Here is a 57,671-nt window from a genome sequence, read left to right on the forward strand (position 1 = left end):
GCCACTAAGCCATGTACTTAATGCCCAACATTATCAACCACTAGATTTTCATCGTGCTGGTGAAAATCATCGTATCTACTTTTATCCCTATAATGGACATCTCGTCTGGGGATTAACCGCCGCTATTTTACATAGACTCGCTTTACATATTACTTAACACGCTATTTTATATCCAGCTTGTGCTTTTTATCATCGCCTCCACAACTCTACTTAGCTATTTTAAAAAAATGTTGTAAACTACATTATTAACGGGACGATATAATCGTAAAAACGATCCCTTTACTATAAATAACTATATTTCATTCTTTTTAACCCTCTCTCTTATTATTAAGGAGTCTGACGTGATTAGCGTTTTCGACATGTTTAAAGTGGGCATCGGACCATCTAGCTCTCACACCGTAGGGCCAATGAAAGCGGGTAAAGAATTTGTCGATGATTTAGTCAGCCAGGAATTGATTGCGTCTGTCACTCGCGTAGCTGTTGATGTTTACGGCTCCTTGTCTTTGACAGGCAAAGGTCACCATACTGATATCGCAATTATTATGGGGTTAGCAGGTAATGCACCAGCTACTGTCGATATTGACAGCATTCCCGGTTTTATTCGTGAAGTTGAAGAAACTGGCAAGCTATCATTAGCAAACGGCTTAAAAGTGGTCGATTTCCCAGCAGAAAGTATGCATTTTAGCAATGACAACCTGTCATTACATGAAAATGGTATGACAATCCATGCTTTTGCTGGCGACAAAGAAGTCTATAGAAAAACGTACTACTCTATTGGTGGTGGTTTTATCGTTGATGAAGAAAACTTCGGTAAATCAACATTAAACAGCAAGCCTGTTTCATACCCTTATGCTAGCGCAGAAGAGCTATTAAAACACTGTAAAGAAACGGGTTTATCCATTTCCAGCTTAATGATGAAAAATGAGCTGGATCTGCATACTCAAGCAGAAATTAATGCTTATTTCGCTGATGTTTATAAAACAATGCAAGAGTGTATTGAACACGGTTTAAATACAGAAGGCGTATTACCAGGGCCATTACGTGTACCTCGTCGTGCTGCTGCATTAAATCGCTTATTGACATCAAGCAACAGCCTGTCAAACGATCCAATGAAAGTCGTTGATCTGATCAATATGTTTGCACTAGCGGTTAATGAAGAAAACGCAGCAGGTGGACGCGTTGTAACAGCACCAACAAATGGCGCATGTGGTATCGTTCCTGCTGTATTGGCTTACTACGATCGTTGCATCGAACCTGTTACACAAGAAATCTACTTACGCTATTTCTTAGCATCTGGCGCAATTGGTATTCTTTACAAAATGAATGCTTCTATTTCTGGTGCAGAAGTAGGTTGCCAAGGCGAAGTTGGCGTAGCTTGTTCAATGGCAGCTGCGGGTCTTGCTGAATTATTAGGCGGAAGTCCAGAACAAGTCTGTATCGCTGCTGAAATCGGTATGGAACACAACCTTGGTTTAACTTGTGACCCAGTTGCAGGCCAAGTCCAAGTTCCTTGTATTGAACGTAATGCCATTGCTTCTGTTAAAGCAGTCAATGCCGCGCGTATGGCAATTCGTCGTACCAGTGAACCTCGTGTTTCTCTCGATAAAGTCATTGAAACCATGTATGAAACGGGTAAAGACATGAATGCTAAATACCGCGAAACATCACGCGGTGGTCTTGCAATCAAAGTACAGTGTGACTAATTAACACTATGACTAGTCCTGATATAGGTTGACAACTTTTCAGGCATAAAACGCTCGATGTACTTCATCGGGCGTTTTATAGTTTAACGATAAGTGTGGCCGTTTTTCATTATAGAGTTGGATTGATTCTTCTACTAATTTTCTTGCTTGTTCCAGATTACTCGGTTTTATCAGTAGATACTCCATTTTTAATATTCCATTAATTCGTTCTGCTAAGGCATTTTGATAACAATCATACCCATCAGTCATAGAACATTGAATATTATGCTCTTTATGTATCTCCTGATATTCCGAAGAACAATACTGTATCCCTCGATCTGAATGATGGATTAACGAAGTTGTCGAAGTCCGTTTTTTTAACGCCTGAACCAACGATTTCTTCACTGAACTTGTTTTCATATTGTTATCTAAATGATATCCCACGATTTTTCGTGAATACGCATCCGTAATTAAACTTAAATAAGTATCACCTTCATGCGTCGATAAATAGGTAATATCTGCTACCCAAAGCTGTTCTGGTTGTGTGGGGATAAACCCTGACTTAATTAAATTTGGATGCCGATAAAAACGATGATGGCTTAAGGTTGTTCGATGATAAGCCCGTTTATTAGGCACCAGTAACTGATGTTCCTTCAATAAAGAAAATAGCCGATCACGACCAATAACCATCTGTTTTTGCTTTAAAATAAAATGTAATTTACGCCCACCCAGTCGAGGTTGTAAGACTCGTTCAGATTTAACAGCATCAATGATGGCCGAATCGGCTTTCTTTCGTTCCTCAGTTCTATCCAGTCTCTTGTAATAAGCCTGTCGGCTGATCTGCATAAAACGGCAAGCAATTGTTACGGTGAGGTTTTTAACCGTTTTTTCTTTAATAACTCGGCTTTGCGCTTTTTTGACAAACGAACTCCAAAGTCTCTATCCATGACTTTAACCACTGCTTCGAAGAAATCGGATTTAAGCCGAGCCTCTTCAAGTTCCTTTTCAAGGATCTTAATGCGTTGTTCCGGCGTTTGTTGTTCAGAAGATTGGGTCATAGCTGAACCTCTATAAAAAGTATCAGGGGTACCGTTTGACCAATCTAACCTACCATGCTTACGAAGCCAAACTAAAACAGTAGAGCATCCTTGTATACCATAGCGATCTTGGGCTTGTTTATAGGTTATTTCGCCTTTTTCAACTTGGTCAACAAGCTGTAATTTAAAAGCGAGAGAATAATCGCGTTGAGTTCGTTTAGTGATTGGTTTCATTACACTCTCCAATTTCAGATTGGAAAAGTGTCAACCTTATTCAGGACGGGTCACTATTTAGACGAAAAGCCATTCATTTTGAATGGCTTTTTTATTTCAGCTACTTTATTTTTAATCATCGCTTAACCCTTAGATAACTAAAGAAAATAATTATTAAATATACATTTGAAATTAAGCAATCTATCTTTTTATAATTTAAAACTTTTTATTTTTATATATTAAATTCCAGCACTAAATATACTTATTAAATATAGGCTCATTTAATATTTATTTAATTTTGTAGGAAATAGAGCTTATAATTTTTAGGTGTACTCATTTCTATAAAATATTAATTTCTTATTATAAAAATAATTAAAACCCATCATTTATTATATGGTTAATAATTCATCATATTGAATTTTATCATTTTTTTAACATTTGAAGATCGTTTAAAATATATTTAAAACAACCTGATTTAATAATGATAATTATTATCAATATCATCTTTGAAATATAATAAATAATATGTTGCCTTTCGAAAATAATATGTTATCTTCTGCACCAAGTCATTGGGGAGTAGCCTGTCTTAAAATAAGAATAATTATTTTAAGAAATCTGTATCAACATACTCGCTTATTTTCATCTAGCGTGGTGCAGATGCCGTAATACGGTTGGCAAGACCATAGACACATAATTGTACTTCTTTGGTTGGGGGTCAATTGTGTGTATATGGAAATACCCCAACCGAGGCTTTATTATGAGTTTCTACGCTACTATCATTCTCGCCCTTGCCCTTTCTATGGACGCATTTGCTGTTGCTGTCTGTAAAGGAGCCACATTACACAAACCTCGTTTTCGCGAAGCACTCCGCACTGGATTTATATTCGGTATTATTGAAGCCAGCACACCCGTTATTGGTTGGGCGATAGGCTTATATACTAGCCAATATATTATTCAATGGGATCACTGGGTTGCCTTTGGATTACTGTTTGTTCTTGGTAGCCGGATGATTTACCAAAGCTTAAAACGTGGCGATGATTGTCCTTGTGAAGAAGAAGCCCCACAACGCCACGGCTCACTATCTTTAATCGCCACAGGTATTGCTACAAGCCTTGATGCAATGGCAATTGGTGTCGGTTTAGCGTTTCTTCAAGTCAATATTGTTCATACCGCAATGACGATTGGTATGATGACCATGATCATGGCTACGCTGGGTATGCTAATTGGGCGCTACATTGGCCCAGTACTTGGAAAAAAAGCAGAAATTATTGGCGGGATCGTATTAATTGCTATCGGCTTTAATATTGTATTCGAACACTTAGAATTATTTATGTACGCCAAATAATCACTAATAAAGCATATTAAAAAGCTTAGGTTTGAAATATCACGACCTAAGCTTTTTTATTAACTTAATAAAATATTATTATTTCACATTATTAAGCATGACGTTGATAGACTCGAATTAAAAAGTCTGTTTCACATTCAAAGTTTTTACTTTCCGCTAATGTTTGTTTTACTTCTTCGCTTGCACGCCATGCAAACGGCGTCATTTGTAATAAATCAAAAGCCTGCTTACCGTTTAAATTCATCATATAAGCAACTTGATGTTCAGACACTTTATTAAACCCATCAAAATGTTCTTCTTTTAATGGGTGAAGATGTACTTCTGAATAAATCAGTGCTTTTAACTGATAAAGGTGACGAGGAGCTGGTGTAACAGTAATAATATAACCATTGTGCACAATGACTCTTGCTAATTCATCACTGTTACAAGGGGCGTAAATACGCACAACCGCATTTAAAGAAGCATCACAAAAAGGTAAACGTTGACTTGAAGCTACACAAAAATGAATGGATGAATAGCGTTTAGCTGCATATTTAATTGCAACCTTAGAAACATCTAAGCCATAAACTTGTGGATTATGTAATTTTAGATTTTGATAAAATTGATTGGTGTAATAACCTTCACCACAACCAATATCCAATACAACACTGTTATCTTCAGGCAATAATGTTTGTATTAACTCAGCCACTTTATCTCGCATTGGCTGGTAAAAACCTGCATCTAAAAACTCACGGCGTGCATTAATCATTTCAGCACTATCACCAGGCTCTTTTGAGCGTTTAAATTGCACTGGCAACAAATTGACATACCCTTCTTTAGCACAATCAAATTGATGATTATTTTCACAGACCCAACTGTGAGCTTGAAGAGAAAGCGCCTGATAACATAATGGACATTGATAAGACATAGTAATATTTTTGTATAACCCAGAATAGAATTGGGAGAGATAATAACATACCTCTCCCAATCTTGCGGAAAACCTTACTCTTTATTTTTAATCTTAAGTCATGCTTTCTATGCTAAGTAGCTTACTAAGCACAACTTATAGGCGAATTAAGTTCGTTTTAGTTTTTCAGTGTTAGCGATAAATAACGCAATAACTAACAACAATATTGCACCTGATTGAATTAGCGTATCAACGGAGTCTTTATGCTCAACAATAATTAAACGCACTATTGCTGTTATTCCAATATAAATAAAATATCTCAGAGGGAAATGCCCACCAGATAAAAAATACTTAACAATAAGTGCAATAAACTCAAAATAAAGAAAGTAGATCAAAATGCCTTCTAATAATTGATAAGACGACTCTTCTGCACCTAAATTAAATAATAATGAAGCAATTACATATGTTTCTTTGATAAGAAAACTGACCAATACAATCGCTAAAATAAGTAACCCAATATTAAGCACCCACTGTAATATAGTGGCAATACATTTCAGTAAGTCTTCGCTTGATTTTCTCATATAAACTATAACCTAGTGGGATCATTCCGTGATGTGTAAAAATAATAAAAGATCTATTAGACAATTTTACTAAATTTTAATGGATTTACGCATTCACCACACCATTTTTTTATCTTTTAGAGCCAAAAAACCAAGAATAATGATGCAATAATCGCAATATTTACTTTTAAATTTCAACTTGTAAGCCGATTTACTTATACTTAATTTAAGGGCTAATTTATTGAAAAGGCACACTATGGCTAACAAATACCTCGTTGCAATTGATTTATTAGAAGATAGCAGAATTCAGCGCATGATCGAAGATATTCACTTCCTAGCTAGGAAACCAGAAAATTATTTCCATTTCATTACAGTTATGCCTAATTTGCGCTCTTTAGAAGCTTATGGGCTTAATTGTGACAGCTCGTCGGTCATTGAGAAAAAGCAACAAGCTTTAGTTTTATTGACTGAAAAATTAGAGCAATGCGTAAAACAACAATTTAACTTACCCAAAGAGCAATACCAATGCCATGCCGTTATTGGTACGCCTAATTATAATATTCTAGAGTTAACAGATGAAATTGATGCAGATACCATTATTATTGGTTCAAGTTCACGCAATAAACGTAATATTTTACTGGGTTCGACAGCGGATTATATTGTAAACAATACGTCGCGTTCAGTAATGGTTATTCGCAAGTAAAATCACCAATACACTTTTCTTTTGGCAATAAAGTTAGATCATTTATTGCCAATAACTATTCTACTATTCTCTTCATTATAAATAGCACTAAATGCACTTTAATTTTTTTGTTTCAATAGCTTATTTTGTTAGAATGCAGACCAAAAAAACAAAAAATTCGCCTCTTTTAAGAGACTTCGTTCCATTAAATACTACTCAAAAGATAAAGATTGTCCTGCATTGAAATCTTTTGCATTAAGATATTTTCGCCCTAATCCCCCTGTGCAATGGCATCCATACACATCAATATTTTCATCTATGGCTTTTTTAGCACGCTGTAAAGCAAATGGTGTTGCACAACGTAAATGCAATCCCCCGACAATCGCTTGAATTTGGTTATTTCCAGTTATTTTTTTCGCGTGCCCAATGATGGATTCAATACCAGAATGACTACAACCAGTGATAATCACTAGGCCTTTTTTTCCTTGCCAAACAAGAAAACTATCATCAAGAACATAATCATCTTCTTCACCTGATTCATGAATAATAACACCATAGCGTTTATTCACTTGACGTTGAGTCACTTGTCCCGAATAGATAAAACTTTTTTCGATTACTAACGGTGCTTGTGTTAATTCAAAAGAAAACTGCGCTTCGAGTTTTGCTCGATCAAATAAAGGTGCTAAACGTTTAAATTTAATATTTTTATTACCTAAAAAAAGGGCTGAATAACGAACAGAAAATAAATGAGGATGGGCGATAATTCGTGGTTTATGGGTGAAAAAATCTACTGGCAAATGTGTAAGTCCACCAAAATGATCATAATGCCCATGAGACACAACAATCGTTTTCAATGTGGTTAAATCAATACCCATTTTTTTTGCATTTGAAATAAAGGTAAGGTCTTTTCCAGTATCAAAGAGAATTTTAGCTTGGCACTCATCATCTTCTAACAACAATGATAAACCAGGATAATGGTTAAGTTCAGGATTAATCGATTTGTTTTCTAGTAATGCGGTGATCGTTAACATAGGGATTTTTTAATTATTATCAGAAGATAACGTAATAGTAATTAAAAAAAGAATTTGTTCCAAATATAAAAGCTGCTGATTTGTGCGATTGCTTTACCTTTTTAATCGCATAATCGCTGTTACGTGCGAACAAAACATAACAGCGATATCACTAAACTCTGCAAATATTCTTATTTTTCACTTATAAACACATTAGAGTTATCTTACGGCTCTATTATCTTACTACCATAACAGAACGTTTTGCATAACGTGTAATATCTGCGGCGGTTGAACCGATATGATAAGAGTCATCTTCAGGATTATGCGAACCAATCACAATTAAATCCGCATTCACCTCATCAGCAATCTGCAATATTGCATCTCGTGGTGTACCAATACAAATGTGAGTTTGCATTCTGTCATCAGGTAAATCAAAACGTTCGATTATTTTTTTAAGCTCTTTTTCCGCTGACGTTTTTAAGCATCCTTGATCTAATTGATCGCCATTCATAACAAGTCGATAATAAGAAGATTGTGGAAGTTTAGGTAACACATACAAAAAGTGAACATAAGGATCTTCATTTTTTGCAATATTTTCCACTAACGGAATTGCTTTGTTCATCAGGTTATCTTCATCAATATCAATGGGAACCAAAATATTCTTATACATACCGTCTCCTTTTATTTTAATTGTAGGATAGTGTATTTTAAAAAAATTGCTGGATATAGTTAACATATTCTAAAAATATATTAACTCACTTGAATAACACCTAATTTTTAATCAAAAAAATAGCCCTATCATCGATTGATAAGGCTATACATTTAATAAAAAAAGAATGCGTAATTTATTTTTCTATTGCCATTTTTGTTTACGTTTTTTAACGTACTGATAGCCAATTGCTAATGCAATAAACCATAATGGAGTCACACTTAATGCTTGGCGGGTATCATGTTCAAAAGCGAGTAGCAACGTCATAAATGCAAAAAATGCAAGACACAGCCACGACATAATAATTCCCAAAGGCATTTTATAGATAGACTTTTCATGCAATTGTGGGCGTTTTTTACGATATGCCAAATAAGAGCATAAAATCATACTCCAAATAAACATAAATAATAACGCAGAGACTGTTGTTACCAAGGTAAATACGTGCATAACATCAGGAATAAAGTAGATTAATATAATTCCACATGACAAACATAAGCTAGTAAATAACAGTCCATTGGCAGGTACTGCACGTTTAGATAATTGGCTAAACTGTTTTGGTGCTTCGCCTTCTTTAGATAAACCGAATAACATTCGGCTTGTGGAAAATATCCCACTATTTGCAGAAGAGGCTGCTGCCGTTAATACCACGAAGTTTACTAAACTTGCAGCTGCAGGTATTCCTATCATAACGAATAACTCAACAAATGGGCTTTTATCCGCCAAAATAGAACGCCATGGAGTTACCGACATGATAATTGCTAATGCTAGTACGTAAAAAGTAATAATACGGATAGGAATAGCATTGATAGCTTTCGGCAAGGATTTTTCTGGATCACGAGTTTCTGCAGCCGCAGTCCCGACTAATTCAATCCCAACAAACGCAAAAATAGCAATTTGGAATCCAGCAAAAAATCCACTTAACCCCTTAGGGAACATTCCCCCATCATTCCAAATATTCTCTAGTGCTGCTGTGTGTCCTGCTGGCGATTCAAACCCAATACTGATAAGAACAATACCAACAATAATTAAAGAGACAATTGCGGTTATTTTTATCATGGAGAACCAAAATTCCATTTCTCCGAAGAGTTTGACTGTTGCTAAATTTAAAATAAGCAATGTCAGCACACAAATAAAGGATGTTCCCCATTCAGGAAAATTAGGAGCCCAATAACTAATATAGGACGTTATAGCGACGATATCGGCAATACCCGTAATGACCCAGCAAAACCAATATGTCCAGCCAACAAAAAAGCCAGCCCACGGCCCTAATAAATCACCAGCAAAATCACTAAATGACTTATATTCTAAATTTGATAACAACAGCTCGCCCATCGCTCTCATCACAAAGAACAAGACAAAACCAATTATCATATAAACAAAAATAATTGATGGTCCAGCTAACGAAATGGTTTTCCCTGATCCCATAAATAGACCAGTACCGATAGCACCACCAATAGCAATTAATTGAATATGACGATTTGTTAGCCCGCGCTGTAGAGTAGCATTTTTCACTCTAACGGGAGGAGAAATTTCTGTTTGATCTTCCATACAATACCTGAAGTGTTTTCATATTTTCGATGTTGTTTTTACCGCTATTTTATTTTTTAACGCGGTAATATGTTTGCGAAATTATTGTGACACAAATCTCAGTATAAGTAATGAAAAGATCACTTTTAGTAAAATGAATGATGCTTTGATAACCAGATAAGATCCTTTCTTTAATTTAATCGGCGATATTTTATCCATTTGAAAAAAAAATCAAAATAAGCACTTGACCATCGCATTTGAGAGGAGAATAATCAGTGCATCGGGTTGTTAGCTCAGTCGGTAGAGCAGTTGACTCTTAATCAATTGGTCGGGAGTTCGAGCCTCCCACGACCCACCAAATTTAAGCTGATAAATCAGACATTTATGCCACTTAGCAATAAGTGGCTTTTTTGTATCTGGAAGAAAGTGGCGACAAAATGGCGCATTTATCTTAATCTAGAAACTCAAAATAATACGGTAATTAAAAAAATAACATTGGCTTATATTTCATTCAATTTTTATAATTAATGAGACTAATTAAAACAAACAATTAGTCTAATTTAATTACATAATCCAATACAAACCACCAGCAAATCTACTTTATCTCTTTTTTATCTTTAAATTCGCCACCAAAATCATCAATCAGAATATAGCTAATTTGGTTTATTTGACTGTTTTCTAATGTAACTTGTTGTTTTGAAAATGGCGCTATCATAGGAATGAGAATATTAGGATTATTTTCGCCAGATGCTGATTTAATAGTGACATAAAAAGGTGTCGGATTTTCAATTGTTAACTGTTTATCTGATCTCGTAAAAATAAGAGCGCTACTGACATCGGAAATCACCATAATTAAATCATCAGGGCGATAGAATACTTTTACTTGTAATCTGACAACGACATTAATTAAACCTTCATCATATTTTTTGTTCGCAGGCTTAGGCATGATTTCATATAAATTAAGCCAGTAAAGTGTCTCTTTCTCTTTATCTGTATTGGTAAATTTATTAATTACTCGTACTCGTTGTGATTCACTCGGTTTTAATTGTAATACTGGCGGTAATGATAAAGCGGAAACATCAGTTATGGTTTCTGGAGTATTTTCTGGATTGCCATCATCCACCCATGTTTGAACCACCACAGGAAACTCACCATCATTCTTTATATTTAAGGATGTTTCTTTGTCTGAGTGATAAAGGATCACTCTTGACCCCTCTAATGCTAAATTCGCTTTGGCGATAAACGAAAAACACAGTAACAGAATAAAAATACTGATCCTTTTCATATTTATTGCACCTGTATAATTACTTGTAATGTCGCATTAAATTTACCAGCAGTTATTTTCTCTCTCGGTAACGCTTCTAATGAGGCATATAATGTTTTAGTTAAATCGGCAATACCATTATTATATGAGACTGAACTAGCATCATCATAAATAGGATACCAACCATAACCTTCACCTTGCCCTTCATTAGCTAATGTTGATAACAAGTTTAATGGCATACCTGATGGGCGATATATTCTTACACCAACCCCTTTTGCCATATTTGAGTCAGTACCATAACCGTCTGTCACTAAATGGGTAATTGCGGCACCATTAGGTACTGTTAATCCTAATTCAATTGCCTTGTTAACATTTGTAGGTCTAGGTAAAAATCCCATTGCGGTTTGCCCTGCTCCCGTTCCGCTGGAAATATTACTCATGCCATCGTTCGCAGGTGGTGCTAATTGACAATAAAAATCAATAGTAATAGGTAAAGTCACTTTTTTGCCACTTGCTAACTCATTAATAGTGACCAATGGGAATGAAACATAAGGCGTAACATTTCGCACAAAACAAGTGGACACATTACGAATATAAATACGACGAGACATATTTACAGCAGCAGGCCAATAAGCATAAAAGCCATGATAATTTGTAGCGTGATCTGTACCATCTTTTAATAAATAAGAGAAGTTAGAGCTTTGAAAAGCGATATAACCTGCTGGTTGGTTAATAAATGTAATTAGCCCGCTACTTGATTGTGCGGGTGGCATATCACTTGTTCTTTCATAGTTAATCTTAAATAACTCCACTTCCATATTAGAGAAGTCTTTTGCTTTTACTAAGATCCACCCTTGGCTATCTCTTTCTAAATTTGTTAATGGTCGCGATTTCCAATAGCGGCTATAATATTCACCCGTAATAGTATTTTTAATACGGATACCTAATCCTCTTGCGAGACTAATATATGTTTCTTGTAATCCTAAAGCTGGATTAACTAAATTTTTGCCACCATAGTTATAGTCACCATTCGTTGAATAGAACTCTCTTAATTTACCCTCTTCATCAGCTGTGCAACGAAATAATATTTGTTCAGGATCATAAACTTCATAACCCGCCTCAAAAAAAGAGACAAAGCCACTCGCCACTAATGTACCTGGAATTTGAAACTGATCGTTATTAACATTAATTACTTTAGGGGTACTTCCCATTGATCCTGAATCATCCCGTGCACCTTGCCAATTTTTCGCTGAACCTTTACCAGGCTCGGTATAAAGTACACTATTGGGATTCGTCGTGGTGATTGTTATTTTATAACATATTGCCGAAGCTAAAGAAGAAAATAGCATCAACGCCAATAAAATAGAGAACTGACAAGAAAGTAAACAGCGATTTAATTTCATAAGCATTGACCTGATAATAAAATGAGTTTATCGGCTTCTTTTTCTTCTGGTATTGAGTAATCGATTTGGCAGCTATCTTCATCTTTACCGACGGTCAGTGTCCCTTTTCTATTTTCAACCCTGACATAAATCTGGTTACTTTGTCCCACCATGCCAACAATATGCCTATCTTTATCATAAACATTTTCACCTAATACCAATGGACTTTCAGGCTTAACCGAAATCAATACAGGATATCCGACTTGGGTTTTAAAAACGATTTTGGTACTTGAACCTGAATACGGTGCTATTTGTTTAGTGTTTTCCAGTAGCTCAATATTATTATTTCTAATATTTTTCCCATCCAAACTAACATTGTTATATTGATAAGGAACAAGGGAAGGCACAATAGCGTAACCAAAAGGATCAATGCGTGCACCCATACCATTACTCACCCTCGCACCACTTGCACCTTTTGCTTCTACTAAAGCAAAAGAATCACTAATACGAGGTCCTAATGTTACCCCGCCACTGTGTGCAACTAACGCACCTTGAATACCCACGCTACCTTGAGTGTAACGTTTACCATTAGAGATACTGCCTGATAACGTAGTAAAAGGAAGCTGTTTAATTAAATGCAAACCACTGCCTACCGCTCTATTTTGTGTGTCGTAATCTGCATTTACACTATAAGAAAGTGTTTTATCTTCCCCTAAAAGTCCTGATAAATTCGTTTGGTAACTTGAATCATCACTAGAATGACTAGAAGATAATGATAGCATTGGCGAATAATCAGAGCGTCCTAATGGCATAGAAACAGATAACATCACCATATCTTCTGATATCGGATCGGTTGTTATTGATGTAAAAGTATTATTTGCCGTCATTTGCCCCGTTTTTTGGCGGCTATAGGCGAGGCTATAAGCAATATCTTTATAGGTATTGGAATAACCGATTTGATACTGGGCATCATGTCCTTTATTACCATAATAATTACTGATAGAGCCTGAAATATAAAGTTGCCCCCACTTATCAAGAGACTGATTAACACTCAGTGTAAACTGGCTTTCTTGGTTATAACTGTTGGAATTCCATTCCATATCATTGCTTACACTTTTTCTCAATCCCAAGACATCATTATATTCGCGGAAATTCTCTGTTGAATATTTATAACCTGCGAGTGTAATAACGGTATTGGTTGGGCTAAAAGTACGGCTATAACTAATACCTAATCGTCCACCTTGATAATTATTACCGCCGACTTCAGCATTTGAAAAGGCTGAATTAAAACCTATCGCCCCTAATTTTGTAGCAATAACAGAGCCGACAAATACTGCCTGATATTGATGACCTACACGCATCCCTGTATTTAGCGTTACCGTATTATTCACACCATATTGCAAAGCAACATCTGAAAAATAACTATTTTCTGAACCAAAGTTATTCACTTCACCCGCAGTAAAGTTATATTTAAAGCGACCAGCCCTTACTGACTCAGGTAATGCGGTAAATGGCACTGTAAAAGAAGAAACTTTGCCATTACTTTCGTTGATTTCGACTAATAAATCCCCTTCATAACTGGTTGGATAAAGGTCGTTTATTTCAAATTGTCCAGGTGATACCGTTGTTTGATAAATTTCAGTGCCGTTTTGTTTTATCACTACACGGGCGGTAGTCGTCGCAATACCACGAATAATAGGTGCATAACCTTTTTGAGAATCTGGCAACATTCTTTCATCAGACATTAATTGAATACCTTTAAATGCCAGACTAGAAAATTGTGCGCCTGTTGTATAAATATCGCCGACAACTAACATTGACTTTAATGTCAGTAATGGTTTTTGTAGATAAGTTCTTATCCAATTAAAGTCACTATTACTTCCCGATTTTGATGAATTATAAGAGTAAGATGCTTGTTGGCGAAATTGCCAAGTTCCCAGATTTACGCCCATATTGACACTACCAAAACCATAGTCTGAAGTTTGTCCGTTCGATTTATTCTTATAGTAATTACCCGAATAATTGGTGAACAACATAGTGTTGCCCGCATCTAAATCGTCTTCATTGACATAGCCTTGTGGTCTTCGTTTTAATAAGATTTGAGGCACTGCAATCATTATTCTAAAGTTAGAAGCATCAAACGAATCTACAATGTTTGTATTAATTTGGTTTAATACTAAACATTGACTATTATCTTGACTGATCTCGTTCTCCAGCAAGATCCCCATTTCATCAATTTGTTGTTGATTAAAACAAGGTGTCACTTTGCCTTTATCATTTAGTTGAAAACGCACAGTTTTTCTTTCAAAAAAACGATTATTAATGTAAATGTCAACATCATAATCACCAGGCTCTACATAATTACTATCATGAAGCTGATTAATGTTGATATTATTTTTGTTACCTAATAATAAAGAAGGATCAAATTCATAATCATCAGCAAATGCAGAAGTCATTGATTGAATAAATAGAGAAAATGAGCCGATTAAGAGTACGACTTTTATTCTCTTATTTAATTGTGCTGTACTTTTTTCTATGACTTTCATTTCAATGCCATTTTTATTAATGAATTAAATCTGTCACGCTGTTTTGTCCACCTAGATCGTTAAGGTATTTATAGGTTATTTTATCGGGTGAAAATGAAAGCTTTCCGCCATTTTCAGCGACTAATACTTCCGTTGATAACGGAGAAACCATAGTTGATTTAAATATAAATTTTTGTCCCGATGCATTAGTGGCCTCAAGTTGTGCAAATGACACAAAGAAAGGTGAATCATTTTTAACTTTTATATTGCCATTACTTTCTTTTGAGAAAGATATTTGTTTCTCGATATTATTTAACTGAGAGACAATCGCTGTTGGGCGATAAAATATTTTTAATCGATGATGCACAATAACCGTAAAGCTATTTCCTTCTTTTATATCTTTATTCAAATCTTTAGGTGGGATTTGTGCTACGTTTAAATAGAAAATAGATTCTTTATCTTGTGGCAAACCTTCACCAGTATAAATTAATCGTGCGTCTCTCCCTGTTTTAGGATCGATACGAAACACGGGGGGCTGAATAACAAAAGGCGCATCTGCATTATCCGGGGTCGAATTAGGATTATTTTTATCCGCCCATATTTGCATAATGTAGGGAATTTCATCGTTATTCATAAACTTTAAAACTTCAAAGCGTGAATCCGATGAATAAACAATACGTGTTTTTAGCATAGTGACACTAGAATATGATGCTGTGCTATAACTTAAGAAAAATACGACAATTAGCAGTATTATTTTTTTCATTACTTATCTTCCTCTTATATAAATAGAAAAATGTCTCCTTTATATAAAGGAGACATATAAGCATTATTGATAAGAGATAGAGTACTGCACACTACCTTCTACTTTACCTGCTGTTGCAACATCATCGGCATAATAACGTACAGCATAATCATAAGATGCTGCTTTTTCGTTTGCTTTTAATACTAAACCTTCGTTACCTACACCAGTTAAATCAATTTTGGTGCCTGTTTTCGCAGGATCAATAATTTCTAAGCTAACATTGTTATTTGCTGCTGTATTACCAATACGACCTTCTGTTGTCAGATTATTAGCAATAAAAATGGTTTTAATATTTGTATCTGTTGGTTTAGAACCAGTACAACCACTCACTGCGATAGTAAATGGTGTTTGTCCTGCAGTTTTACCTGCTGTGTCTAATGCTGTAACAGGAACAGTAGGTAATAAAACAACAGGAAGTGCAGAATTACCATTCACAGTTACAGTACAAGTTTCATCAGAAACTTCACCTTGGAAACGAATGGTATTATCAGAAGCTGCAAAAGCGGTAGAAGAAAAAATACCTGCTATAACAGTAGCAAGAAGTATTTTATTCATAATAAAACTCTCCGGTAATATATCAAAATAAGACTAGTTTATTGTATTGGTAATATAAAAAGGCGAACACGAAATAAGTTTATTAATAACCTTATTTCATGTTTATTACGTACTAATATTTAAGTATGTATAATTATCAGCTTATTTACTCATAAAATGCAACTAAATTCACCGAGTATAGAGGTTAATACGTATACATTTTTCTATTTTAAGTATATTCTTATAATCTAAATATGACTATTACGTATTTTTGGTAAGATATTTATTAATTTTATTAGGATTAATATTAAAAATTATATTAATCCAGTTCAAATTGACATTTGTCATTTTTAATAAAACAAGAACAATAAATTGATTAATTAAATTTAAAAAAATCTTTCCCATTCTTTATTTTATTATTGAAATATTATTTTTTCTTTTAGTGATATTTAAACCATATTAATAAATTAAAATTTAGTAAATTGATTAACTTTATTTATAATCACCACATTCGTTATATTGTATTTAATATAACCATGCTTTTTAATCTACATTTATTAACTTATTAATAAAAAAACAAGAATAGCGCTTAAAATAATAGTATTTTCAAATTGTTACCATTACGTTATCATTTATATATTCCTTTAATATAAACGTAAAACATTCTCAAATTTATTTATTCTCACTTTACTGTAAATAATAGAAATAAAAAGTAGGCTGTTTACCTTTTTTAATGATACGTCATAATATCCTACTGGAAGAAAAATAATTTCCCCTGCACGATATTGTGGATCATCTGGCTCTAAATTACCGCCAGTTGTATCCTCTCCCGCACCAATAAAGATTTCACCAGATGGACAATGTATGTTTATTTTTACATCTGGATCTTCAATTTTATCGCATAGATTAATAGTGTAGAAACCATCATTACCCAAACCAATAAATGCGATATTACCTTTGTTCATTTCATCTAGCTCATCATCAGGTATGCTCCACCAATCTGCTGTATCTGATTTTCTATGCCGGATCGCTTTTAAATCAAAAATGGCTAGAGTTGCCGTATCAGTCATAAAAGAAAATGCGTTTAACATATTCATGCCCCAAAAAACAATTTTGATCGTACCCAAATATATTTCTTACCTTTATGTATCGTTGAATTATATAGGATTTTATCTATACTAGACCTATATTTTATGTACTACTTATACTCTAAATAATTTGCAACAACTTGAATATATGCAAGCAAATACTCTAAATAATTCAAGTTACAGCTAGGCGACAAGTGAATGAGTCACTAGGAGCATACATAAGTATGTGACTAGTGTGAATGAACGTAGGCAACAACGCTGTAGCTTGAAGTATGACGAGTAGCGCTGTAGCTTGAAATATGACGAGTATATAATATACATGGACGGTCTTATGAAATTACAACAACTCCTTATCTCCCTTTCCCTTTATGCGGTATCCTCATTGCCAGCAACCGCTGCGACGACTCAATGTACTGATATTGAAAAGCAAACCAATATTGCCAATAGCAACATTATATTGCTCAGTTCTTACAACGGCCCTGTTAAATCAGTCACGATGACAAGCACTATACCCCATGACGGGCGTTTTAAAGCACTAAAAGGTGAAATTTACTTTGATGAATGTGGAAAGTTATTGAAAGATAGCACATCAATGCAAGAGTACTTTGAAGGTAATGTAGAAACTAATTTAATAAGAACATTGCCTAATAATCCTTCTGTTATCCGATATCAATTTCAGATAAAAAATGCCTATGGTTCACACTCTATCTACATGCAAGAAACCTATCATAAAGATGGACAGAATCGGTTCAACAAAAAAATAATTCAATATTATGCAGATGATGGCACTTTACTGGATACAATCACCAGCCAATTCGACTATAAAGATGGGCGCATTATTAAAGAAACAAGTAAATCATCTGATCCTACAACTGAGACTATCACAACAGAGTACACCTATAATCCTCAAGGAAAACTACAATCCGTAATAGAAGACGGTAAAATAAACGTAGAGTATCAGTATGATCCAAAAGGAAAAGTCGTTACTCAATCAAACTATATCAAAGGCGTTAATGGAGAAGATAAAGCCTTTATCACTACTTGCCTTGAATGGGACAAATTTGCTAATTGTTCAAAAGAGGAACTTGAAAGTACGATTAAATTTAATGATGAAGTGATTAATTTCAGTAAAGCCATGCTTCATAACGAGTTTATTTACTACGAATAATATTTACATTATATTTTCGTATCAAATTTAAGTTAATAATATAAAAATCAGACTATCAAAAATAGACTGGTTTTTATATTTATTACATATCTTCTTATCTATGGTTAGATACTTCTTCTTGATACTTTCATTAAAAAACAATTTATGTAAAACTACTTAAATCAATTAATGATGAATATGCTTTATAACATGTTCTCTTTTAATAAAATTTAAGATGACGCATTATATGAAATTATCACTTCTTTTTATTTTTTCTCTATACACACTTTTTATTTCACTCCCAGCATTTGCGACATCAACATCTTGTAAAGATCTACAAAAACAGGTGAACCAGTCTAATAATATGCCCACTCTGTTAGAGTTTTATTATGGGCCTATAAAATCAATCATCATCACTAGTACATTACCTGAAAAAGGTCGATTTAAAGCCTATAAAGGTGAAATACAATTTGATGAATGTGGCTCTCTCACTAAATTTGATTCTTCTACGCAAGAATATATTCATGAGCGAATCGAAACAAATCTTGTAAGAATGTCAACACCTTATAATATCAAATATAAATACCAGCTGAAGAGCTTACACAAAGTCTACACTCTCTATCTTAATGAAATATATGGTAAAAATAGTCAAAACCAGCTAATAAATAAAACTTCTCATTTCTATGATGGAGATGGAACACTTATAGGAACCGATTTTTCAAAAATTGTTTATGATGACAGTAAGATTGCATCAGAAACAATTATTGAATCTAGCGCTGAAAATCAAGGGAGTACAATTTATTATTCTTATGATAATAAAGGCCGCCTCTTAAAAGCAATTGATAATAATGAAGTAATGTTAGAATTTAATTATGGCGAAGATGGTAAAATCTTACATCAAATACAAATATTTACGAGTTTGTATGACGATATAAGAGAGTATGATAGTACTTGCCAAGAATGGGATAAATATAATAATTGCTTAACATGGAATATGGTAAGTGAAGTTAGAAAAGATGGCAAAATAATCGATACCAGCACAGCAATTTTATATAATAAATTTGAATATTATGAATAAGTTACTAGTGTTATAAATTATACTCTCTTTTAAATTTATAATAAATTTACATAACAAAGGCCATCTTATTAAATAAAGTGGCCTTTTATTGTTCTAATTTTCTATATTTTATTATGTATTACGATATTGAGTTTCAGCTTCATCAAAGCGTTGTTGGTTTTCTTTACTCGGCTCTTTACCCATTAAACTGATGACAACGATAGCGATAGAGGCGAAGATAAAACCAGGAATTATTTCATATAACCCAAACCATTTATATTGCATCCACACTAACACGGTTAAAGCACCAATCAACATTCCAGCAAATGCACCATTACGAGTCATACGTTTCCACATTACAGAAATGAGGATCACAGGACCAAAAGCGGCACCAAAACCTGCCCACGCGTTACTCACTAAATCAAGCACCTTATTGTTTGGATCACGCGCTAAGAAGATTGCGATTATCGCAACTAATAACACCATGCCACGCCCTACCCAAACTAACTCTTTTTGGCTTGCACTTTTACGAATAAATGGCTTGTATAAATCTTCAGTTAACGCACTTGCACAGACTAATAATTGACAGCTTAATGTACTCATTACCGCAGCTAGAATTGCAGACAACAGAATACCCGCAATCCATGGATTAAAGAGCAGTGAAGCCAGCTCCATAAAAATACGTTCATTTTTAGCTGTTACAGCGCCCGCTTGTGCTGGATTCATTTCAAAGTAAGCAATACCAAAGAATCCAACCGCAACCGTGCCACCTAAACAGAGGATCATCCACGTCATACCAATACGACGTGCTTTACGAATAGTTTGATTAGAATCGGCCGCCATAAAACGTGCAAGAATATGAGGTTGCCCAAAATAACCTAATCCCCATGCTAATAACGAAACAATCGCAATAAAATCAAGCCCTTTGAACATATCCAAATAAGAGGGATCTTTTGCTTTAATGATAGCAACAGAAGTATCAATGCCGCCCACTGAGAAAATAACAATAATAGGTGTTAGGATCAGAGCAAAGATCATTAAAGTCGCTTGAACGGTATCTGTCCAACTTACAGCAAGAAAGCCACCTAAAAAGGTATATGCGATAGTTGCAAGCGCACCATAAATCATCGCTTCGTGATAAGGAATATGAAACGTAGATTCAAACAGCATTCCACCAGCAACCACGCCTGATGCACAATAGATAGTAAAGAAGGTAAGAATAACTAACGCTGAAATGATACGTAGCATTTTGCTTTTATCATCAAAACGCGATGTCAAATAATCGGGCAACGTTAATGCATTATTATTTTTTTCAGTTTGCAAACGTAAACGCCCTGCAACTAAACGCCAGTTTAGCCACGCGCCTAAACAGAGTCCAATAGCTATCCAACTTTCTGAAATACCAGCGAAAAATACCACGCCAGGTAATCCCATTAATAACCAACCACTCATATCTGAAGCACCCGCTGACAACGCAGTGACTACACTGCCTAATCGCCGACCGCCAAGAATATAATCATCAAAGTTTTTTGTTGAACGATAAGCAAGGTAGCCAATAAAAAGCATACCCAAGATATAGATCGTAAATGTAATTAGCATTGGCGAAGTTAAAGCCATAATTGCAGTTCTCCATAAATCTGTTTCCGATCATCGGTATGCTTTTGACTTGTACAGGAACGTTGCACTTCGTTGCGCATTAATGATCTTTTCAGTTTTTAATTAAAATAATTTCTTACAGCAACAGATAAAGCATTCACATCAATCCTAGAATAGGTTAACTGCATTTAACAAGAAATTAACGTCTAAATGTTTAAATTTTGTATATGACTTCACACTATTTGTCTTAATTCGAGGGTGTATTATAAATATAAACATCAACAAAATAAATATAATTTATTGATTTATATATAAATATATAGAGAAAATAAATTAGATCACTTTTAATCACCCACAAAACCTGACTACTTTCACATTATTTATAAATAAATTGTTAACAATGTTGCACAAAGTTGCAACATGAATGATATTAATAAAAATAACGGGTAACTGTACTTGTGAATTAGAAATAGAATATGAGGAGCACTGCATGAGTAGCACAACAATGGGTGTTAGACTTGATGAAGAAACCCGCAATAGATTAAAAGAAGCTGCACAGAAACTAGATAGAACATCGCATTGGTTAATTAAACAGGCTATTTTCAATTATCTAGAACAAGTTGAAAATGATCAGGTTAATCTTGGTAACTCAACATTTACAGAGCAAGATATTGATGAAAGCACTGAAACACCAACCGCTCATTATCAGCCTTTCTTGGAATTTGCTGAACATATTCACCCACAGTCTGTTTTACGCTCAGCAATTACTTCTGCCTATCGCACCCCTGAAATACAAGCAGTACCGATGCTATTACAACAAGCGACCTTACCTGAAAATGAGGCACAAGCAACGCATAAATTAGCCTATTCCATTGCCGAAAAATTACGTAAACAGAAAAATGGTATTGGACGATCAGGGTTAGTTCAAGGTCTATTGCAGGAATTCTCACTTTCTTCACAAGAAGGTGTTGCCCTTATGTGTTTAGCAGAAGCTTTATTGCGTATTCCAGATAAAGCCACTCGTGATGCACTTATCCGCGATAAAATCAGTCATGGAAACTGGCGTTCACATTTAGGACAAAGTCAGTCTATGTTTGTGAATGCGGCTACATGGGGCTTATTATTCACAGGTAAATTAGTTTCTACACATAATGAAGAAAAACTGTCTAACTCTTTAAATCGCATTCTCACCAAAAGTGGCGAGCCATTAGTCCGTAAAGGTGTTGATATGGCGATGCGTTTAATGGGTGAGCAATTTGTGACCGGTGAGACTATTTCTCAAGCACTCGCGAATGCGCGTAAACTTGAAGAAAAAGGCTTTAGCTACTCTTATGACATGTTAGGGGAAGCAGCATTAACAGAAAAAGATGCTCAGGATTATTTAGTTTCTTATCAACAAGCGATCCACGCAATTGGTAAAGCCTCTAATGGCAGAGGTATTTATGAAGGCCCGGGAATATCTATCAAGCTTTCAGCATTACATCCTCGTTATAGCCGTGCTCAATATGAGCGAGTTATGTCAGAGCTTTACCCTCGCCTACTCTCATTAACATTACAAGCAAAGCAATACGATATTGGTATTAATATTGATGCGGAAGAAGCAGATAGACTTGAGATTTCACTCGATTTACTTGAAAAACTCTGTTTTGAACCTGAATTAGCAGGTTGGAATGGTATTGGCTTTGTTATTCAGGCTTACCAAAAACGTTGTCCATTAGTTATTGATTATGTGATTGATTTGGCACGCCGTAGTCGTCGTCGCTTAATGATCCGTTTAGTAAAAGGCGCCTATTGGGATAGCGAAGTAAAACGCGCTCAAATTGACGGTCTTGAAGATTATCCAGTCTATACTCGCAAAGTGTATACCGATGTCTCTTATCTTGCCTGTGCGAAAAAACTACTCGCATCACCTAATTTTATTTATCCGCAATTCGCGACACATAATGCACACACACTGTCAGCAATTTATCATTTAGCAGGTCAAAACTATTATCCTGGACAATATGAGTTCCAGTGTTTACACGGTATGGGTGAACCCCTTTATGCTCAAGTTGTCGGTAAAATAGCAGACGGAAAATTAGGTCGCCCTTGTCGTATTTATGCACCAGTAGGGACTCATGAAACATTACTTGCTTATTTGGTACGTCGTTTACTCGAGAATGGCGCGAATACTTCATTTGTAAACCGAATTGCTGATACCACAATTTCTCTTGATGAATTGGTGGCAGATCCGGTCAAAGAAGTGAATAGAATGGCTCAAACAGAAGGCCAAATTGGGCTTTCTCATCCTAAAATTCCGCTTCCTAATAAACTGTATGGTGATGAACGCAAAAACTCACCGGGCATTGATATGTCAAACGAACATCGCTTGGCTTCGCTTTCTAGTGCCTTATTAACATCAGCAACCGAAAATATACATTGCGAACCTTTATTAGGTGATACGTTTAATTCTTCAGAAAAAATACAAGAACCTCAATCTGTATTAAACCCAGCCAATCATGCGGATATTGTAGGTACAGTAAGAGAAGCCACAGAAGCCGAGGCAGATTTTGCCTTAACCATTGCTCAAGAAAACGGTGAGATCTGGTTTGCAACACCACCAGCGCAAAGAGCTTCATTCTTGATCCGTGCTGCGGAATTAATGGAGCAGCAAATGGGATCACTTATGGGAATATTGGTGCGTGAAGCGGGTAAAACTTATAGCAATGCGATTGCTGAAGTTCGTGAAGCCATTGATTTTCTCTATTATTATGCGGCTCAAGTCGCTCATGATTTTGATAACAACACACATCGTCCTTTAGGGCCTGTGGTTTGTATCAGCCCTTGGAACTTCCCATTAGCGATATTCAGCGGACAAATTGCGGCAGCTTTAGCAGCAGGTAATACCGTTCTTGCAAAACCCGCAGAGCAGACACCTTTAATTGCATCAAAAGCCGTTGAACTTTTCCATCAAGCAGGTATCCCTTCTTTTGCACTACAACTGCTACCAGGACAAGGAGAAACCATTGGTGCACGTTTAGTGGCTGATGAGCGTGTTCGTGGCGTGATGTTTACAGGTTCAACAGATGTGGCTCATATTTTACAAAAGACCTTAGCAGGTCGATTAGACAGTGAAGGTCACCCTGTACCTTTAGTGGCAGAAACTGGTGGCTTAAATGCTATGATTGTTGATTCATCTGCATTAACAGAGCAAGTGGTGACTGATGTTATGGCATCTGCTTACGATAGCGCGGGTCAGCGTTGCTCTGCTTTACGCCTATTATGTATTCAAGAAGAAGTGGCTGATCATACTATCGAGATGCTTAAAGGTGCGATGGCACAAGCCACAATCGGTGATCCAAGTTTGCTATCCACAGATATTGGCCCTGTTATCGATAAAGAAGCAAAATCAGGCATAGAGAAGCATATCCAATCAATGCGCACAACAGGCTTCGATATTTATCAAGCATCACACAATAGTCTGTCAAAACACATCGAGAATAACAGTACCTTTGTTCAACCGACTTTAATTGAATTAGATAAAGTCAGTTCATTGAAGAAAGAAATCTTTGGCCCTGTGTTACATGTTGTACGTTATGCAAGCCAAGATTTACCTGTATTACTAGAAGAGATTAATGCAACAGGGTATGGGCTAACAATGGGCGTTCATACGCGTATTGATGAAACAATTGCTTATGTTGCCTCAAATGCCAAAGTGGGAAATTTATACGTAAACCGCAATATGGTTGGTGCAGTTGTGGGTGTTCAACCTTTTGGTGGTGAAGGATTATCTGGTACAGGACCAAAAGCAGGCGGTCCTGTTTATCTGTATCGCTTGTTATCTAAACGTCCTGAAAATGCCGCAACGCAAACACTAGCACGCCAAGATGAAACACTTCCTCTTGATACTTCTATGCGTAATTCGTTATTACAGACTTATCATAAGTATATGGAGTGGCTATCAAGCAGAGCGGATAAATCACATTATGAAGCTTTAGAAAAATATGCTCTTGCATCCCAAGCAGGAACATTACGCGTATTACCAGGCCCTACAGGTGAACGTAATACTTATCAATTAGTCCCTTGTGGTAACGTACTTTGTATTTCAGATAACGAACAAGATGTATTCACTCAAATTGCCGCTGTTCTCGCTTCTGGTTGTCATGCCGTTGTCGTTAATAGCCTATTTTCACAAAAAACATATCGTGAATTGCCTGATATTGTTAGAAAAGCCATTACGCTGACTGAAAATTGGAATGATGAGTCACTGAAAATAAATGCAGTGATTTACCATGGTGATGGTGATCAATTGCGTGAAACTTGCCAGAAAATTGCTCAACGCAAAGGTGCGATAATTTCTGTTCAAGGATTTTCTCGTGGTGAGATAGGTCTATTGTTAGAGCGTTTATTACATGAAAGAGCATTGAGTATTAACACCGCTGCTGCGGGAGGTAATGCAAGCTTAATGACAATTAGTTAATTACTCCATCTCTTTCTCTCCTTGTCTTTGAGACCACCTTTAAAGTTTGTTTTCTTAAAGGTGGTTTTTTCTTTTGTTACTCCATTTTTCTAAAGAGATAGCCCAAAATATTATTTTTTTGAATGCTGTGACTACTCTCACTCTTTTTATATTTATTATTCGCGGCGAGTTATTTTCGTAAATATACTTACGCCCAAGTCAACCTAGAAGTTGATTTAATTATATCTTTATGAATACCTGAAACTTGCGCCCCACTGTGGGCGCTTTTTTTTATCTAAAAATAGGTTATTAGTGCAAATATCCTTATTAAAGGATAAACAAAAAACTTTTTTAAGATAAGAGGAAAAGCAGAAAGGTAAATAAAGTGTGATTATCAGCGACAAAAGAAAAAGGAGTAGGCTAGGCTACTCCTTTTAAGGTCTCTCTTGAGCGCAATTAGTGACTGCTACTTATCGATGGTGGCTCTTGGCACCAATCGAGATATTGCTCATACTTACGTAGCGCAATGTTGTAGTTACTAAATGCAGAGGGAGTGAGCTTTTTACTCAGGTCTGACTGAATTTTCTCTGTCGTAAATTCTTGACGCGGAAAATTAGTTGAAGTCAGTAATTCATCGAGCCGACGTAAACGAACCACATACTCACGAACAGTACTGTGGCTCATCTCCGTTTGTTCAAACAAATACTGCTTAAAAGACATAATGTCAAAGTAGTCAGTTTCACTATTACAGTAAATCTCACTACAGAAACGACATAGCGCAGAAAACTTCTCTTGTAACGATCCCCACGTTTCATCATCAACTAAATCTGTCATTTCAGAAATGGCTTCTTTATTGATGACTTGGCGATTGAATACGAGAGAGATCCGATCAAGCGCCTTGTGGCAATGCAGACAATGAGTCTGGCTATGTTTATAGTCTTTAATGTAACGGCTTAGCGGCCGTTTCTTTTGTGTTGAAACAGACATAAGAGATAAAGCCCTGTGTTGTAGTCTTAATAAACAAAAACAAAAATAAGCAAAACTTCTATTTCTCTGGGTTTAAGCGTGCTCGCAGCCTTTTTATGGCTTGGCTGTGTAGCTGGCTCACGCGGGATTCCCCGACATTAAGCACTGCGCCTATTTCTTTCAAATTAAGTTCTTCCTGATAATACAGAGTAAGAACCATTTTTTCCCTTTCGGGAAGCAATTCTATCGCGTCTATGACTCTTTGGCGAATATCACTTTCTAATAACATCTGTAATGGATTGTCATCATGATCTTCGTCTTGAGACGGTTCACAGCTTTCACCGTAAATTTCATGCCATTCGTCATAAGAGAACAATTGGCTGTTATTCGTATCCAATAGGATCTGCCGGTATTCTGCTAACTCAATCTGCAAATGATCAGCAACTTCCTGTTCTAATGGGGGTCGTCCTAGATCCTGCTCTAATTGATGAATAGAATGGGTAACTTCTCTTGCATTGCGACGCACACTGCGTGGTGCCCAATCTCGACTGCGTAGCTCATCTAACATGGAGCCACGGATACGTTGAACAGCATAAGTGGTAAAGGCAGCGCCTTGCATTGAGTCATAACGCTCAACAGCGTTTAATAACCCAATTCCACCTGCTTGCAAAAGATCATCCAATTCAACACTCGCAGGTAACTTGACCTGTAATCGTAATGCTTCATGGCGAACCAACGGGACATATCGCTCCCAGAGGCTATTTTTGTCCATCACGCCTTCGGCGGTATACAAATCACTCACAACAAAAGACACCTTTGGATAAAAGACCGGAAACCATTATCTGGCTAAATAAATTTAGCAATCGACTGAACAGTGAAGCAAAAGCGCCTCTTTTTCACCTATGCCAAATTTTCAGTAAAAATTGGGTTTTCATTGATAATAATTTGTCATTGCATTACGAGAACTACTTTACCTTAAATGATCGCCGACTAATCCTTAGAAAAACCGTTAATTAAATTGATAATTTAGCTCATTAAAAGAAATCGACGTATTGAATATGCATTCTGTTCATAAAAAAATAACATATAAATCATAGTATTTTATTTTGTGATATTTTAGCTTCTTGGGCGTAAGTTAAAATACTCATGAATGATTAATTAAAAAAACGATTGTTTTGATGATAAAACACCCACTGAAAAAATTGCAGTGGGTGTGATTTGAGGATTATTTAAGATTGAAATTAACGAAGTAGTGATAATACGTTTTGAGGAATTTGATTTGCTTGAGCAAGGACAGAAGTACCCGCTTGTTGCAGTATTTGACCACGACTCATATTAGAGACTTCAGTTGCATAATCTGCATCTAAAATACGACCACGAGAAGCTGATAAATTATTGACGGTATTATTTAAGTTAGTCACTGTTGATTCAAAACGATTTTGCACTGCACCTAATTTAGAACGTCCTTCATCAACTTTACTAATTGCAGAATCTAATGTTTTTAACGCATCATCATTTACTGTTAATACTTTAACATCAACACCCGCATTGGCGGTAAATTCGTTAGCCGCTATTTTTGATGACGCTTTGATATTCAATTCATCTTTTGTTGTTGCACCAGTCAGTTCCAAATCTGATGCTGAAACTAAATAGCTTTTAGTACCATCAGTAAAGATATATTTCCCTTTAATTTCTTTACCGTCTTCCTTATAGGTAGATAAAGTCATACTACCTGACATTTTAGTTGCACCAGTTACCACCTTATCAAGATCAGCTGTTGGCACGATAGTTCCTTTTTCAGTCACCCCTTTTTTAACGGTTGACTCGGTATATAATTTATCGTTTTCAACACCTAAAGTGCCATTATCGATTTTATCTAATTTAAATTTGATCGCCTCTTTATCATTCGCACCGACTTGAATAGTCATTTCGGTATCACCGCTCAATACATGAACGCCATTAAACTGAGTTTGTTCAGAAATACGATTAATTTCTGCTAAACGTTCAGTAACTTCATTTTGAATAGAAGAAATATCAGACGTTGAATTAGTTCCATTTTTTGCTTGAACAGTTAATGTACGAATACGCTGTAAGTTATTAGTAATTTCATCCAATGCCCCTTCTGTGGTTTGAGCAACAGAGATACCGTCATTGGCATTACGAGAAGCTTGTGTTAACCCGTTAATATTTGAAGTGAAACGGTTTGCAATCGCTTGACCTGCCGCATCATCTTTTGCGCTATTAATGCGTAAACCAGAAGACAAACGTTCAATTGCTGTGCCTAAAGCGCCTTGAGATTTATTTAAATTATTTTGAGTCACTAAAGACAGATAATTTGTATTGATAACTTGTGCCATACAATATTCCTTCAACTTGATTTTAAAATGTTTTTAATGAATAGGTTTGTTATTACGTCACTGTAATAACGTTGCCTAAACACTATCGTCATCAATTTTGAGAGTTTTACGATTTTTGACGTCAAGAAAATAGCAATAAAAGCCAGTTAGTTAATTTGTAAGGAATAATTGATTGCAAAAAAAAGAGGAAATGATCGAAAGAAAAAATAAAACTAAAAAAGAGTGGGGTTAAATATAAAATACTGAGAGCCTATATTCTAAATAATTCAACATGTAGTTAGGCAATAAATAAGTGAGTTGCTAAGACAATGGAACTATGGTCAGTATATATCCCCTGCTTAGTGTTAGAAGAAAAGTATGAATATTTTTTAACGTAAAAAACAAAAAAAGACCCTCAGATGAGGGTCTTTGATATAGAAAGGTATCTTTTGTGTCAGAGTACGAATTAACGTAACAGAGACAGAACAGTTTGTGGTACTTGGTTTGCTTGAGCAAGGACAGAAGTACCAGCTTGTTGCAGGATTTGACCACGGCTCATGTTAGAAACTTCTGTTGCATAGTCAGCATCTAAGATACGGCTACGTGCAGCAGATAAGTTGTTAACAGTGTTGTTCAGGTTGTTGATAGTAGATTCAAAACGGTTTTGAATCGCACCTAAAGAAGAACGCATACCATCAACAGTGTTGATAGCTTCGTCTAACGTTTTCAGTTGAGTTTCTAATTTCTCAGCTTTTTTTGATTCATCAGCTGTTAAAGATTTAACTTGTTCGCCAACGTTATAAGAAATTTTACCAGCTTCACCAGCTTTATCTTCACCAGCACCTGTTGCAGTGGCTTTAAATGTTACTGTTTTACCATCAACGGTACCTTGAATATACTGTTGACCATCAGCATCTGCTGCTAATTTAGTCACAGTCATATCATGTTCTTTACCATCTACAGTAACTTTAGCTGTACCACCAGCTGCTAATGTAGGAACATCACCAGCACCAACTTTTAATGTATCTAAATCAGTGTCTGTTAAACCAGCAATTAATGCATCAAATTTGTCTTTAGACATACCTGAAATTTCTGCACCGACTTCTAATGAGTCTACTTTCAGCGTTTTGCTGTCAACTTTTTTCAGATCAAATTCAATTTTTTCTTTGTCGTTAGTACCAACGTGAACGGTCATTTTTTCTTTTTCGCCGCTCAGTACTTTAACGCCGTTGAATTGAGTTTGTTCAGAAATACGGTCGATTTCTTTTAAACGCTCACCAACTTCTTCTTGGATTGATTTGATATCAGATGATGTGAAAATGATGATTAACGCTATTTAGCCTACAAAGCCACTATCCACGCCAGCCAGCAAATTTTAACTTTGCAGAATTTAGTCATTTTTCCTATCATTTTACATATATTATGTCACAATCTCGACACAACATGTAACACCTCCGCATTTTTAATTGCACCCCCCTGCTATACTCTCCAAAAACTAATCGGCTCCAATATAAATCTCGCAAACTTAACCCAAGAAGAAAAAGATAAAATTAATATCGATTTAGCTGTGTCGGGAGTTGCATACAAAGAACGCCTCAATATGCCAGCTGTTGCGTCCGAAGTTGAACGACAACAACCCACACATTTGAGAGCGTACTTTAATGAACGATTAGCATTTTATAGAGAGAGATGTAAGAAATTACCTGATAACAAGTCGGTGCAATATTTGAAAACATAATAGTGCCAATGCTCGATGGAACCGACTGACTTATATAATCAATCAGTTATCAATTTCAGGTGTCTTATTGCTGTCGTGATTTTTTCTCTTACACTTATTGATAAAGCATCATACTGACAGGATCACCCACCATACTCCCTCACCTCATGTGGCGTAGCATTATATATCGCGATGAGTTTTAACTATTTGTTTATTAAGATATATTCACCCTTCTCAGACCTAAAAAATGATTATACCTTCTTATAATCAGTTGATTACAATAATACTTTTATTAGTTTTTATAACCACATATTAGAGCTGTAAATATGATTCAGTCAGTATTCAAAATATTAGCTGGGGAAATGGGAATAAGGTCTGAATTAAGAGATATGGTACAAAACCACAAAAGACTTGGAGTTTCACCGAAACATTATGATCGATATGATTATTTGAGGGAAAAACGAGAAACGCTTGATGCATGGAGCAAAAAACTCTCATTACTTAAAAAATTATAATTATTTTTATCCATATAAACCTAGACTATGATTTTTTAAAAAGCCTCAGCTAAGAGGCTTTTGATAAATAAAACTAACTAAATATCTGTACATCACTCTAATATTAATTCTGTTTTTCTGCTGCTAATACACCTACCCATGACTCCGCTTTTGTAGTTCCTAAAATATATTTATGATCATCTATATTTTCTGCAGAATTAACAAATTGAATATCCATTGCAGCTCTATCATTAGGAATAATACCATTTGATACATGCCGAGTAGGTGTTATTACTAAACTTTTAGTATTACCATCTATTTTAAATAATTCATTATTACCTATACGTGGGTCATTTTCAGTAATAACGCCTTTAACTATACCATTAGTATAATTCATTGTAATGTCTGCTGTTCTAACTACTGCGTTTATTTGGTCAGATCTGTGATCTAAAGGGCCATATACAAAACCATCTTTTTTACTATACACAGCATTTAAATCATTAGGTACATTTTCAGCAATAAGGTCTTTTTCAATAGAATAAATATAAGAAGCATAACTTGCTGTTCTATCAGCATCTAATTCAATTCGATACCCATAATATCCAACATCACCCAACAAACTAAATTGATGAGAATCGCCTTTATCAGTTACGAAAGTAATTATTTTTTCTTCACTAGATAAATAATTCTCATATGGATCTTTTGAACCTTCAATATTATAAACAGGAATATTTTCTTTCCCATACTCCCAGTTAGATTGGTATATCTTATCTATCTTACTACCTGTATATACTTTTTCTTTATTCTTTGATAACAATTTTTCATCCACAGATATTTCTTTATCGTTTGAAATTTCCGCAGCATCTTCTTTTTCAATTTTATTATATATTCTATTTGTTTCTTTATTTACTATCTCATTCACTGCTTTATTTACTTCTTTATTTACTACTTCATTTACTTCTTTATTTACTACTTCATTTACTTCTTTATTCACCACTTCATTTACTTCTTTATTCACCACTTCATTTACTTCTTTATTCACCACTTCATTTACTTCTTTATTCACCACTTCATTTACTTCTTTATTCACCATTTCATTTACTTCTTTATTTACTTCTTTATTTACTTCTTTATTTACTTCTTTATTTACTTCTTTATTCACCATTTCATTTACTTCTTCATTTACTTCTTTATTTACTTCTTTATTTACTTCTTTATTTACTTCTTTATTTACTTCTTTATTTACTTCTTTATTTAATGCTTCATTGACTCTTTTACCTCCCTCTTTATTTAAACTAGATGTAGGGTTGTTAGATATAACATCGACTTTCTTTTCCTGAATAACATTATTATCATTGTTCTCACTACCACCACTAGAACATCCAGCAATAATAAGAGGCAAAACAACAAAAGGTATACTTTTTTTCATAATATAACATCCAACTTTAATTAAAAATATTTACTAAACTCAAGATAAAAATTATTTTTATCATAACTATAAAATAAATTACTACTATCTATTTTTTGATATACCCATGTTATTTTGGGTGTAATTCCATAAAAATAAAAATTTCGATTCCACAATGTTATATAAACACTATACTCATCATTTTTTTGTGGTTTTTTATAAAAATCAGGAACCCAATAATTATTTTCTTCTGCTATTGCTCCTTGATAAATACGCTTAGCATAACCAACTTGAAAACGAGTGGAAATACCTTGTAACCATTCTTGCCCCCAACCTGTACGGACACTGAATCGATCAAAAGCATTAGCTTTACTTTTAGCTTCTTTATGATAAAAATCTATTCCAGAAAACCAATATTGATTACTATTTGATATATACAATAGTGTATCAGATACAGAATAAACATTACCATCCAATAGTTTTGTCTTATGATAACTTTGCCTTGATAACTCAACTGAGAGTGAATTCTTCCATTGTTTATTTAACCAATTATTTATTTCAACCTCTGTTCCAATTGCATTTGAATAACGATGAAATGTAGAACTATTTTGTTGATTTTTATTTGGATCCCATGAGTACTCAACAAAAGGTAAAAATAATACTTCATTAGTTAAATCTTTATATCCAAATCCCACTTTCACTCTAGAAGATATTTCATTATATTTAGAGTTATCCCAATAATATTTCCCCTTTCCTCGAAAATTCAATAAAGAAAAGTAATTTTTATATATCGATAACTTCTTTTCAGCTACACCTACATAAGAAAAACCCTCTGCACTTTCAGGCTTTGATGTACTCTTCCAATTTGCAGTATTAACACCTAATTTAGGAGAATTATTAATATTTGACTCATTTAGATAAACAATGCCACCATTAAATGACCAATCATTCTGATGATTGATTAATTCAGAATATTTATTAATAATATCAATTATATTATCATTCAAATTTTCGCTTTTCAGTTTATCAAATTGTTCTAATGCCGCCTCATTCTCTTTATTTTCAAATAATGCAATTGCTAACTGTAATCGAGCAAATACTAATTTAGGATTTCTAGAAACTAAACTTCTATATAATGATATTGACTTATCTAATTGTTTATTCTTACGAGCAATAATAGCATTACCCCATATTAACAATTCATCATCTTCTTGCTTTTTCTGTTTTTCATAAATAGAAAGTAATAATCCAACACCTTCTACATCATTTCTTATTAATGCAGGAATAAATAATCGTAATAATAGAGTAGGATCCTCAACCAATTGAGCCTCAGTTATCAAATTGTTACTTTTTTTATTATAATCGTCATTCGCAATACTATGAAAACTCAAAAACAGAAAAAATAATAGACAAAACCTGAATTTAAAATTCAATATAAAATTCATAAATAAAGAAATAAACCCAATGAGTTATAACATTAAAGAAAGAAATGCTATATGATAAAATTCACAAAGTAAATATTCTTACATTAATTAAATCTTATAATCTTTTAATAATGATATTAGTTATTTTTTAATTTTATTAAAATTATTTGATTTGCACAAAAAAACCAATTATTTAACTTAAGAAAGGATATAATAACCCAATCATTTGATTAAATAATCAATATCAGCACTAAGCAATATACTTTATATCAGATATTTTTGTATTAATATCAGCCCACACTGTAATTAACTAAAATTTTAAAAATTATAATGTGATTATAATTCAATAGAAATTTCCACTAATTTTCTTAAATTTTTAGCTATATATTATAATTAAACTCGCAACAATATTAGTAAAAAACTGATATTCATAAAAAAAAGCCCGTATAAATACGGGCTAAATTTTAATAAACGTAATGTTAAGATTTTCAAATGAAAACCTGATAAACAAAATATTAATACAATACATTAAAGACATAATCAATAATAAAAAATGACATTCAAAAATTTCATTTTATTTTTAATATTAAAGTTAATTTTTATTATAATTGTATACCATAAATAGAAATAACCAGTATAAATATCTCTCAACAAAGCAGAACAAATAAACGACAATGAAAATCAATATCATTTACTGGTGGTTTATCATTTTATAAATAGTAAAAAAGAGCAAGGTGTTCAATAAACAAGCAAAAAATTTATTAATTATATAATCTATAATTTCATTATTAACACAATATTGAAACATCGAATAAATAGCCCACAAAAACCACACAACCACTTAAAAAAAAACAAAAAAAACACACACCCATCACCTTCACAAGGTGAAATAAACAATATAAAAACCGTATTTTTTATAGCTAAAAAAATTTTTTTATTTAAACTAAATTAATCTTATAACTTTTTGCTCTATCCATTTTAGTTGCAGGATATTTATAATCGGGACAATATCATGAATACATTGAATTACATCATCAGTAAAAAAATAAAACAAAAAAGAAAAGAATTAAAATTAACCGGTATGCAAATGGGATACTTACTTGGAATAAGTCAACAACATTTTTCTCGATTAGAAAATGGTCACATTAAATTCACCGTAGAGCATATATTTGCTATCGCCTCAATATTAGAAGTAAAACCCGAAAGTTTATTACCAACCCACAATATAGCCAAAGCTGAGGCAATTTCATGGGCAAAAACAGTATTATCAGCCGAGACGACTTTACGATGAAATAAAATAGACTAACTATTTATTACATATTAAATAAATAATACATCAACACATACCCATTTATAGTTATACAGAATAAAAACTTAGTACAACTTAAATATTTTATATCATTCATATTTTTGACTAAAAATAATGTGAACCATTGAGGACATAAAAGGGGATACGTTGCTCTACATGATGTTGCCGATGAGCATCACGTATCCGTTCACTCACAAAAATCTGTTTTCCCCGAAAACGTATCCCTGTATTGCGCTTGGCCCAATCAATATTATCATCCTGATAAGACGCATTCACAAACTGACTGGTTGCACAGACTAAAGGCAAGCTATATGGAGTCTCTACACTCCCCTCCCGTAATAACAATGCCATTGATTGTCCTCGGGTAAAAGGCAGATAGTCCGTATTAAAGACCAGTGTTCCATCTTCACTGTACAGTGATAACCCCCAACGTCTCTTCGGGGTCAAAACCATTCCTGAAACGAAAACACACACATAAATGTCTGTTTGGGCTGAACTGTATAATTGCTTTTTATGCGCTAAATAGCTCACTTCCGCTTGAAGGTTGGTGGCATGATAAAATACAACACACTTATCTAAATGCGGTAATGTTGTCGGCAAAGACCAATAGCGCCCGCCTTCAAGGTGGATTTTTTGTCGAAACACACAATAAGTCATTTGTGTATTACGTGTAATCGCACTTCGAAATCCCTGAAAGGCTCCATACCACTCCACACCATACGTTGGTTTTGTATTATCCGGTAACGGGATACCATAAATATCGACCACCATATTGGCTCTTTTGGCCATCTGTGGGTCTTGAACCTGAACATTGTCATAAACATACTCATAACGTAATACAGGTCCTTCCATTCGGATATGCGTTATTCCCTGAAAATACGCATAATCATTCACCGCCATATACACAGAAGCCACTCTTGGGATGGCGAACGCCTCATACCCCATGGCTTCATGAATGACTTTGCTCCGTGTTTTTTTCGGTTGTCGATAATGGGGCCAATCTTCTGGCCCTATCTGATAAGAGGTTAAATAACAGAGAATTTGCGTATCACGCGTTAAACGGTAAGGTTTACCGCCTTCAACAGGAAAAATTTCAAGACCATACATAAATCAATTCCCTAGGTAACCGATTTTCATCACAAGGCGTTTTTTCTCATCTTTGACGACCAATTGATTATTGGTGATATTTAATGCCCCATTACCACCCGTAAAGCGGAAAATATTGTTTTTGGCATCCAATAAAAAGCCATTCCCTTTATCAAATCCCGATGATTTAAAATAATTGAGTACCACTAATTTCTGTATCCACGCTTTATCCATTAAGGCTTCATTAATAACCACCTGTCCATTCTTCACGACAAACGGTGTCACCACTTTGCCATTTAATGACGATATCACCGCAAAGTTTTGGGCATTAACCAGAAATTGGCTATTTCCTTGCGCATTAAATCCTAAGCCAATGCCGGTAATGACTTTATTCCCTTTGCTATCCTGCTGGACTTTCATTGTCCATGATGCGGAGATTTTGCCATTTAAATCAGTGACCACTTTAGACGTTTGTTCGATTTTGGCTGAACTTGTACCCACTTGGCTTTCTAAACGAGTGACTTGCTGAGCGGTAGAGGTCACTTTACCTGAAACCTCAGTCACTTTGGTTTCAAGTTGGCTTACCGCATTCGCCGTTGCATTGGCTTTCTGTTCGCTGGACTTAGGTACTTCATTCGCCACAAACCCCTTTGGTGCTACCGATTGCTTGTTGTTGGTATAAGTGCTGGTGATAATTTGATGGTTAACACTTTTATGCTTAGTGAGTTGGTATTTAGCGCCTCCTCGCAAATAAATAAATTCCACAGAGCTATTCGTTAATTGAGCCGGCCCCATCACAGGGGATTGATTTGTCCATCGCCAATCAAAATTATCAATGATGCGGTTTTCAGACTGTGTTCCCCATCCAGAACCACTGACTTGCCATTCCACAATCACGGCAAAGCCTTTGGTGCTGTTAGTCGCATAGCTGGGTTTATTGTCTGAATATTGCCCTAAGGTTCTAAAAACCTTAAAGGCATAACGTCGAGAAGTTACTAAAGGCAAAATCACCGGATAATAGGTGTTTTCATTGAGTGTCGATAAATCTAAATCCACCACCACAGATCCCGTTAAATCGGCTTTCACTTTATCTAATTTGCTGGATAACGTTTGTACCTGAGAGGTTGCGGACGTCACTTTGCCATCAAGATTAGACACATGCGTACTTAACGCATTGACCACACTACTGTCGGTTTTTCCCTTCAGGGTTGAACTGAGGCCTGAAATATCTTTCGATTGTGCTTGCTGTTTCGAGGTAAGGGTTTCTAATGATTGATTAATCGCGGAAACATTCCCATTCATCCGTGTTTCCAATGACTGTCTGGCTTTGGCTTCCGCTTGGTCGCCTGTAACACGCGCTTGTTTCTCGGAGGAGATAAGTCCTGCGGTGACTTTCGATAAATCATTGCCGGTATAATCACCACGAAGTTGAGTGGCTAAGGATTGCCGTTGTTGTGCTTCGGTTTGATCACCCTCAATACGTGCTTGTTGCTCTTGTTTGATTGCAGCGGCCTGTGCTTCTGTTGCCGTTGAAACTTGCTTCATCCTCTCAGCCAATAATTTTTCTGATCCCTCCCGTTTTTTTTCACTTTCTTCAATCGTTGCGCCTTGCCTCATTGACTCCTCTAAAAGCTTGTCGTGATTTATCCTCATTAGCTCATGTAATTCTGTAATATCGATTTGGTTAGCTTTGCTGTTAATTTCACCCAATAAGTCTTGTGCGAGTTGATCTCGACTAATTTGCCCCGCTAATTCCTCAAGAATTAAATCGGTTTGAGAAGAGCAAACACCAGAAGCTTCCACAAACGGTGATTTACCATAGCTGTTGATTGTTCGAACATAAAAATAATACGTATGCCCTGCTTGTAAGTTCTCTTGCGTCCAGAAATTCCCTTGGCCAACTTTATTTGTTTTGGTGATCACTTCATTTTCAGAAAGATCAGCGAGCTTTTCCTCACTAAACCAAAATTCAAAGGTATAACCCAAGACAGCGCTATCGCCTTGTTTCGGTGCAATAGTCAGATTAAATAAGCCAGAGGTAACATCAATATGCTCTGGAGGCGGTGGTGCTTGAATGGCAAAATCACTGATAGCGGGTGCCGACATCGCACCGGCCACGTTTGTAGCTCTGATTTCAACACGATAAGTCCCTCGTGCTAATCCGTTAATATCAACACGCTCACCCGGTACCTGAATAGACTGTATAACCTTGCCATTATGGAAAATATTGACCGTATTATAACGCACATCAGACGCCACATTCTGCCAAGAAAGTGTACCTTGCACGATGTCACTGACAGCAAGTGGAACAAAGGTAAGATTAATGGGTGAAGCAACACCGCCAGTGGGCAAACTCACAAACGGCGGACGTTCGAAAGGCTTGCCAATCACATCTTCATATAAATAGGCACCATCCTCTTCCAACGTTAAAGCCACACCCTCTAAAGCATGAAATGCCCATTCGGCAATACGAAATTCCAGCCCACTAATCCCCAAAGAAGGTAATGCTAAAAGCACAACTTCCCCCGGACGATAAGCATAGCCGTCTAAGTTCATCGTGAGTTGAACCCGTCTTCCTGCTTTCTTTTTACGGAGATATTGGCGAGCTAATCGTTGGGCTTGATAAGGGCTGGTGACAAAACGATAGTCGATATTCTCCCGAATTTCTAAGCCATCCTCTTTCACCCATTCGTCTACAATCACAGGCGTGAAATCCGTTTTTGTGTATAACTGTTCAGCATCAATAAACGTGCCATACACCGCATTGGTGGCGTCTTTTAAACCTGTTTCAGGGGTACATGTGACTGTGCCAATCAATTGTGATTCGGTAATGGTCTTTATTGCAGGCCCATAATAAGCACCAATTTGAATACCGTGTTTTCCTGCGGTGAATGTTGGTTCCGCGTTAATACATTTGTGCATCGCTTCCAAGACACTCGATGGACTCTCATTTAAGTCATAGGCACCATTAAGGGTATATCGCGACTCAAATCCGCCTTCTGGCAGACTCACTTTTTCATCACATAAATCGGCTGCTTGTTTAAAGCTGTCAAAATCAATATCCGTATCAGGCACTTTTAAATAATGGCGGTAATAATCCAAAATGACTAAAGCCCCATTATTACTCCATGCTGTTTGCCCAGTGCGAGGATCAAACAGATGTTTTCCCCAAACTTCACATTTCACATTGGGTAATCCATAAGGGAATTTTTCTTGGTCAAACGTGAGTGTCACACGTAACCACGCCAGACCTCGACCAATCATATCCTCTTTCCATGAAGGGCAATTTTTAAGCATAAAGGGATCGACATCTTCCCTGTCATTATGCAACTCCACTTCAACAACAGGTGCCGTGATTTTTAAACTCTTCAACCAAAGGTGTTTAACTTCATGGACGGTATATTCACCAAACGTCTCAATTAAATCGTCCCCTAACCAAATCTTCCCGATTTTCTCTATGGGGTGCCCTGCTAACGCTAATGCCAGTGTGATTTTTTCGTTTTCATCTTGTTCACCCGCCTCTTCTTCGGCAAAGAAAAGCAAACCCGATATCACTGTTTTTCCGACAATTACGGTTTCAGGCGCAGACGATGAACGTAACATCTGTTTGCGTTCACTGGTATCTCGATAATTCATAGAGGGAAGTTTCGGCTTAAAGATAAGCGAACCCGCGACTTGAACCGCAACGCCTGCTGCCATCAGTGCCATGCCCATCGCCAAGGTGACACCTCCGGTAAACAGCCCCGCAATCATTAAGCCCGCACCCACGACTTTTGAAATTAATCCACCACTCCCACCCATTATTCCACTCTCCACGCTTTGATTGACTTAATCTGCACTGGCTTCACGCCTTGTGGAGTTACGCCCCAATAATGCCCCGCCCAGACCACTGCTAGACTGTCACCGTCCTCACCTTTAAACAGTACGAGGTCGCCACGCTGAACGCGCTCAATCTCAATGGATTTGAAATAGCGTGAAACGGCTTTCTCTAAAGAGCCAAATTTAGATTTGATCAGATTGAAGGCTTCGGCTTTAGTTTTATAGTGATTGAGATAAGGCTTTATTGGCGAGAAACCACATTGTGCGTCAATACATTCCGAGGCAAAAATACAACAATCAAATTCACCCCATGAAAAAGGGCGACTCATCGCCGCCCTGATGGTTTCAGGTAATTTAAGTGTCCAGTTAGGTTGTTTCATTATCAAAATACCTAAAAACAAAAAAGCCGGCATAATGCCGACTTTTATATTCTCTGTTTATCTTTTAACTAAAAACGATAGCCAAGACCAAGCATCCATGTGCCCACTTTAACATCATCTAATTTAGTGTATTCGTAAGAAGCATCAATCGCGATATTAGGATGGGGGTTAAATTGAAGACCCGCACCATAAGCGAACGCAGATTTACTTTGACTTTCTTTCTCATGATAACCGAAGCCTTTTAATTCTACTTCGGCTTTACCGTGAGCAACCCCCAATAAACCATAGGCACTAACATAATCATTAAAACGATAAACAGGCCCAGCAGTGAATGAATAATAGTCCAAATCTGCAGTTCCAACAGATTGAGAACCGAAACGATAATCATACCCTTGATGCGTATATGCAAAAGAGCCAATCATTCCCCACTGATTATCGAATTCATAACGATATTTGACGTTAAAGCCTTTAGGATTTTCTTTTAGTTTATCGCCATCTGCTTTGACATGACTTTGTGCATAACCTAATGAAAGTGTATTTTCACCTACGGCTTGTGCATTTGCCGCACATAGCGATAGACTGGTCATAACTAAAGTAACTAAAAGTTTTTTACTCATTTTGTTTCTTCCAATCAATTATTTATAAATAAATGATGGTGCATCTTTCTTGCTGCCCCAATAAATGGCCCGTTCAGCCATTTGAGCAACATAACGAAAGATACGATCCCCTTGCCTTCTTGATGACCACGACTCATCAGTAAACCGATCAGGCAAACCAATTGACCATCGCTCAAATCGATTAGAAATATTAACACATACGGCATTCTCTTCACCAGATACCACATTAATCAATGTGATTTGTCCGACAAATAAGATTTCAGCAAGCAACGGTTTCCCCTCTTCGCCGATGGCGACCATCATCAACCGGACTTCGCGTCCTCGACTTTGCTCATTCATCACCATTCCCACCAGCGATTTATCAAAACCGGCTAATTTAAGCTGTAATTGTGGGGGAGTGGTTGTCTTATTTTCTTTTAGCTGACTGATTTCGCCTAAACTACCCACACCCAAATAAGTTTCCCCCGCAATAATCAGTTGCCCAACACCGGTATGCGCACAGGTCACGCCTGATTTCAAATCGAGTCTGGCAGCTAAAACGATATAAGCCCCCTCATTAATCGCGTTGACCATGGCATCAGAAAATGGATGATATTGCATCAGTACAACACCTCCTCAAAAGATAACGTGATATGGGTATACCCCAAGCGACGATGCTGAAATTTACCCTGTTCATTATCAACAAGCCGAAAAACTCCAAAAGGACGCTCAACCTCGAGCACTTCATTAACAGTAGGCGACGTTCTTAACATCGGTGAAATAGGAATATTTGCACGCCCATTATTGTCACTGACCACATCTGCCACCACCATTTTGAGTTCATTGCCCACAGTTAAGCGATCCCCTTGCTGTAACACGCGCATATTGCGCTTCCAGTCCTTTGTTTCTAGCCGATGACCCAATTGGCTGGATATTGCAATCCGAGGCAAACCATACCCATAACGCCCTTTTCTTATCCAACTGGCTATTTTGACTCGCCCCGACATGCCATCCAATGAAGCCACCAGCGCTTCTAACTGACGCGATTTCTCTTCATTTAAATTATTGAATGTCAGCTCACAACGCCAACGGCTTCCTGGAAAGCGTACCGTTTGACTACTTCCATTAAATGGCGAGGTAAACGTTTTGCTGTTACTCAATAATTGCCAGTTTTCCTGTGTGGGGATCACCTCTTTTGGCCATTCAAGAATAGACATTTAGACTCCTAATGTTCTGCGTGCTGCGCCATTACTTTGAAAGTCTTGTAACATCATCGCGTGGGCTTTTTGTGCGCCGGCTTCTGTCCCTTGTTGTGCGGCTTCTTTCATTGCTTGAGCAAGTACAGCGTCACCATTTCCTGTCACTGTAATATGATTAACGACGGTCATTTGTACACCACCTGCATGGGCTAACGTCGGTTGCGGTGTAACGGGTATTCGCCCTGTGACCGCCCCCACAAAGCCCCCCGAAGCATAACCTTGCGCCGCATGCATTAAGCGATAGAGATTGCCGACACCCAATTTAGCCGTCGCTTCTTTGGTAAAAACAAACTCACCACCATGTACAATCCCTTTAGGTTCGAATTTCCCGCCATGCCCCGTATAGCCACCGTAAGCATGCCCTTTGCTCATCCATCCCATATCAAAACCCATTGCCTGCCCGCCTGCTTCAATGGCTTTGAAAACCAACATTTTCATTACCATTCGAGTGATATCGGAAATCACCGCATTGGCAAAATCTTTAAAGCTTCCTTTGCCCGTTAAAGCAAAATCGGCTAATGCATCAGACATATTATTAAGGGCATTGGTAGTGACGTTTCTGACGTTCTCCATCACATCCATGGCTGACTCACTGAAATCCGATAAGCCTTGTTTTAATCCCGCCATCGGATCACCTTTCATAGCCTCTCGCTTTCTAAGCTCTTCCTCAATTTGCTGTTTAGTGAGTTCGACATTGCGTTGTAAGTTCGCCAGCTCTTTCTCGCCTAAATCCACACTGGCTTGCTGATACAGCACATCAATCTGACGAAGGGCATTAAGCTTTTCTTGCTCTGCGCGCGATCTTCCTATCAAGGAAGTTTCAAATTGCATCTGCTCAATTTCTTTACCGCGATCATAAGCAAATTGCGCGACCGAGTTGGCACGCGCCAGATCATCAATAGCTTTCGCTTTTTCTTTGATCGTCTCAATGGCGTTGGGATCGATTTTTAAGATGGCATCAAACTTATCTTTATTCTGTTTGATATCGGCTAATGCGGATGTGTATTCATTAAAGGAAGAGGTAGTGCCGTACAGCTGAATGCTTTGCCCATCCGCAATCAATGAGGCTTGTTTTTCCTCTAATTCCGTTAAGATTTTGGTGTACTGCTTGGCATAATCAATCGTTGATTTTGGTGTTTTTGGTGGCTTAATTTTTTTAGACTGTAAAGCAAGTTGGGCTTCAATTTCAGCTTGTAACGCTTTGTCATACCCCATCATGTCCGGTGTAATTTTTCTACTCGCCAATACATCTTCTGCATTGAGTTTAGCTAAAGCCTTACCTTCTGCTTTAGATTTTTCAATAGTACGAAGAGAAGCATCGATTGATTTTTGTGCATCATCAGAAACAACAATTAACGATTTTGCCGAAAACTGCTGTTGCTCTTGAGTGGCTGAACGAATGGATTGCGCTAAATTATCAAAAGCAGAACCTTGTAGATGGAGTTTACCAATCAATTCATCAGATTTTACAGAAGCATCGTAAATACGGCTGGCATAAAGCGCATAGGCATTAGAGACCATCCCGTTTTTTTGAACTTCAGCATCAAGCAATAATGCCATTTTTTTACGTGTAACTTCTAATTCTCTATTCTTTGTTTCAAGATCAGCAGTTACTTGGAGTTCATCTTTTCTAGCTTTAACTACTTCCGCTGAAAATGACTCGTAATCTCCTGTATAATAAAAAGAGATGCCTTTATTTGCCCCACCCAAATCCGATGATTTTTTTAAGTCCTCTTGCTTTCTCTTTAGCTCTTCTATTTTCTCAATTTGTGCATCTAAACCTTCAGCCAGTTTTCCGATTGAAGCTTGACGCTCCACATCACTTAATTTGTTTAATGACTCCGTTGCAACGTCTAATGACTCTGCATACTCAAGAGCCTTTTGTCTTGATTGTTCTGCTTGTTGTTGCCACTCATAGTAAGCCATTGCCCCCGCAGTCAATAATCCTGTCGCAATCCCAAGAGGCCCACCAAGAAAGGCAAGTGCACCACCAAAACTTCGCCCTAATGTAGAACTGGCTCTTTGTGCCGCATTCAACCGTTGTATCGCTAATGTTTCTGCATTTGTGGCTGACACAATAATGGAAGACTGCGCTTTCATTTGCATTCGAATACTACTGCGTTGTGCTTCTGTCTGAGCGAGTTGAAGTTGCGCTTGTAAAGAACGTATTTCAAAACGGGCTAGCTCTAATTCAGCCGTCATCTTGGCTTTTGTGGCTTTAGCGGCGATTAAATCTTGTTGAGCTTTTAATTTCGTTGCCGCGGCTTGTGCATAAGTGGCTTGAGTCCATTTGGCTATTTTTATTGCAATAGTCGTCATGGCTAAAGCTTCCGTTACTCTCATCACTTCAGAAAAATGATTCGATAATGCAGAAAGCCCCGTTGTTAAAAGCTGAGTCGCACCTGTACCTTGATTCGCTTCACCGATAAATTTTGTTATCGCCGATTGAAGATTAGTAAAACCTTGGCTAACGGTTGTCACACTGGTAGCAAATTTTTTATCCACACTGTCAGCTACACGCTCTAAGGCTTGAATGACTTTTTCAATCGTCATTTCACCGTCTTGAGCTTTCTTCCTTAGTTCACCCACACTGACACCCATTCCGTCAGCAATAGCTTTCGCTAACGCAGGGGTTTGCTCCATCACTGAATTTAGCTCTTCGCCACGTAACTGACCCGAGGCTAATGCTTGACCAAATTGAGTTAATGCCGCTTGGGCTGCGGTGGCACTCGCTCCCGAAATCGCCACGGCTTTTGAGACGGTTTCCGTGAGTTCTGCCACTTTTTGCTGACTTAAGCCTAAGCGATCGGCATTATCCGCAAAACGCTGATAAACCTGTGCTGTGGCATCCAATGATTGATAGGTTCTTTGGGCAATATCATAGACCGCTTGTGTGGCTTTATTTAACCCGACAGAACTTTCCGTCACCAGTTTTAATCGGTTCTGTAATTCCGTCCAACTATCAGCATAATTAATGACTTGATGAATGGATAATGCACTTGCGGTAACACTCGCAAAACGGGCAAAAAGCGCCGAAGATTTTGCGGTTTGCGATACCATTCGCTCTTGTTGTACGGTGATAGCTTGAAGACTGACGCGAATACTTTGCCCAAATTGTTCTGTTTGGCGCTGGCTACGGTTGATCGCATTGGTGAAATTTGCCGTATTCAGCGTCAAATCAATATTTAATCGACCTAATGCGCCAGCCATAAAAACTCCTTAAAACAATAAAAAAGCCCCAACAAAGGGGCTATCGATTAGCTAATACACTCTCAGTGACATTATCCCACACCTCTTCTTCCGTGATTTTCTTCTTCCACATCGGCATAAAATCCATCAATTCAGGCGGAGACGTTTTCGGATCACGATTTATCATCGCGAGAAGATGTGCCACTTGTGCCATCCGATAATCCTCTCGCCATAAACCAAAGGGTTGTTTGCGATAAAAAGCTTCATATTCACACAAGTGGCTTTCGGGCATTTGCTCGATTTCTGCGAGCGTTTTTCCAAGAGCCAGCGACAATATCAGTTGGAATTGTCGCCGTTCTCCAAGTTTTTTTCGCTGTTCCCCGCTTCGGCCGTAAACACCGCATTAGAGAACCCTTGTCCTAAACGATTAAGACCTTTTAAGTCTTCTTCATTTTCAGCATCAAAAAGCAGTTCCCCTTTTTCATCACACAACTTAAAGGCCAACATTCTGGCGACATCATATTCATCGTAGACACGATTTATCGCCTCATTAAATTGTTCGGGATCGTCTTCGTCTAAGTAAATGTCCTGTGCTTCGGCGAGCTTGATTTTAATTTGGCGAAGTTTACGCTGAATGTAATTCATGGTGCCAACATCCAGCTCTTTGACATAAAAGGTGTTGTCTAAATAGGTAAAAGGCGTCACTTTCAGTGCTTGGTTTAACACTAATTCACGCAATAACGCGTTAGACATAATCACTCCTAAGATTTTTATCGAGAAGGGAGAAGAGAAATAATGAAAGAGGTGAATTAGGGATTATTTCTTCGCATTCAAATAATCACGGCCAGACAATTTAATTGAGATCCCCGAATCCATCATTTGCCCTACACTGCCATCAATGTTCATGCCCGTTTCGACGGAGCCGTAATAAAACATGGAGCCCTCATCTCGTGTTAAGACCATTTTCACCGCAAATTTTTCTTTGCTGTTTTCATATTTACGTAAGAGTCGCTGCACCTCACTGGAGCTATACCGTAAGAAAAAGGTCAATTTAATTGAACCGTATTCCGTATCACCGGATTCATATTCCTTGCCATCACTGCAAATGGTGGTGACATCAATTTGTTCGGTTGTCGAACCGTCTTTGCTGAAGCTTTTTACCGCACAAAAGTTATTAGACCATTGAATACGTTGTGCTTTGGTGTTTGCAAAATCCGTGGGTAACGTTTTATCACTCCAATCCACTTCGTCGCACAGGGTCACTTTGTTGCCATCAACCTGTGCAACAGGAAAACGTCCATCTAACTCCCCGAATCCCGATAACATAATCATGTCATCGGCTTTCAGCTTATTATTGGCGATAGTAATAGTTGCGGGTGATAACGTCGCTTCCGTCACGGTCATCGCCTCCCCTAAGCCGGTTTGCACAAAGATCTTCGTGCCGAGGAAAGGCGTCGCTTTATGGTTTTTTGACTTTGCCATATCCATTCCTTATTTATCTGATGAAATCATTAATTCAAGAACAAGCCGATGCAATTTGACATCCGCTTCATACCCAAAGACCGCATTTACCCGTTGTGCAAATGGGATCGCCTCGACAATCTTAGCCTCAATTTTTTTACGCAAGACCATAAGGGGTTGTGGCTGTGGCGCATACACATCAAGTTGCACGCGATAGTTATCTAAATCCGTATCCTCCAGCGCACTGTTAGGCGTGATGCTGGCAAACTGGATCACAATGGCGGGATAATGCCCTTTGCCTTCGGGTAATACCTGAAAAAAAACCCTTCCATCGACCAGCGGTGAAAGGGTCTCTTTTAATTGCTGTATCATGAGCTCTACCTTACTTTTTCAATATCCTCTTTGAGTGTTTGAACAATCACTTTAGCCGTCGCTTCCTTTTTCGCTTCAAAACTGGGGCGCATAAACGGTTGTGCGGGCATCTTGGCGGTACCAAATTCGACAAACCACCAATAAAACGGATCATTCGGGTTCAATGCTGCACTTTTTCCCGTTACTTGTTTAAAGGCAGACACCTTTTTACCTGATAATGATTTCACCCAAATGCGCGTTTTAACTTGCCCATTGCGCTGCACTTTCGTTTTAGAACGAATATTGCGCTTGATGGTGCCTTTGCGTCGATGAGGCACTGTTTCCTTAAGGATAGGCACTCGATGTTTGATTTCTTCTTTTAACGCCGAAGCCCCTGCATTCATCGCCTTACGCGCACTTTGATTTCTGGTTTTACGGGCAATGTCTTGCATTCGTTGAGCGAGTTCAGACAATCCACTGATTTTAATCTCCCCCATCATTCACGCCCTCTTTGCACATCAATTGAAGCTCACGATGACGCTCATAAGGGTCAATAATCGAAATAATATTAAATATTCGCTTACCCCATACTATACGCATCGAAGTATCAATATCCGCGATATAGCGAATAAGAATTCGCGTTGTGGCCTCACTTTGTACTTGCTGGGCTTGAAAATATTCTCGCCCTTGATAAGGCATGATCGCTGCACGTACTTTTGTCGCATGATCCGTCCAAATCACATCACTGCCACTGATGGCATCGGGCGCTAATACTGATTTTTGAATATTAATGGTGTGGCGTAATCGTCCTGCACGCATAAAACCTCCTACAACCCATAAATCCGGTAAGGTTGAAGTAGTGCGGTGACCGCAAAAGGTTGTGTAGAAAAAGCTTGCCCCGAAATCACCCCCTCACGATTTTCATACCATTGCGCAATTAATAAGAGCATTGCCGCAATCACATCATCCGTTAAGAACAAGGCTTCAGGATCTTCTTGTGCTTTATCCATCTCCTGAGTTTTATGTAATGTTCGACGCGTGTAATTTTCAACATATTTCACGGCGGAACCGATATACAGCGTCAATAAATTATCGTCATCCGTAAAATCAGGATCGATATTGCAATGCTGCTTCACCAATTCGAGAGAAAGCATTATTTCTCCTTTTTCGCCTTAATATTTCTTTTCGGTTCAGGTTCGGGTTTGAGTTCGGGTTCGGGTTCGGGTTCGGGTTCGGGTTCGGGTTCGGGTTCGGGTTCGGGTTCGGGTTCAGTAACAAGATATGTTTCTTCCTGTTCTTTGGCATAGCCTTTTTGGATTAACTCCCGTCCATGTTGCTCTAAGGTATCAATCTGCTCGCCTTCAAGCACCACTCGTCCCTCAAAATAAATGGCTCGTAAGATGACTAATTTCATATCACCTCCAAAGAAAAAGCGGCCATAAAGACCGCCTTAGTTACATTAATCACTTGACGTTGCTACCGTAAAATCACCGTAAACAAAGGCTTCTGGACGTTTGATCGCCAAAGCAAGACGCTCTTCACAACGAATAGAGATCATGTTTTTCTCAAAATCATCGGCGTTTTCCGTTGAAATCACCACATTCGTTTCTTCGCGATCAAAGAGCTGAGCCCCCGCATTAAATGCCCCTGTTAAGAACTTCCCTTTAAACGCGGGGGTTTCTGTTGCCACAACCGGTAATCCCCATAAAGTCGGCCCTGTTAATGCGGAAGGATTAGCCAAAATATAGCGCCCCAAAGAGTCTTTGGTTAGTTCAATTTTCGCCCAGTCAATAAAGTGTAAAACGTGACCAGAAGCAGGGAAACGCGCCAATTGAGCTTGAAGCATGGCAAGCCGTAAATCATCGATACCGTTTTGTTTTTCAACCGTAAAGGAGGCTTTATATTGAGTGGCTTGTGGGATAATGCCGTGCAAATGAGCCCCAGAGCCATCACCAAATAAAATTTCTTGCTCTTCAACAAATTTCAATCCATAACGCATTTCTGCATCAATCAACGACTGCAACTGAGAAAAATCATCTAAGATTTGTTTAGACGCTTTAAACATATGAGCAATTGTCGTCACTGGCGTGATTTTGGTCGCAAAGGCAATGTCGCTATACGGCTTAGTGGTATTTTCAGGCGCAACCGCCGCCTTGTTGGTAAACCCCGTTTGCTGAACCCAGAAAATGGCGGGAGATTGCGTTTTACCTGACGCAATTAAGTCACGAATAAAAAGTCGTTGTTTCGGTGCAACATCGATACCCGACAATCGTTGTGGTTCAACTACGCCTTCGGCAACCCCCGTAGATGTTAATGCTGCCTGAACAGGAATTGAAACACGCTTGCCCTCTTGAATGCTGGAATTGATCTCTTTTAATACTTCAGCCGAGATCACTTGTTGACCAACACTTTTTACAACCTGCACCGCATTATTGAGTGGCATTTGCGCAACATGTTGTTCTAAATCCCCTAATGCAGCTTTCAGTGTTTTTTCAGATTCGCGTAGCGCATTTAGCTCGGTTGCCATTTTGTCTACGGCATGTTTCGTTTCTTCATTTAATCCACCCACTTTCTGCGCTTCTTTTAACGCTTCTTCAGCTTTAGCATTAAAATGCTGATTGGCTTCTTCAATTTTTGCCGATAGGTTTTTTAATAATTCATTTGTCTCTGACATAGTCACTCCAATTACTTAACGCAGGCAAAGGCGGTCACCGCCTCCTCCAATTTTGACAGGATTTCAGGATTAATATCGCAGGTAGCGCTTGGCATACCATTAGATTGGGAAGTAGCTCTCGGCATACTTCGGGTCAATGCACTAATTAGTTTTCGTCGTTCAGCACGAGGTGTGTTGGTTTTGGCAAGTAGCGCATCCAGTTTTCGGATCGCGGCTTGGGGACTTTCATCACCTTCGTCAATCACATCGGCAGAAAGTAGGCTGTCCGCAAATCCCTTTTCTATCGCTTCACTCGCACTGATATACGTTTCGTTGTCCATCATCTGACTCACCACGTCACTCGATTGCCCACTTCGTGCCACATAGATATCGGTCATCGAGGCATCAAAAGGGGCGAGATCATGAGCAAGTTTTGCAAAGTCGTGACGATTTCCTACCCCCATTGCCCAACAGTTATGGATCATTAAAAAGGCACCGCGCCCCATTTTTATTTCATCCCCTGCCATCGCAATAATGGACGCAGCGGAAGCGGCAATGCCCAAAATATTGACCGTTACCTTGCCACTGTGAGCACGAAGCAAGTTATAAATGGCCAACCCTTCAAACATATCGCCCCCTGGACTATTGAGGTTAACGACAATATCTTGCTCACCAATGGCACGAAGCGCGGCGGAAATCCGTTTAGCGGTGACACCTTCCCCCCAATAATCTTCTCCAACGACGTCCAATATCGAAATCGAGTTATCCGCACTAGATGCCCGAATACGGCTATTCCATTTATCCAGTGCTTTGAGTTTCAGCTCATAGTGAATCGATGCGCAGGGGCGATCCTCCAGCGCGACTGGCAACTGATTTTTTTTCATAACGATTACTCCTCAGGACGAGGTGGATTGGATTGAGATGGGGTTACAGGTTCACCTTCAGGAAATAACCAGTTAGTGATCTGTGCTTTGAGCTTTTCAGCTTCATTGTTCGTGATGTCTTTTCCGAGCTGATCCAGTGGCGTTAAATTAAGCTGAACCGTATAAATATCGCCCCCTTCAATAGGCGGTAAATTCTCTAACCGTCGAACATCATTTCGGCTCATCCAGCCATTTTGTAACGCTGTTGTGTAATAAGCTGAACGTCCTGCACTGTCTGCACGTAATAAGCCCTCAACAGAAAATTCCGCATAATAATCTTCATCACTGTCGAGTAAACAACGATTAATTTCTTGCTCAATATTGACCAATAAGGGACGTAGTGTATTAGTCAAAAACTGCATATTCATCCCTTCCACACTGGATGCCCAACTACTTTGCTTATCGGCATGCCCCACCATAAAAGGCGGAACGCGAAACCAACGGCAAATTTCCTCAATGCTAAATCCACGACTTTGTAATAATTGCGCAGTTTCAGGGTTCATGGTGACATTTTGATAAGACAAATCCGCTTCGAGGATCATCACCTTTCCAGCATTTTTTGAGCCGGTAAACGTCATTAAATGCTTTCTTAGGCGTTCTCGTTGATCGGCTTTCAAGGCATTCTTTGACGTCAATAATCCACTGGTTTGTAACCCATTTTCAAACACTTTCCCGGCCGCTTCATCCGTCGATAACGCAGTACCAATCACATCACGTCCAATCTGGATCGGTATCATTCCGCACACACCGTCCATACCAAACCCTCGAATATGCATCATATTTTTAACGGGAATAACCCGTTTATTCGATTTAGGCGTGGTATAGGTATATTCCAACTGCCCATTTTCCAATCGTTTCACCGTCATGTTTTGAGGTAATAACGGTTGAAGTGAAACCAACTTTTTCCCGATATAACATTTTTCAATAAACGCATTTCCTCTTAAACATAAGCTGGCAACAACCATCAACATAAAACGAGAAGGCGTCATTTCTGCATTGGGTTTTCGACATAAGACGGTGTAAGCGGGATGATGTTTCGCCAGTTCGCGCGAGCCATCCGCCTTCGTTTGATAGATTTTCAATGGCAATGTCGAAATAGATTCACTGAGTAACCGAACGCAAGACCATACCGCAGACAGCTGTAATGCATTATCTGCGGTGACCACCTTGCCACTGCTACTCTTTCCAATCCATTCTTCCCAAAAGGCGCCATCAGTTAAACTAATGGGTATCCCCATCCAATTGAGGATCGCCGATTTTATTCGGCTCTTTTTTTTCACGTTACGCATTTAGATCCCCACAATAATTGGGTTATCAAAGAAACCATCAATATCCCCTTCATCCTCGAATTCCCCTTCAGAAGCCCCAATCGCCATTGCAGAGGCCACCACACCATCAATTCGACCCGTGCTTTTTTTCTTGGCAAAGACGCGGTTATCTTTTTGGTCCGCCTCAAGCACAGCGGATGCGGCATTCCATCTCAAACAAGGATTAGCGTGGATCTCAATCTTCTTGTCATCAATGAGCTGTTCAAACAGTTCGATAGAGTGTGGCATCCATAGCCCTGAGTCTTTGGCTCTGTAAAACCCTTGGCCATGTTGGATTAAGGGAACCGTCACCCCCACCTCATCAAGTTTGGGTACAAGGTATTTAATGCGATAAGGGTCAAAGGCAATGGCTCTCATGTTGACGCGCATTGCCATCTCGGCGATACGTTCTGCCACAAATTCATATCTCACCGCATTCCCTGGCGTGGTATGCATAAAACCTTGCCTTACCCATAAGTCGTAGGGCACTCGGTCGGTTTTCGCTCTATCCAATAAGGTGTCTTTGGGTGTCCAAAATTCAACATAAAGACGTTTGAGGTGAGGAAAATACAGGGCTAATGCGGTTAAATCTTTGGTTCCTGATAAGTCCAGTCCGCCATAACACTCTTCACCTTGAAGATCATCGAAGGTGAACGTGTTTTCACACTGCATCCATGTTTCACTGTTAATCCACGGATTATCGGCATCCACCCACTGGCAAAAATTAAGCCGACGCACAATGCTTTCTTTTGCGGGCATACCTCGAGCTTGTGTCACTTGTTCACGTAAGTAGCGATCAGAAAAGGTGTAGCCCAATGACGGATTGGCTTTCCCCCAGCAAAACTCATCCTTAAAGGGATCATCGCCCTCATCCAGTGAGCAAATATAGGAAAAGAAGCTGTCGTCTTCGATAGTGCCTTCGGCAACTTTTCGTCCGTATTCATGATAGTCATAACACACACTGGTTTTATCATGCCCACTATTGGTGATCATAAATATCAAGGCTTGTCGCCGACCTTTTGTGCCCGCTCGCATCATCTCAACGGCGGTATTATTTTTATGCTCATGAATTTCATCTATCAGCGCACAATGGGGACGAGGCCCTGATTGCCCATCATCTGAGCTAATCGGGCGAAAGAATGAACTCGTTTTCAAATAAGCCAAGTTCCACTCTTTGCCTGTTCCGCCTGATTTGGTGATCCGCTGACTTAATGCGGGAGATTGATCAACCATCGCCACCGCATCACGAAACAAAATCATGGCTTGGTCTTTTTTCGTGGCTGCCGCATACACTTCGGCACGCGGTTCACTGTCGGCGACTAAACAATACAACCCAACGCCACCTGCCATCGGTGATTTTCCTGAACCTTTACCTGATTCAACGTACACCATGCGAAATCGGCGTGTTCCATCAGTCATTTTCCAGCCAAAAATAGAACCAATCACAAAGCATTGCCAAGGCAATAAAATAAACGGTTTGCCTTCATGCTCCCCGCCATTGAGCTTTAAGACTTTCGCAAAAAAATCGATCACTCTTTTGACGGCTTCGACATCCCAGACTAATCCCCGTTGCTCGGCTTCGTTTAAATCTTTGAGATGACGCGCACAAGCATGACGAATATCAGGTCCCGCTAAAATTTTGCCTTGATGCACGTCTTGCGCGTATTGCGTTGCGGGATCAACCGAAATATTGGTTGAGCGGATCTTCCTCTTCTTCTCCACCATCCATCTTCACCTTCGAACGAGCGGCGGGGGTTAAACCAAACTCGACTAAATAACTTTTAAAAAGACCGTCTTTTTTGTCCAACATGGCAACGGCTGGATTCGCTTTAATTAAAAAATCCCCTAATTGCGTTTTTGTGGTGTATGTCTTACCTTCAATGGCAATGGTGTCTCGCAATTGAAGAATATCGGCGTAGATATCACACAGCCGTTCTAATGCCAGCGTGTCAGCCACGGTTAAAACGCCCATCCCATCGAGTATTAAGGTTAATTTTGCCCACGCCATTTTCCCCCAATCCGTTAAATGCTCGGGTGGGCTTGGAATTTCACGTTTGGGTTGGGGTTCTTTATCGTTGAGTTTTCGTTTTCCCGGATTACCGGTGACCACCTTCAAGTGGGTCGGTTTCGGGCGTCTTCCTGCCATCGGAACCTCCCAGAAAAAAACTTTTCATTTCGCGGTTGTGCACACAAATGAGGGCGCTAGGTAATCAGGGCGAAAGTGTTTGAACTTTTACCCCGCCCCCACCCTGTATTTCATGGTGTTATTGATGCCAATGAGAATTGGGATCGAGTGGAATGCCATCCGCATTACAACCAATGACTTTGCCACTCTTTTCGATACGTTGTTTGGTTGAGTTATGATGCAGTTCGCATAAGCTTTGAAAGTTCTTTGTGTCCCAGAATAAGGCTTGAGCTTTTGCGATACGTTCTTTATCACCTGATTCAAGTGCCTCTTTAAGACGATGCGGAGTAATGTGGTCAACTACTGTGGCTGCAGTAATACGTCCTTGCTCTTGGCACATGACGCAAAGTGGATGTTCATTAAGAAATGCTAATCGCACCTTTGCCCACCGACCACCATAGACATTGCATTTTTTCATGGTTTATTTCTGACGACATCAGCGTCTATTGATGATTGCTTATTGCAGGTAATAATTCCTTTGAATATAGCGTCACTAGACGTACTAAAACCTAAAGAATTATCGCTACTAATAACATAATGTTCATAATCAGCCTTATCCGCCCATTGATTATTAGTGGTTGCTAGTGTGATGATAGTTTGATTTATCTCATGTATTTTTTTTAGCAATTTAGCTGGCTTATCAATACTATTTAAATCGATGATTTTTGTGTTTCTTGGATCTGTATAAGGAAATTGCCCTGAATGACAAATCGCTATGAATTCTTTATATAGGTTGCTTCTCTCTTCAATTAGCTGCGATATTTCTTTTTGCAAGTAAACACAATGACCTATTGCCTCATAATTAATCTGTTTGTTTGACATAATAAACTCCAATAAAAAGCCATTAGGGCCTATTCATCGTTAGATATTAATTAAATCAACATCCTCAATTTTAAGGATCGCTATTCAATACCAGGAATATAGATTTGAGCTTCTTTAAGAATTCGTTCCCTCGCTGTTAGTAGTAACTGCTTTCTACCACCAACACCCCAGTTAGCCATCGTTCTCGCGCAGCTACTAACATTTTTTGTTTCGGTATTGATTACATGATCTAACTTGTTCAACTTAGCCATGATATCTAACCCTTTTCTCGTAGCATCCTTAAAGGTGTTATATACGAGAATTTCAAACTCAGGCTTTAGCCAAGCTGCGTATCTAATAACAACCAATTCTAATGCCCACACACCATGATTAAGCCCACCGTTAATGACTTTGACCGCAGTGCATTTTTGCATTGCGCTTAATTTTTCTACAAATGTCTTAACCTGTTTGCTTCTCAAAAATTGACTTGGCTTTTGATTCTCTCTGGCTTCGCCATTTGCCACGGCTGAGGCATGTAAATCATTTAGGTTATATCTTCCTTTGTCATCAACGCGAACAGATACACCATTAATACTTACTCTTGGATATTGCATAACGTATTACCTTCATTTGAAATGAACCCTCGTTCACATAGAAAATCAGCCCGTCGAAGCTCGCCAGCTATAACTGACTTTCTCGAAGGCTCATATCAAAGTGATTGGATTCGACGTTTGTGAATTGCTCTGTGAATGAGCGATGTAATGCGTATAAAAAAAGCCACCAGCGATTAACTGATGGCTATCTGTATACACAACTCAATGAATGATGTTTGTAGATGATGTCTCTCCATCGTCACGCCCCTTCTTCTACCTACAGCTGACGTTGCTGATAATGACCGAAAAATAACAAAACGGTGGTATTCGTTGTTTTTGATTTCTCTTATACACTCAATGTGAGGAGAACATGTCATCGTTAATGTAATAAGAACAGCGACAACGCGACGCTACATATAAAATAGTAGCTAACTGCATACCCAATGTGCCTTGATACAATTCACCTTTATCAATGCACTTTTTCCACATAGCTTAATACCTTTATAAATCATGCCATCAACTAGCATTTTTAAAAATACGCACAATCTTTGTGATCCGGCTTCTTTTTCATTTAACTATTGATGCAACATGAAAATTGGTTACGATAATACCTATCTTCATTATAAACCTAGACAGATATGATATTTTAGATATTGCACAAGGATTATACAAAAAATTATTTATAAATTAATAAGTTAAGTTTACGAATCAAAATTTATCAGTTAATATTTTTCTTGATGATATGTTAATTATAACGCCGTTTTTCGCCTCTCTCCCGAGGCGTTTTTTTATTCATAAAGTAACCTTTACATTCTATTCTCTGTTACCTGATATTTTTTGGCACTGAATCCACCCAATGAAAAAATAAACAAGTTATCACAGGTAATCCTTAACCATAAAACCTCATAAATAACGATTTCTAACCCAATATTTTTAGTGTCCATTAAAAATCATAAGGTTACTTATCTAATCTTTGATCTAAACACTAGAAACATATTAAGCAAGTATATATGCTTAGCAACTTATACAACGTATAAGTTACTTCTATCTATGAGACTTAGTGTCTTCCTTTGGGCACACTGATTAGACTCTGTATTTTAGCTTTATTGTCACCCCTGTAATTATCCTAGCTTACAGGGGATTTTTTTCTAAACAATTTGCTAAACTCAAATTAGTAATTATACTTAAAAAAGTTATGCATAATAGTATCGCTATATTTATCATTAAATTGATATTTTGTTCTACTTAGCCTTTCGTTCATATAGATATGAAGGGCTTTTCTTATTAAAAGTAGCACTAAATATCAAATTCAACAATAATATTAGTATCCCCTCATTTACTAATCAGCAGCTATAAAGATAAAGCTTGTTTATAATATCTTTCAATTAAAAAGCCACCAGCAATCAAAACTGATGGAGATTATGTTGGATATTTCTTATCTTCCTTTCTCTATAACTAGCATTGCTTGTTATGCCCCAAATAGCAACGTAGTGATATTCGTAGAGAATATCTGATAACAACTGTATGTTAAACAATCAAAATACAATATTTTTCTTGGCATCATGCAGAAATAACAGTATAATTGACACATGTTTATTGTTGCTTCATTTCAGCCGCTCTATGAACTCAAACTCATGGGGCTTTTTTTATTCCATATCTAACTTTCTAAAGACAACTAATCAAAAATAAGGTTGATATGTTTATCTGAGTTATACTTTATTAACATCACTATACTTATAGTGATTAGTAATTTGAGTATTTCAGTCCATTTTATATAACTCAATTTCAGACATTTATATCCAATATAATTTATAAAATACTAAAATATTCTTTCTATTTTAATAAAGATAACACAACATCCTCATATTTTTTACCCATAGGTGAATATTCTCCCATATCACAAACATCAAACTCCTCTTTCAAAGAATCA

General features: G+C 37.5%; 52 protein-coding genes, 1 tRNA gene, 1 pseudogene and 1 riboswitch (2 of these 55 cut by a window edge). Of the genes and pseudogenes, 11 read left to right on the forward strand and 43 right to left on the reverse strand.

What is annotated here, in order from left to right; all coding sequences use genetic code 11:
- Both F1325_RS11240 and F1325_RS11245 read left to right on the forward strand, forming a co-directional pair.
- A protein-coding gene (locus tag F1325_RS11240) for a CoA pyrophosphatase (protein WP_160230450.1) crosses the window boundary here: on the forward strand, positions 1–157 show its end. 407 nt of this gene lie to the left of the window's left edge; 157 of the gene's 564 nt are visible here — the last part of the coding sequence; the start codon falls outside the window, past its left edge; its stop codon occupies positions 155–157.
- 184 nt (positions 158–341) lie between these two features.
- Positions 342–1,703 (forward strand): L-serine ammonia-lyase, encoded by a 1,362-nt coding sequence (locus tag F1325_RS11245; protein WP_160230451.1) that lies wholly within the window; start codon positions 342–344, stop codon positions 1,701–1,703.
- Positions 1,704–1,742: 39 nt separating this feature from the next.
- On the opposite strand, the gene F1325_RS11250 is transcribed toward F1325_RS11245, so the two are convergent.
- A protein-coding gene (locus F1325_RS11250) for an IS3 family transposase (RefSeq protein WP_160229872.1) occupies positions 1,743–2,953 on the reverse strand; the annotation gives its coding sequence in 2 pieces (ribosomal slippage) (positions 1,743–2,611 and positions 2,611–2,953; 1,212 coding nt in all).
- Between the two features lie 538 nt (positions 2,954–3,491).
- Positions 3,492–3,630: riboswitch (yybP-ykoY riboswitch) on the forward strand.
- Between the two features lie 59 nt (positions 3,631–3,689).
- On the opposite strand from F1325_RS11250, the gene mntP reads away from it, so the two are divergent.
- On the forward strand, positions 3,690–4,277 hold the full coding sequence (mntP, locus tag F1325_RS11255) for a manganese efflux pump MntP (protein ID WP_109374204.1): 588 nt from the start codon (positions 3,690–3,692) through the stop codon (positions 4,275–4,277).
- 91 nt (positions 4,278–4,368) lie between these two features.
- Here the strand turns inward: mntP and rlmA are convergent, their stop codons facing one another.
- Together rlmA and psiE are read right to left on the reverse strand one after the other, a co-directional pair.
- Positions 4,369–5,184, reverse strand: coding sequence for a 23S rRNA (guanine(745)-N(1))-methyltransferase (gene rlmA / locus F1325_RS11260; RefSeq protein ID WP_109374203.1), 816 nt, complete (start codon positions 5,182–5,184; stop codon positions 4,369–4,371).
- 146 nt (positions 5,185–5,330) lie between these two features.
- The gene (gene psiE, locus F1325_RS11265; protein ID WP_023581865.1) at positions 5,331–5,744 is read right to left on the reverse strand and encodes a phosphate-starvation-inducible protein PsiE; all 414 of its coding nucleotides are present in this window, start codon (positions 5,742–5,744) and stop codon (positions 5,331–5,333) included.
- Positions 5,745–5,979: 235 nt separating this feature from the next.
- Here psiE and F1325_RS11270 point away from each other — a divergent pair, with 235 nt between their 5' ends.
- Positions 5,980–6,426, forward strand: a complete 447-nt coding sequence (locus F1325_RS11270) for a universal stress protein (RefSeq protein WP_160230452.1) — start codon at positions 5,980–5,982, stop codon at positions 6,424–6,426.
- Positions 6,427–6,617: 191 nt separating this feature from the next.
- Here F1325_RS11270 and F1325_RS11275 read toward each other — a convergent pair whose 3' ends face one another.
- From F1325_RS11275 to cycA, 3 genes are all read right to left on the reverse strand, one after another.
- On the reverse strand, positions 6,618–7,436 hold the full coding sequence (locus tag F1325_RS11275; RefSeq protein WP_109374201.1) for an MBL fold metallo-hydrolase: 819 nt from the start codon (positions 7,434–7,436) through the stop codon (positions 6,618–6,620).
- 214 nt (positions 7,437–7,650) lie between these two features.
- Complete coding sequence (locus F1325_RS11280) at positions 7,651–8,085, reverse strand: universal stress protein (RefSeq protein ID WP_100160390.1); 435 nt, start codon at positions 8,083–8,085, stop codon at positions 7,651–7,653.
- 183 nt (positions 8,086–8,268) lie between these two features.
- Entirely contained in the window at positions 8,269–9,672 is a 1,404-nt protein-coding gene (cycA, locus tag F1325_RS11285; protein ID WP_109374200.1) for a D-serine/D-alanine/glycine transporter, read from the reverse strand.
- A 261-nt stretch (positions 9,673–9,933) separates the two neighbouring features.
- On the opposite strand from cycA, the gene F1325_RS11290 reads away from it, so the two are divergent.
- Positions 9,934–10,009, forward strand: a tRNA-Lys gene (locus F1325_RS11290).
- 237 nt (positions 10,010–10,246) lie between these two features.
- On the opposite strand, the gene F1325_RS11295 is transcribed toward F1325_RS11290, so the two are convergent.
- The 6 genes from F1325_RS11295 to F1325_RS11320 all read right to left on the reverse strand — a co-directional run bounded on the left by F1325_RS11295 (position 10,247) and on the right by F1325_RS11320 (position 17,249).
- Positions 10,247–10,936, reverse strand: coding sequence for a fimbrial biogenesis chaperone (locus F1325_RS11295; RefSeq protein ID WP_160230453.1), 690 nt, complete (start codon positions 10,934–10,936; stop codon positions 10,247–10,249).
- 2 nt (positions 10,937–10,938) lie between these two features.
- A complete protein-coding gene (locus tag F1325_RS11300) occupies positions 10,939–12,318 on the reverse strand; it encodes a fimbrial protein (RefSeq protein WP_244313518.1) in 1,380 nt (459 codons plus the stop codon).
- Positions 12,315–14,843 carry a fimbria/pilus outer membrane usher protein gene (locus tag F1325_RS11305; RefSeq protein WP_109374198.1) on the reverse strand — a complete coding sequence of 843 codons (2,529 nt, stop codon included), beginning with the start codon at positions 14,841–14,843 and terminating at the stop codon, positions 12,315–12,317. Before F1325_RS11305 ends, F1325_RS11300 begins: the two co-directional genes overlap by 4 nt.
- Positions 14,844–14,859: 16 nt before the next feature.
- Positions 14,860–15,585, reverse strand: coding sequence for a fimbrial biogenesis chaperone (locus F1325_RS11310; protein WP_109374197.1), 726 nt, complete (start codon positions 15,583–15,585; stop codon positions 14,860–14,862).
- A gap of 63 nt (positions 15,586–15,648) precedes the next feature.
- Complete coding sequence (locus F1325_RS11315; RefSeq protein WP_109374196.1) at positions 15,649–16,179, reverse strand: fimbrial protein; 531 nt, start codon at positions 16,177–16,179, stop codon at positions 15,649–15,651.
- 623 nt (positions 16,180–16,802) lie between these two features.
- Positions 16,803–17,249 carry a DUF6386 family protein gene (locus F1325_RS11320; protein ID WP_160230454.1) on the reverse strand — a complete coding sequence of 149 codons (447 nt, stop codon included), beginning with the start codon at positions 17,247–17,249 and terminating at the stop codon, positions 16,803–16,805.
- 328 nt (positions 17,250–17,577) lie between these two features.
- Between F1325_RS11320 and F1325_RS11325 the strand changes: the two genes are divergently transcribed.
- A complete protein-coding gene (locus F1325_RS11325; RefSeq protein ID WP_160230455.1) occupies positions 17,578–18,414 on the forward strand; it encodes a hypothetical protein in 837 nt (278 codons plus the stop codon).
- 226 nt (positions 18,415–18,640) lie between these two features.
- Positions 18,641–19,471 (forward strand): hypothetical protein, encoded by an 831-nt coding sequence (locus F1325_RS11330; RefSeq protein WP_109374193.1) that lies wholly within the window; start codon positions 18,641–18,643, stop codon positions 19,469–19,471.
- Positions 19,472–19,582: 111 nt separating this feature from the next.
- Here F1325_RS11330 and putP read toward each other — a convergent pair whose 3' ends face one another.
- Positions 19,583–21,067 (reverse strand): sodium/proline symporter PutP, encoded by a 1,485-nt coding sequence (gene putP / locus F1325_RS11335; protein WP_109374192.1) that lies wholly within the window; start codon positions 21,065–21,067, stop codon positions 19,583–19,585.
- A 469-nt stretch (positions 21,068–21,536) separates the two neighbouring features.
- Here putP and putA point away from each other — a divergent pair, with 469 nt between their 5' ends.
- On the forward strand, positions 21,537–25,505 hold the full coding sequence (gene putA / locus F1325_RS11340) for a trifunctional transcriptional regulator/proline dehydrogenase/L-glutamate gamma-semialdehyde dehydrogenase (RefSeq protein ID WP_160230456.1): 3,969 nt from the start codon (positions 21,537–21,539) through the stop codon (positions 25,503–25,505).
- Between the two features lie 435 nt (positions 25,506–25,940).
- Here putA and fliZ read toward each other — a convergent pair whose 3' ends face one another.
- From fliZ to F1325_RS11360, 4 genes and pseudogenes are all read right to left on the reverse strand, one after another.
- The gene (gene fliZ / locus F1325_RS11345) at positions 25,941–26,471 is read right to left on the reverse strand and encodes a flagella biosynthesis regulatory protein FliZ (RefSeq protein ID WP_160230457.1); all 531 of its coding nucleotides are present in this window, start codon (positions 26,469–26,471) and stop codon (positions 25,941–25,943) included.
- Between the two features lie 58 nt (positions 26,472–26,529).
- Complete coding sequence (locus tag F1325_RS11350) at positions 26,530–27,252, reverse strand: RNA polymerase sigma factor FliA (protein ID WP_036912728.1); 723 nt, start codon at positions 27,250–27,252, stop codon at positions 26,530–26,532.
- A gap of 439 nt (positions 27,253–27,691) precedes the next feature.
- Positions 27,692–28,807, reverse strand: a complete 1,116-nt coding sequence (locus tag F1325_RS11355) for a FliC/FljB family flagellin (RefSeq protein ID WP_160230458.1) — start codon at positions 28,805–28,807, stop codon at positions 27,692–27,694.
- A gap of 445 nt (positions 28,808–29,252) precedes the next feature.
- Positions 29,253–29,996: pseudogene (locus F1325_RS11360) on the reverse strand (flagellin); the annotation flags it as partial.
- A 300-nt stretch (positions 29,997–30,296) separates the two neighbouring features.
- Here F1325_RS11360 and F1325_RS11365 point away from each other — a divergent pair.
- Positions 30,297–30,524: a DNA polymerase III subunit theta gene (locus F1325_RS11365; RefSeq protein ID WP_160230880.1), complete on the forward strand. Its 228-nt coding sequence runs from the start codon at positions 30,297–30,299 to the stop codon at positions 30,522–30,524.
- Between the two features lie 305 nt (positions 30,525–30,829).
- Complete coding sequence (locus F1325_RS11370; RefSeq protein WP_244313519.1) at positions 30,830–31,018, forward strand: integrase; 189 nt, start codon at positions 30,830–30,832, stop codon at positions 31,016–31,018.
- 103 nt (positions 31,019–31,121) lie between these two features.
- On the opposite strand, the gene F1325_RS11375 is transcribed toward F1325_RS11370, so the two are convergent.
- Positions 31,122–32,426 carry a hypothetical protein gene (locus F1325_RS11375; protein WP_160230459.1) on the reverse strand — a complete coding sequence of 435 codons (1,305 nt, stop codon included), beginning with the start codon at positions 32,424–32,426 and terminating at the stop codon, positions 31,122–31,124.
- A 20-nt stretch (positions 32,427–32,446) separates the two neighbouring features.
- Positions 32,447–33,727 (reverse strand): porin family protein, encoded by a 1,281-nt coding sequence (locus tag F1325_RS11380; RefSeq protein ID WP_160230460.1) that lies wholly within the window; start codon positions 33,725–33,727, stop codon positions 32,447–32,449.
- Between the two features lie 1,114 nt (positions 33,728–34,841).
- Here F1325_RS11380 and F1325_RS11385 point away from each other — a divergent pair.
- The gene (locus F1325_RS11385; protein ID WP_160230461.1) at positions 34,842–35,120 is read left to right on the forward strand and encodes a helix-turn-helix domain-containing protein; all 279 of its coding nucleotides are present in this window, start codon (positions 34,842–34,844) and stop codon (positions 35,118–35,120) included.
- A gap of 123 nt (positions 35,121–35,243) precedes the next feature.
- Here F1325_RS11385 and F1325_RS11390 read toward each other — a convergent pair whose 3' ends face one another.
- The 24 genes from F1325_RS11390 to F1325_RS11505 all read right to left on the reverse strand — a co-directional run.
- Positions 35,244–36,245 (reverse strand): hypothetical protein, encoded by a 1,002-nt coding sequence (locus tag F1325_RS11390; protein WP_160230462.1) that lies wholly within the window; start codon positions 36,243–36,245, stop codon positions 35,244–35,246.
- Positions 36,246–36,248: 3 nt separating this feature from the next.
- Complete coding sequence (locus tag F1325_RS11395; protein WP_160230463.1) at positions 36,249–40,025, reverse strand: phage tail protein; 3,777 nt, start codon at positions 40,023–40,025, stop codon at positions 36,249–36,251.
- Positions 40,025–40,423, reverse strand: a complete 399-nt coding sequence (locus F1325_RS11400; protein ID WP_160230464.1) for a DUF6950 family protein — start codon at positions 40,421–40,423, stop codon at positions 40,025–40,027. Before F1325_RS11400 ends, F1325_RS11395 begins: the two co-directional genes overlap by 1 nt.
- A 68-nt stretch (positions 40,424–40,491) precedes the next feature.
- A complete protein-coding gene (locus F1325_RS11405) occupies positions 40,492–41,040 on the reverse strand; it encodes an Ail/Lom family outer membrane beta-barrel protein (protein ID WP_049206484.1) in 549 nt (182 codons plus the stop codon).
- An 18-nt stretch (positions 41,041–41,058) separates the two neighbouring features.
- Positions 41,059–41,640, reverse strand: coding sequence for a hypothetical protein (locus tag F1325_RS11410; RefSeq protein ID WP_160230465.1), 582 nt, complete (start codon positions 41,638–41,640; stop codon positions 41,059–41,061).
- Positions 41,640–42,236: a hypothetical protein gene (locus tag F1325_RS11415; RefSeq protein ID WP_160230466.1), complete on the reverse strand. Its 597-nt coding sequence runs from the start codon at positions 42,234–42,236 to the stop codon at positions 41,640–41,642. Before F1325_RS11415 ends, F1325_RS11410 begins: the two co-directional genes overlap by 1 nt.
- The gene (locus tag F1325_RS11420) at positions 42,237–45,488 is read right to left on the reverse strand and encodes a phage tail tape measure protein (RefSeq protein WP_160230467.1); all 3,252 of its coding nucleotides are present in this window, start codon (positions 45,486–45,488) and stop codon (positions 42,237–42,239) included.
- 40 nt (positions 45,489–45,528) lie between these two features.
- Positions 45,529–45,759, reverse strand: a complete 231-nt coding sequence (locus tag F1325_RS11425; protein ID WP_004251574.1) for a phage tail assembly protein T — start codon at positions 45,757–45,759, stop codon at positions 45,529–45,531.
- Between the two features lie 44 nt (positions 45,760–45,803).
- The gene (locus F1325_RS11430) at positions 45,804–46,220 is read right to left on the reverse strand and encodes a hypothetical protein (protein WP_036894767.1); all 417 of its coding nucleotides are present in this window, start codon (positions 46,218–46,220) and stop codon (positions 45,804–45,806) included.
- 63 nt (positions 46,221–46,283) lie between these two features.
- Complete coding sequence (locus F1325_RS11435; RefSeq protein WP_160230468.1) at positions 46,284–46,949, reverse strand: hypothetical protein; 666 nt, start codon at positions 46,947–46,949, stop codon at positions 46,284–46,286.
- Positions 46,950–46,958: 9 nt separating this feature from the next.
- On the reverse strand, positions 46,959–47,300 hold the full coding sequence (gene gp17, locus F1325_RS11440) for a tail completion protein gp17 (protein WP_160230469.1): 342 nt from the start codon (positions 47,298–47,300) through the stop codon (positions 46,959–46,961).
- 5 nt (positions 47,301–47,305) lie between these two features.
- Positions 47,306–47,779, reverse strand: coding sequence for an HK97-gp10 family putative phage morphogenesis protein (locus F1325_RS11445; protein ID WP_160230470.1), 474 nt, complete (start codon positions 47,777–47,779; stop codon positions 47,306–47,308).
- Positions 47,763–48,098 (reverse strand): phage head closure protein, encoded by a 336-nt coding sequence (locus F1325_RS11450; RefSeq protein ID WP_160230471.1) that lies wholly within the window; start codon positions 48,096–48,098, stop codon positions 47,763–47,765. Before F1325_RS11450 ends, F1325_RS11445 begins: the two co-directional genes overlap by 17 nt.
- Positions 48,099–48,106: 8 nt before the next feature.
- Positions 48,107–48,433 carry a head-tail connector protein gene (locus F1325_RS11455; protein ID WP_058336093.1) on the reverse strand — a complete coding sequence of 109 codons (327 nt, stop codon included), beginning with the start codon at positions 48,431–48,433 and terminating at the stop codon, positions 48,107–48,109.
- Positions 48,433–48,693 (reverse strand): hypothetical protein, encoded by a 261-nt coding sequence (locus tag F1325_RS19245; protein ID WP_208797904.1) that lies wholly within the window; start codon positions 48,691–48,693, stop codon positions 48,433–48,435. Before F1325_RS19245 ends, F1325_RS11455 begins: the two co-directional genes overlap by 1 nt.
- Positions 48,694–48,738: 45 nt before the next feature.
- Positions 48,739–49,953, reverse strand: a complete 1,215-nt coding sequence (locus tag F1325_RS11465; RefSeq protein ID WP_160230472.1) for a phage major capsid protein — start codon at positions 49,951–49,953, stop codon at positions 48,739–48,741.
- Positions 49,954–49,964: 11 nt separating this feature from the next.
- On the reverse strand, positions 49,965–50,816 hold the full coding sequence (locus tag F1325_RS11470) for a head maturation protease, ClpP-related (RefSeq protein ID WP_160230473.1): 852 nt from the start codon (positions 50,814–50,816) through the stop codon (positions 49,965–49,967).
- 5 nt (positions 50,817–50,821) lie between these two features.
- The gene (locus F1325_RS11475) at positions 50,822–52,144 is read right to left on the reverse strand and encodes a phage portal protein (protein ID WP_160230474.1); all 1,323 of its coding nucleotides are present in this window, start codon (positions 52,142–52,144) and stop codon (positions 50,822–50,824) included.
- Complete coding sequence (locus F1325_RS11480) at positions 52,145–53,887, reverse strand: terminase large subunit (protein WP_160230475.1); 1,743 nt, start codon at positions 53,885–53,887, stop codon at positions 52,145–52,147. It abuts the gene before it with no gap.
- Positions 53,841–54,308, reverse strand: a complete 468-nt coding sequence (locus tag F1325_RS11485; protein WP_036937618.1) for a phage terminase small subunit P27 family — start codon at positions 54,306–54,308, stop codon at positions 53,841–53,843. The genes F1325_RS11480 and F1325_RS11485 overlap by 47 nt, the downstream gene beginning before the upstream one ends.
- A 118-nt stretch (positions 54,309–54,426) precedes the next feature.
- A complete protein-coding gene (locus F1325_RS11490) occupies positions 54,427–54,765 on the reverse strand; it encodes an HNH endonuclease (protein ID WP_160230476.1) in 339 nt (112 codons plus the stop codon).
- Positions 54,762–55,169 (reverse strand): hypothetical protein, encoded by a 408-nt coding sequence (locus F1325_RS11495; RefSeq protein WP_160230477.1) that lies wholly within the window; start codon positions 55,167–55,169, stop codon positions 54,762–54,764. The genes F1325_RS11490 and F1325_RS11495 overlap by 4 nt, the downstream gene beginning before the upstream one ends.
- Positions 55,170–55,249: 80 nt before the next feature.
- The gene (locus F1325_RS11500) at positions 55,250–55,762 is read right to left on the reverse strand and encodes a KilA-N domain-containing protein (protein ID WP_088207158.1); all 513 of its coding nucleotides are present in this window, start codon (positions 55,760–55,762) and stop codon (positions 55,250–55,252) included.
- Positions 55,763–57,574: 1,812 nt separating this feature from the next.
- Positions 57,575–57,671, reverse strand: the 3' portion of a protein-coding gene (locus F1325_RS11505; RefSeq protein WP_129586838.1) for a hypothetical protein. The gene runs 326 nt beyond the window's last position; only the last 97 of its 423 coding nucleotides appear in the window; its start codon lies beyond the right edge, outside the window; its stop codon occupies positions 57,575–57,577.

It is taken from the genome of Proteus columbae, from assembly GCF_009914335.1.
Classification (GTDB): Bacteria; Pseudomonadota; Gammaproteobacteria; order Enterobacterales; family Enterobacteriaceae; genus Proteus.

Bases quoted from the DNA above. Each gene is read 5' to 3' on its own strand.
- mntP (WP_109374204.1), top strand. From the start codon at position 3,690: ATGAGTTTCTACGCTACTATCATTCTCGCCCTTGCCCTTTCTATGGAC.
- rlmA (WP_109374203.1), bottom strand. From the start codon at position 5,184: ATGTCTTATCAATGTCCATTATGTTATCAGGCGCTTTCTCTTCAAGCT.
- psiE (WP_023581865.1), bottom strand. From the start codon at position 5,744: ATGAGAAAATCAAGCGAAGACTTACTGAAATGTATTGCCACTATATTA.
- F1325_RS11270 (WP_160230452.1), top strand. From the start codon at position 5,980: ATGGCTAACAAATACCTCGTTGCAATTGATTTATTAGAAGATAGCAGA.
- F1325_RS11275 (WP_109374201.1), bottom strand. From the start codon at position 7,436: ATGTTAACGATCACCGCATTACTAGAAAACAAATCGATTAATCCTGAA.
- F1325_RS11280 (WP_100160390.1), bottom strand. From the start codon at position 8,085: ATGTATAAGAATATTTTGGTTCCCATTGATATTGATGAAGATAACCTG.
- cycA (WP_109374200.1), bottom strand. From the start codon at position 9,672: ATGGAAGATCAAACAGAAATTTCTCCTCCCGTTAGAGTGAAAAATGCT.
- F1325_RS11295 (WP_160230453.1), bottom strand. From the start codon at position 10,936: ATGAAAAGGATCAGTATTTTTATTCTGTTACTGTGTTTTTCGTTTATC.
- F1325_RS11300 (WP_244313518.1), bottom strand. From the start codon at position 12,318: ATGAAATTAAATCGCTGTTTACTTTCTTGTCAGTTCTCTATTTTATTG.
- F1325_RS11305 (WP_109374198.1), bottom strand. From the start codon at position 14,843: ATGAAAGTCATAGAAAAAAGTACAGCACAATTAAATAAGAGAATAAAA.
- F1325_RS11310 (WP_109374197.1), bottom strand. From the start codon at position 15,585: ATGAAAAAAATAATACTGCTAATTGTCGTATTTTTCTTAAGTTATAGC.
- F1325_RS11315 (WP_109374196.1), bottom strand. From the start codon at position 16,179: ATGAATAAAATACTTCTTGCTACTGTTATAGCAGGTATTTTTTCTTCT.
- F1325_RS11320 (WP_160230454.1), bottom strand. From the start codon at position 17,249: ATGTTAAACGCATTTTCTTTTATGACTGATACGGCAACTCTAGCCATT.
- F1325_RS11325 (WP_160230455.1), top strand. From the start codon at position 17,578: ATGAAATTACAACAACTCCTTATCTCCCTTTCCCTTTATGCGGTATCC.
- F1325_RS11330 (WP_109374193.1), top strand. From the start codon at position 18,641: ATGAAATTATCACTTCTTTTTATTTTTTCTCTATACACACTTTTTATT.
- putP (WP_109374192.1), bottom strand. From the start codon at position 21,067: ATGGCTTTAACTTCGCCAATGCTAATTACATTTACGATCTATATCTTG.
- putA (WP_160230456.1), top strand. From the start codon at position 21,537: ATGAGTAGCACAACAATGGGTGTTAGACTTGATGAAGAAACCCGCAAT.
- fliZ (WP_160230457.1), bottom strand. From the start codon at position 26,471: ATGTCTGTTTCAACACAAAAGAAACGGCCGCTAAGCCGTTACATTAAA.
- F1325_RS11355 (WP_160230458.1), bottom strand. From the start codon at position 28,807: ATGGCACAAGTTATCAATACAAATTATCTGTCTTTAGTGACTCAAAAT.
- F1325_RS11370 (WP_244313519.1), top strand. From the start codon at position 30,830: ATGATTCAGTCAGTATTCAAAATATTAGCTGGGGAAATGGGAATAAGG.
- F1325_RS11375 (WP_160230459.1), bottom strand. From the start codon at position 32,426: ATGAAAAAAAGTATACCTTTTGTTGTTTTGCCTCTTATTATTGCTGGA.
- F1325_RS11385 (WP_160230461.1), top strand. From the start codon at position 34,842: ATGAATACATTGAATTACATCATCAGTAAAAAAATAAAACAAAAAAGA.
- F1325_RS11390 (WP_160230462.1), bottom strand. From the start codon at position 36,245: ATGTATGGTCTTGAAATTTTTCCTGTTGAAGGCGGTAAACCTTACCGT.
- F1325_RS11395 (WP_160230463.1), bottom strand. From the start codon at position 40,025: ATGGGTGGGAGTGGTGGATTAATTTCAAAAGTCGTGGGTGCGGGCTTA.
- F1325_RS11400 (WP_160230464.1), bottom strand. From the start codon at position 40,423: ATGAAACAACCTAACTGGACACTTAAATTACCTGAAACCATCAGGGCG.
- F1325_RS11405 (WP_049206484.1), bottom strand. From the start codon at position 41,040: ATGAGTAAAAAACTTTTAGTTACTTTAGTTATGACCAGTCTATCGCTA.
- F1325_RS11410 (WP_160230465.1), bottom strand. From the start codon at position 41,640: ATGCAATATCATCCATTTTCTGATGCCATGGTCAACGCGATTAATGAG.
- F1325_RS11415 (WP_160230466.1), bottom strand. From the start codon at position 42,236: ATGTCTATTCTTGAATGGCCAAAAGAGGTGATCCCCACACAGGAAAAC.
- F1325_RS11420 (WP_160230467.1), bottom strand. From the start codon at position 45,488: ATGGCTGGCGCATTAGGTCGATTAAATATTGATTTGACGCTGAATACG.
- F1325_RS11425 (WP_004251574.1), bottom strand. From the start codon at position 45,759: ATGCCCGAAAGCCACTTGTGTGAATATGAAGCTTTTTATCGCAAACAA.
- F1325_RS11430 (WP_036894767.1), bottom strand. From the start codon at position 46,220: ATGTCTAACGCGTTATTGCGTGAATTAGTGTTAAACCAAGCACTGAAA.
- F1325_RS11435 (WP_160230468.1), bottom strand. From the start codon at position 46,949: ATGGCAAAGTCAAAAAACCATAAAGCGACGCCTTTCCTCGGCACGAAG.
- gp17 (WP_160230469.1), bottom strand. From the start codon at position 47,300: ATGATACAGCAATTAAAAGAGACCCTTTCACCGCTGGTCGATGGAAGG.
- F1325_RS11445 (WP_160230470.1), bottom strand. From the start codon at position 47,779: ATGATGGGGGAGATTAAAATCAGTGGATTGTCTGAACTCGCTCAACGA.
- F1325_RS11450 (WP_160230471.1), bottom strand. From the start codon at position 48,098: ATGCGTGCAGGACGATTACGCCACACCATTAATATTCAAAAATCAGTA.
- F1325_RS11455 (WP_058336093.1), bottom strand. From the start codon at position 48,433: ATGCTTTCTCTCGAATTGGTGAAGCAGCATTGCAATATCGATCCTGAT.
- F1325_RS19245 (WP_208797904.1), bottom strand. From the start codon at position 48,693: ATGAAATTAGTCATCTTACGAGCCATTTATTTTGAGGGACGAGTGGTG.
- F1325_RS11465 (WP_160230472.1), bottom strand. From the start codon at position 49,953: ATGTCAGAGACAAATGAATTATTAAAAAACCTATCGGCAAAAATTGAA.
- F1325_RS11470 (WP_160230473.1), bottom strand. From the start codon at position 50,816: ATGAAAAAAAATCAGTTGCCAGTCGCGCTGGAGGATCGCCCCTGCGCA.
- F1325_RS11475 (WP_160230474.1), bottom strand. From the start codon at position 52,144: ATGCGTAACGTGAAAAAAAAGAGCCGAATAAAATCGGCGATCCTCAAT.
- F1325_RS11480 (WP_160230475.1), bottom strand. From the start codon at position 53,887: ATGGTGGAGAAGAAGAGGAAGATCCGCTCAACCAATATTTCGGTTGAT.
- F1325_RS11485 (WP_036937618.1), bottom strand. From the start codon at position 54,308: ATGGCAGGAAGACGCCCGAAACCGACCCACTTGAAGGTGGTCACCGGT.
- F1325_RS11490 (WP_160230476.1), bottom strand. From the start codon at position 54,765: ATGAAAAAATGCAATGTCTATGGTGGTCGGTGGGCAAAGGTGCGATTA.
- F1325_RS11495 (WP_160230477.1), bottom strand. From the start codon at position 55,169: ATGTCAAACAAACAGATTAATTATGAGGCAATAGGTCATTGTGTTTAC.
- F1325_RS11500 (WP_088207158.1), bottom strand. From the start codon at position 55,762: ATGCAATATCCAAGAGTAAGTATTAATGGTGTATCTGTTCGCGTTGAT.